This window comes from Pseudodesulfovibrio karagichevae (assembly GCF_041414475.1).
Classification (GTDB): domain Bacteria; phylum Desulfobacterota; class Desulfovibrionia; order Desulfovibrionales; family Desulfovibrionaceae; genus Pseudodesulfovibrio; species Pseudodesulfovibrio karagichevae.
In genome coordinates this window covers 1-57,671 of the sequence record NZ_JBGLYH010000014.1, presented here as the reverse complement: position 1 = coordinate 57,671, position 57,671 = coordinate 1, and the positions used below count along the sequence as shown (strand labels likewise).

44 protein-coding genes (1 of these 44 running past the window's edge) are annotated in these 57,671 nt (G+C 64.3%); 26 read left to right on the top strand and 18 right to left on the bottom strand.

The features are described 5' to 3' along the window. On the top strand, positions 1-523 hold the 3' portion of the coding sequence (locus AB6M95_RS07080) for a hypothetical protein (protein WP_371386041.1). The gene continues 350 nt to the left of window position 1, outside the view; 523 of the gene's 873 nt are visible here — the last part of the coding sequence; its start codon lies off the left edge, out of view; the stop codon is at positions 521-523. Between the two features lie 77 nt (positions 524-600). Here AB6M95_RS07080 and AB6M95_RS07075 read toward each other — a convergent pair whose 3' ends face one another. Next, a complete protein-coding gene (locus tag AB6M95_RS07075; RefSeq protein WP_371386040.1) occupies positions 601-1,494 on the bottom strand; it encodes a LysR family transcriptional regulator in 894 nt (297 codons plus the stop codon). Positions 1,495-1,605: 111 nt separating this feature from the next. Here AB6M95_RS07075 and AB6M95_RS07070 point away from each other — a divergent pair, with 111 nt between their 5' ends. Then, complete coding sequence (locus AB6M95_RS07070) at positions 1,606-2,895, top strand: APC family permease (RefSeq protein ID WP_371386039.1); 1,290 nt, start codon at positions 1,606-1,608, stop codon at positions 2,893-2,895. 223 nt (positions 2,896-3,118) lie between these two features. On the opposite strand, the gene folD is transcribed toward AB6M95_RS07070, so the two are convergent. The 4 genes from folD to AB6M95_RS07050 all read right to left on the bottom strand — a co-directional run bounded on the left by folD (position 3,119) and on the right by AB6M95_RS07050 (position 9,391). After that, entirely contained in the window at positions 3,119-3,976 is an 858-nt protein-coding gene (folD, locus tag AB6M95_RS07065; protein WP_371386038.1) for a bifunctional methylenetetrahydrofolate dehydrogenase/methenyltetrahydrofolate cyclohydrolase FolD, read from the bottom strand. 177 nt (positions 3,977-4,153) lie between these two features. After that, the gene (eno, locus tag AB6M95_RS07060; protein ID WP_371386037.1) at positions 4,154-5,440 is read right to left on the bottom strand and encodes a phosphopyruvate hydratase; all 1,287 of its coding nucleotides are present in this window, start codon (positions 5,438-5,440) and stop codon (positions 4,154-4,156) included. 872 nt (positions 5,441-6,312) lie between these two features. After that, the gene (locus AB6M95_RS07055; protein ID WP_371386036.1) at positions 6,313-7,083 is read right to left on the bottom strand and encodes a type III pantothenate kinase; all 771 of its coding nucleotides are present in this window, start codon (positions 7,081-7,083) and stop codon (positions 6,313-6,315) included. A 97-nt stretch (positions 7,084-7,180) separates the two neighbouring features. After that, complete coding sequence (locus AB6M95_RS07050) at positions 7,181-9,391, bottom strand: methyl-accepting chemotaxis protein (protein ID WP_442604681.1); 2,211 nt, start codon at positions 9,389-9,391, stop codon at positions 7,181-7,183. A 188-nt stretch (positions 9,392-9,579) separates the two neighbouring features. Between AB6M95_RS07050 and AB6M95_RS07045 the strand changes: the two genes are divergently transcribed. From AB6M95_RS07045 to AB6M95_RS07035, 3 genes are read left to right on the top strand one after another with little or no spacing between them, the layout of a single operon-like run. After that, positions 9,580-10,623 (top strand): hypothetical protein, encoded by a 1,044-nt coding sequence (locus AB6M95_RS07045; RefSeq protein WP_371386034.1) that lies wholly within the window; start codon positions 9,580-9,582, stop codon positions 10,621-10,623. Between the two features lie 3 nt (positions 10,624-10,626). Beyond that, positions 10,627-13,137 (top strand): cytochrome ubiquinol oxidase subunit I, encoded by a 2,511-nt coding sequence (locus AB6M95_RS07040; protein WP_371386033.1) that lies wholly within the window; start codon positions 10,627-10,629, stop codon positions 13,135-13,137. 56 nt (positions 13,138-13,193) lie between these two features. After that, complete coding sequence (locus AB6M95_RS07035) at positions 13,194-14,051, top strand: pirin family protein (protein WP_371386032.1); 858 nt, start codon at positions 13,194-13,196, stop codon at positions 14,049-14,051. Positions 14,052-14,225: 174 nt separating this feature from the next. Here the strand turns inward: AB6M95_RS07035 and AB6M95_RS07030 are convergent, their stop codons facing one another. The 6 genes from AB6M95_RS07030 to rocD all read right to left on the bottom strand — a co-directional run bounded on the left by AB6M95_RS07030 (position 14,226) and on the right by rocD (position 22,490). Continuing rightward, the gene (locus AB6M95_RS07030) at positions 14,226-14,555 is read right to left on the bottom strand and encodes a cupin domain-containing protein (protein ID WP_371386031.1); all 330 of its coding nucleotides are present in this window, start codon (positions 14,553-14,555) and stop codon (positions 14,226-14,228) included. Positions 14,556-14,570: 15 nt separating this feature from the next. Further along, positions 14,571-15,758, bottom strand: a complete 1,188-nt coding sequence (locus AB6M95_RS07025) for an anaerobic nitric oxide reductase flavorubredoxin (protein ID WP_371386030.1) — start codon at positions 15,756-15,758, stop codon at positions 14,571-14,573. A 130-nt stretch (positions 15,759-15,888) separates the two neighbouring features. Then, a complete protein-coding gene (locus AB6M95_RS07020; protein WP_371386029.1) occupies positions 15,889-17,622 on the bottom strand; it encodes a PTS fructose-like transporter subunit IIB in 1,734 nt (577 codons plus the stop codon). Positions 17,623-17,627: 5 nt separating this feature from the next. Beyond that, positions 17,628-18,587: a 1-phosphofructokinase gene (gene pfkB, locus AB6M95_RS07015; RefSeq protein ID WP_371386028.1), complete on the bottom strand. Its 960-nt coding sequence runs from the start codon at positions 18,585-18,587 to the stop codon at positions 17,628-17,630. A 10-nt stretch (positions 18,588-18,597) separates the two neighbouring features. Further along, positions 18,598-21,069: a phosphoenolpyruvate--protein phosphotransferase gene (ptsP, locus tag AB6M95_RS07010; RefSeq protein WP_371386027.1), complete on the bottom strand. Its 2,472-nt coding sequence runs from the start codon at positions 21,067-21,069 to the stop codon at positions 18,598-18,600. Between the two features lie 221 nt (positions 21,070-21,290). Then, positions 21,291-22,490, bottom strand: a complete 1,200-nt coding sequence (rocD, locus tag AB6M95_RS07005) for an ornithine--oxo-acid transaminase (RefSeq protein WP_371386026.1) — start codon at positions 22,488-22,490, stop codon at positions 21,291-21,293. A 167-nt stretch (positions 22,491-22,657) separates the two neighbouring features. On the opposite strand from rocD, the gene AB6M95_RS07000 reads away from it, so the two are divergent. Next, positions 22,658-25,753 carry a PAS domain S-box protein gene (locus AB6M95_RS07000; protein ID WP_371386025.1) on the top strand — a complete coding sequence of 1,032 codons (3,096 nt, stop codon included), beginning with the start codon at positions 22,658-22,660 and terminating at the stop codon, positions 25,751-25,753. Positions 25,754-25,759: 6 nt separating this feature from the next. Here AB6M95_RS07000 and selD read toward each other — a convergent pair whose 3' ends face one another. Continuing rightward, the gene (selD, locus tag AB6M95_RS06995) at positions 25,760-26,809 is read right to left on the bottom strand and encodes a selenide, water dikinase SelD (RefSeq protein ID WP_371386024.1); all 1,050 of its coding nucleotides are present in this window, start codon (positions 26,807-26,809) and stop codon (positions 25,760-25,762) included. A 1,038-nt stretch (positions 26,810-27,847) separates the two neighbouring features. Between selD and AB6M95_RS06990 the strand changes: the two genes are divergently transcribed. From AB6M95_RS06990 to AB6M95_RS06960, 7 genes are all read left to right on the top strand, one after another. Further along, entirely contained in the window at positions 27,848-28,654 is an 807-nt protein-coding gene (locus AB6M95_RS06990; RefSeq protein ID WP_371386023.1) for a YkgJ family cysteine cluster protein, read from the top strand. 1 nt (position 28,655) lies between these two features. After that, a complete protein-coding gene (gene rfaE2 / locus AB6M95_RS06985; RefSeq protein ID WP_371386022.1) occupies positions 28,656-29,138 on the top strand; it encodes a D-glycero-beta-D-manno-heptose 1-phosphate adenylyltransferase in 483 nt (160 codons plus the stop codon). 844 nt (positions 29,139-29,982) lie between these two features. After that, positions 29,983-31,389, top strand: a complete 1,407-nt coding sequence (locus AB6M95_RS06980; protein ID WP_371386021.1) for a TolC family protein — start codon at positions 29,983-29,985, stop codon at positions 31,387-31,389. 2 nt (positions 31,390-31,391) lie between these two features. Next, the gene (locus tag AB6M95_RS06975) at positions 31,392-32,552 is read left to right on the top strand and encodes an efflux RND transporter periplasmic adaptor subunit (RefSeq protein ID WP_371386020.1); all 1,161 of its coding nucleotides are present in this window, start codon (positions 31,392-31,394) and stop codon (positions 32,550-32,552) included. Next, positions 32,545-35,727 carry an efflux RND transporter permease subunit gene (locus AB6M95_RS06970; protein ID WP_371386019.1) on the top strand — a complete coding sequence of 1,061 codons (3,183 nt, stop codon included), beginning with the start codon at positions 32,545-32,547 and terminating at the stop codon, positions 35,725-35,727. Before AB6M95_RS06975 ends, AB6M95_RS06970 begins: the two co-directional genes overlap by 8 nt. Positions 35,728-35,766: 39 nt before the next feature. Beyond that, complete coding sequence (locus AB6M95_RS06965) at positions 35,767-36,486, top strand: response regulator transcription factor (protein WP_371386018.1); 720 nt, start codon at positions 35,767-35,769, stop codon at positions 36,484-36,486. Beyond that, positions 36,479-37,729, top strand: coding sequence for a sensor histidine kinase (locus AB6M95_RS06960; protein WP_371386017.1), 1,251 nt, complete (start codon positions 36,479-36,481; stop codon positions 37,727-37,729). The genes AB6M95_RS06965 and AB6M95_RS06960 overlap by 8 nt, the downstream gene beginning before the upstream one ends. 494 nt (positions 37,730-38,223) lie before the next feature. On the opposite strand, the gene AB6M95_RS06955 is transcribed toward AB6M95_RS06960, so the two are convergent. Together AB6M95_RS06955 and AB6M95_RS06950 are read right to left on the bottom strand one after the other, a co-directional pair. After that, positions 38,224-40,653 carry a glycosyltransferase gene (locus AB6M95_RS06955; protein ID WP_371386016.1) on the bottom strand — a complete coding sequence of 810 codons (2,430 nt, stop codon included), beginning with the start codon at positions 40,651-40,653 and terminating at the stop codon, positions 38,224-38,226. 52 nt (positions 40,654-40,705) lie between these two features. Then, positions 40,706-41,056, bottom strand: a complete 351-nt coding sequence (locus AB6M95_RS06950; RefSeq protein WP_371386015.1) for a TraR/DksA family transcriptional regulator — start codon at positions 41,054-41,056, stop codon at positions 40,706-40,708. A 215-nt stretch (positions 41,057-41,271) separates the two neighbouring features. On the opposite strand from AB6M95_RS06950, the gene AB6M95_RS06945 reads away from it, so the two are divergent. From AB6M95_RS06945 to metW, 8 genes are all read left to right on the top strand, one after another. Beyond that, positions 41,272-41,715 carry a DMT family transporter gene (locus tag AB6M95_RS06945; protein ID WP_371386014.1) on the top strand — a complete coding sequence of 148 codons (444 nt, stop codon included), beginning with the start codon at positions 41,272-41,274 and terminating at the stop codon, positions 41,713-41,715. A gap of 13 nt (positions 41,716-41,728) precedes the next feature. After that, the gene (locus tag AB6M95_RS06940; protein ID WP_371386013.1) at positions 41,729-42,592 is read left to right on the top strand and encodes a UbiA-like polyprenyltransferase; all 864 of its coding nucleotides are present in this window, start codon (positions 41,729-41,731) and stop codon (positions 42,590-42,592) included. A 23-nt stretch (positions 42,593-42,615) separates the two neighbouring features. Then, positions 42,616-43,989, top strand: a complete 1,374-nt coding sequence (locus tag AB6M95_RS06935; RefSeq protein WP_371386012.1) for a mechanosensitive ion channel family protein — start codon at positions 42,616-42,618, stop codon at positions 43,987-43,989. A gap of 3 nt (positions 43,990-43,992) precedes the next feature. Then, positions 43,993-44,391, top strand: coding sequence for a rhodanese-like domain-containing protein (locus AB6M95_RS06930; RefSeq protein ID WP_371386011.1), 399 nt, complete (start codon positions 43,993-43,995; stop codon positions 44,389-44,391). Between the two features lie 124 nt (positions 44,392-44,515). Further along, on the top strand, positions 44,516-45,340 hold the full coding sequence (locus AB6M95_RS06925) for a sulfite exporter TauE/SafE family protein (protein ID WP_371386010.1): 825 nt from the start codon (positions 44,516-44,518) through the stop codon (positions 45,338-45,340). An 11-nt stretch (positions 45,341-45,351) separates the two neighbouring features. Continuing rightward, entirely contained in the window at positions 45,352-45,762 is a 411-nt protein-coding gene (locus AB6M95_RS06920; protein WP_371386009.1) for a MarR family winged helix-turn-helix transcriptional regulator, read from the top strand. Positions 45,763-45,840: 78 nt separating this feature from the next. Next, the gene (gene metX / locus AB6M95_RS06915) at positions 45,841-47,022 is read left to right on the top strand and encodes a homoserine O-acetyltransferase MetX (protein ID WP_371386008.1); all 1,182 of its coding nucleotides are present in this window, start codon (positions 45,841-45,843) and stop codon (positions 47,020-47,022) included. Continuing rightward, entirely contained in the window at positions 47,019-47,621 is a 603-nt protein-coding gene (gene metW, locus AB6M95_RS06910; protein ID WP_371386007.1) for a methionine biosynthesis protein MetW, read from the top strand. The genes metX and metW overlap by 4 nt, the downstream gene beginning before the upstream one ends. Positions 47,622-47,919: 298 nt before the next feature. On the opposite strand, the gene AB6M95_RS06905 is transcribed toward metW, so the two are convergent. Then, on the bottom strand, positions 47,920-48,819 hold the full coding sequence (locus AB6M95_RS06905; RefSeq protein ID WP_371386006.1) for a LysR family transcriptional regulator: 900 nt from the start codon (positions 48,817-48,819) through the stop codon (positions 47,920-47,922). 136 nt (positions 48,820-48,955) lie between these two features. Between AB6M95_RS06905 and AB6M95_RS06900 the strand changes: the two genes are divergently transcribed. Beyond that, on the top strand, positions 48,956-49,804 hold the full coding sequence (locus AB6M95_RS06900; RefSeq protein WP_371386005.1) for a DUF169 domain-containing protein: 849 nt from the start codon (positions 48,956-48,958) through the stop codon (positions 49,802-49,804). A gap of 104 nt (positions 49,805-49,908) precedes the next feature. Here AB6M95_RS06900 and AB6M95_RS06895 read toward each other — a convergent pair whose 3' ends face one another. The 3 genes from AB6M95_RS06895 to AB6M95_RS06885 all read right to left on the bottom strand — a co-directional run bounded on the left by AB6M95_RS06895 (position 49,909) and on the right by AB6M95_RS06885 (position 53,577). After that, complete coding sequence (locus AB6M95_RS06895; protein ID WP_371386004.1) at positions 49,909-51,180, bottom strand: glycosyltransferase; 1,272 nt, start codon at positions 51,178-51,180, stop codon at positions 49,909-49,911. Beyond that, positions 51,180-52,343, bottom strand: coding sequence for a glycosyltransferase family protein (locus AB6M95_RS06890; protein ID WP_371386003.1), 1,164 nt, complete (start codon positions 52,341-52,343; stop codon positions 51,180-51,182). The genes AB6M95_RS06895 and AB6M95_RS06890 overlap by 1 nt, the downstream gene beginning before the upstream one ends. A gap of 121 nt (positions 52,344-52,464) precedes the next feature. Beyond that, positions 52,465-53,577, bottom strand: a complete 1,113-nt coding sequence (locus AB6M95_RS06885; protein WP_371386002.1) for a radical SAM protein — start codon at positions 53,575-53,577, stop codon at positions 52,465-52,467. Positions 53,578-53,676: 99 nt separating this feature from the next. On the opposite strand from AB6M95_RS06885, the gene AB6M95_RS06880 reads away from it, so the two are divergent. The 4 genes from AB6M95_RS06880 (at position 53,677) to AB6M95_RS06865 (ending at position 57,037) form a co-directional block, all read left to right on the top strand. Continuing rightward, positions 53,677-54,456 (top strand): polysaccharide deacetylase family protein, encoded by a 780-nt coding sequence (locus tag AB6M95_RS06880; RefSeq protein ID WP_371386001.1) that lies wholly within the window; start codon positions 53,677-53,679, stop codon positions 54,454-54,456. Positions 54,457-54,573: 117 nt separating this feature from the next. Then, entirely contained in the window at positions 54,574-55,431 is an 858-nt protein-coding gene (locus tag AB6M95_RS06875; RefSeq protein WP_371386000.1) for a GNAT family N-acetyltransferase, read from the top strand. Positions 55,432-55,476: 45 nt separating this feature from the next. Then, entirely contained in the window at positions 55,477-56,052 is a 576-nt protein-coding gene (locus AB6M95_RS06870; RefSeq protein WP_371385999.1) for a WbuC family cupin fold metalloprotein, read from the top strand. 73 nt (positions 56,053-56,125) lie between these two features. Further along, on the top strand, positions 56,126-57,037 hold the full coding sequence (locus AB6M95_RS06865; protein ID WP_371385998.1) for a DMT family transporter: 912 nt from the start codon (positions 56,126-56,128) through the stop codon (positions 57,035-57,037). Positions 57,038-57,671: the final 634 nt, after the last annotated feature.

The window sequence follows — 57,671 nt, the reverse complement described above, 5'->3', positions numbered from 1 at the left end:
GGACTGGGTCCGCGAGCGGTTCGGCGACCAGACGGCGGCCGCGGCCGCAGGCATGGTCATCCAGGCCACGTCGTCCGGCGTCAACGAGGACACCCTGGGCAACGGGCTGCTCAACACCCTCAAGTTCATCGACCGCAACTTCGGCACCAACGCGGGCGACACGGCCATCAGTCAGTTCAATTCGGGCATCAACACCGCCCTGAACGACTTTTTCGACAACGGACAGAGCGAAATATTCCACGTGGCCGAGTCTTCGGGAGGGGCTTCGGCAACCCAGGCCGCCAGTTCGCGCCTCTTCTCCCGGATAGCCCAGGGCACGGATTCCTCCGACGCCCCGGACCAGCTCAAACAGCTCTTGGAGCAGCTCAAGGCCGAACTGGACAACACCGCCCAGCTCCAGGACCTGACCACCCAGCTGGAGGAGCGGTTCAACCCGGCCAAGGCGTCCGTGGACCAGGCCATGGTGGCCTACCAGAAGGTGCCGGGCGACACCTCGCCCCAACTGACCAGCGTAACAGTCTAGGCTCCACCCTGCCGGACTTTTTGCAGCCGACTCCCGCGAGTCGGCTTTTTTCGTGCACGGGGCCGGGGCCCGGCGGATCAGGCCACCATGCGTCGCTCCACGTCCCAGACCGTGCGCACCGCATCGCGGAACTCGCGGATGGGCGAGCGCCCTCCCTGCGCCTCCATGAAGGACAGGCAGAGCGGGACCTGCAGGCGCTCGGGCCAGAGCACGGCCAGACCGGCCTGCGCCAGCCGTCTGCCCTCGTCCTCGCGCAGCACGGCCACGCCCATGCCTTCGGCCACCAGCTCGCGCATGATCGCCTCGTCCACGGTCTGCTCCACCGGATTGGGCTCCACCCCGAAGGCCGACATGCGCTGGCGCAGGGCCACGTGGAAGGGGCAGCCCCGGAAGGTGTATATCCACGGCAGGGCGGCCAGGGCCCGCCAGTCGCCGGGAGCCAGTCCCTCGGCCATGGCCGTGGGCACGGCGATGACCAGCGGCACCGAGGCCACGTACTCGTCGTGCACCCCTTCCTCGTTCCACATGCCGAAGCGGAAGCCCACGTGCATCTCGCCGGAGCGCAGGGAGGCCGCCGTGTAGCGGCTCTGCGAGACGATGAACGACAGCTGCACGCCCGGCGCGTCGGCGTGCATGGTCCGGGCCAGCTCGGCCATGCGCAGGAAGGCCGGGTCCGAGTTCAGCCCGACCACCAGCCGCGAGGACGCGGTCTGCTTGAGCCCCTCGCCCCGGGCGCGGAAAACCTCCATGGCCTGGATGGCCGCCCGGGCATAGGGCAGCAGCGCCTCGCCCTCGGGCGTTATGAGCATGCCCCTGGCCTGACGCACGAACAGGGGATAGCCCAGCGTGTCCTCAAGCTGCTTGATCTGTCCGCTCATGGCCGACTGGCTGAGAAAGACCGTCTCGGCCGCCCTGGTCAGGTTCCCGGCAAAGGCCACGGCCACAAAGCACTGCAATTTGCGTATATCCACGTCATTGCCCCTTTCTGCGTTCCGGTTTTCCGAATGGATACCCGGAAAATTCGAATTGGATTTTTCATTCTTTCGCATGATAACAAGGATGAATCAAGAAGGAGAGCTTTGATGAGCCAACGGAAAATCGGAACGGTTCCTTTGTCCTGCCTGATGACGGGGGCGGTCCTCGGGGCGGGCATCATCATCCTGCCGCCCCTGGCCATCGAGGTGGCCGGGCCGTGGGCCTTGCCCGCCTGGGGCGCGACCATGCTCTTCGGCGTGGCCTTCGCCTACATCTTCGCCAGGGTGGGGACGCTCTTCCCCGGCGAGGGCGGGGCGGCCGACGCCGTGGCCCGGGCCTTTGGGCCATGGGCCAGGGACCTGGGGGCCTACGCCCTGGCCGGGGCGGCCCTGTTCGGCCCGGCCGCGGTCATGCTGACCGTGGCCAACTACCTGCCTCCGGGCCTGCTGCCGGACACCCCGGCCGCGCACGGCCAGGCCGCCGCCGTGGTCCAGTTGACCAGCGCCCTGCTCCTGGCCGGAGGGCTTCGGACCATGAGCCGCGTGGCCACCGTCCTGACCGTGTCGGCCACCGGCCTGCTCCTGGCCGGGGCCGCCGTCACCCTGGCCTTCCACCGTTCGCCCGTGGCCGTGGACGCCCTGCTCGCACTGCCGCCGCTGTCCGTCCCGACCCTGGGCTACACCCTGCTTTTGCTCTTTTTCGCCGTGGTCGGCTGGGAGGTGGTCGGCAACTACGGGGCCGAGGTGCGCGACCCGCGCCGGACCATGGTCCGGGCCGCCATTCTGGCCGGGACGGTGGTCGGCCTGGTCAGCCTGGCCGTGGCCGCCGGGTTGCAGTTGGGCGCGTTCCCGGAAGGGGCGGGGCACGGCGTGGCCGGGCTGCTCCATCCGCTGTTCGGCCCGGCTGCCCCGTGGATCATGTCCGCCCTGGTGGCGGCCCTGTGCGTGACCACCTATCTCATGTTCGTGGGCGCGGTCGTCCGTCTGGTGGCCCACCTGGCCCGGCAGGGCGGCCTGCCCGCCTGGATCGACCGGCGCAACGGGCGCGGGGTGCCGGTGGCCGTCCTGGCCGTCTACACCCTGGTCCACCTCGGCCAGCTCGCCCTGGTCTCCCTGGGTGTGCTCGACATGGCGGGCATCCTGGCCATCGCCGACGGCTTTTTCCTGGTCAATGCCCTGCTCGGGGCCCTGGCCGCCGCCAAACTCCTGGCCGCGACCCTGCCGCGTGTGGTGGCCCTGGTCCTGGCCCTGTGCCTGTTCGCGGTCCTGCTCAGCTCCCGCTGGCCGGTGCTGGCCGCCATTGCACTCATGGCCCTTGCCCTGGGCCTGCGCTCCGCCCGCAACCGGCGTCCTGCAGGGGAGCCCGCCGTCGCGGAACGGGTCGAGGCCAAACCCTAGGCCCTTCGCCGCACACAGGCTTTCGCCCAACAAAAAAGGGCCGGAATTTCCGGCCCTTTTTGTTTTTCCAGGGAACCCACCGCCGCAAGGCTTGCGCGAGTGGGTCAGCCGTGTCGGTTTCGAGGTTGGCGGCTACCGCAGCCGTACCCCCGTACGGCGAGGACAGGTCGCAACCTCGGAAGCGGCGCGGATGGCCCGCTCCCGCGAGCCGCGTGCCGCGCGCCTATGCGCCCACGTGCATCTTGAAGGCCTGGAGGGTGTTGACCATGAGCTGGGCGATGGTCATGGGGCCGACGCCGCCGGGGACCGGGGTGATGGCGTGGACCTTGTCCTTGAGGCCCTCGAAGTCGCAGTCTCCGGCCAAGCCCTCGTCGGTGCGGTTGATGCCCACGTCGACCACGACCGCGCCTTCCTTGACCATGTCGGCGGTCACGAACTTGGGCTTGCCGATGGCCGCGAAGATGTAGTCCGCCTCCAGGCATTCGGCCTTGAGGTCCGGGGTGCGCGAGTGGCACAGGGTCACGGTGGCGTTGGCGCAGGGGCCAGACTGGGAGAGCATCATGGCCAGGGGTTTGCCCACGATGTTGGACCGGCCGATGACCACGGCCTTCTTGCAGGCGGGGTCCAGGCCGTAGCGCTTGAGCAGGTTGATGACGCCCGCCGGGGTGCAGGGCTGGAAGCCGGGTAGGCCCAGGGACATCTTGCCCACGTTGACCGGGTGGAAGCCGTCCACGTCCTTGTTCGGGTCGATCAGGTCGAGAATCTTCTGGGAGTCGAGTCCCTTGGGCAGGGGCAGCTGGACCAGGATGCCGTCCACGGTCACGTCGCGGTTGAGTTCGTGGATGAGCCCTTCCAGTTCGAGTTGGCTGGCGGTCTCCAGGCGGTGGGGGATGGAGCGGATGCCGCAGTCCTCGCAGGCGCGCTCCTTGTTGCGCACGTAGACCTGGCTGGCCGGGTCCTCGCCCACCAGCACCACGGCCAGTCCGGGTTTGCGGCCGTACTTGGCCTCGAGCTTGTCCACCTCTTCCCGAATCTCGGCGCGAATGGTCGCGGCCGTTTCCTTTCCGTCAAGCAGGATCATGTCTCTCTCCGCGTTTGAAATAGTGGGATGCCGTACACGTGCTGGTCGCTACGTAGAGAAAAAGGCACCGGATGGCAAGCCGCTGATAGGGCTTCCGGGGGATTTTCCGCAGCGGGCCGCGCTTTTGCGGCGCAACGGAGAGGGGGAGGACCGTCCGGCCCTCCCCCTTGTCGTCGTCTATTCGTCGAAGAAGCTGCCCGCCAGGATGGGGCCGTAGTAGACGCCGTCCTCGTCGAGCTCCTCCTCGATGCGCAGGAGCTGGTTGTACTTTTCGAGCCGGTCGGAGCGGCACAGGGAGCCGGTTTTGATCTGGCCCGCGTTCACGGCCACGGCCAGGTCCGCGATGAAGGTGTCGCCGGTCTCGCCCGAGCGGTGGGAGACCACGTTGGTGTACCCGGCGGTCTTGGCCAGCTCGATGGTGTCCAGCGTCTCGGTGACCGTGCCGATCTGGTTGAGCTTGATCAGGATGGAGTTGCAGATGCCCCGGTCGATGCCCTCGGCCAGGATGTCCGGGTTGGTGACGAAGATGTCGTCGCCGACCAGTTGGATGCGGTCGCCCATCCTTTCGGTCATCAGGGAGAAGCCGTCCCAGTCGCCCTCGGCCAGGCCGTCCTCGATGGAGATCAGCGGGAAGCGGGAGACCAGGTCCTCGTAGAAGTCGATGAGTTCCTCGGCGGTCAGGATCTTGTCCTCGCCCGCCAGGACGTACTTGCCGTCCTTGTAGAACTCGCTGGCCGCCGCGTCGATGGCCAGGCCCACGTCGCGGCCGGGCTCGTAGCCCGCGGCCTCGCAGGCGCGGATGATGTACTGGAAGGCCTCGACGTGGGACTTCAGGTTGGGGGCGAAGCCGCCCTCGTCGCCCACGGAGGTGATATGCTTGTCCTTGGCCAGGATGGATTTCAGGTTGTGGAAGATCTCCGCACCCATGCGCAGGGCCTCGGCAAAGGTCTCCGCGCCCACGGGCATGATCATGAACTCCTGGATGTCCAGGTTGTTGGGCGCGTGCTGGCCGCCGTTGATGATGTTCATGAGCGGCACGGGCAGGAGCTTGGCGTTGGTTCCGCCCAGGTACTGGTACAGCGGCATGCCCATGAAGCTGGCGGCGGCGCGGGCCGCGGCCATGGACACGCCGAGGATGGCGTTGGCGCCCAACCGGTCCTTGTTCTCGGTGCCGTCGAGGTCGATGAGCGCGTTGTCCAGGGTCAGCTGGCGCACGGCGTCCATGCCGATGATCGCGCCGGCGATCTCGCCGCGCACGTTCTCCACGGCCTGGAGCACGCCCTTGCCGCCGTAGCGCTCTTCCTTGTCGCGCAGCTCAAGCGCCTCGCGCGAACCGGTGGATGCGCCCGAAGGCACGGCCGCCCGGCCGATGTCGCCGGATTCCAGAACCACTTCGCACTCCACGGTGGGATTGCCGCGCGAGTCGAGAATCTCTCGCGCCCAGACGCCGGTGATGATGCTCATATCGAACTCCTTGAACTCAGGGTTGTACACGTTGCAAACAGCGAAACCGGGCGAATTCTAGAGGATTTCCGCCCAATGCTCAATTCCTTACTACGGATGCGCGAAAATGGGCAGTTATTATTTTTGAAACGATATGGTGACAGAGAACGGTCCGGTGACCGAGCCCGGACGGGCGAGTGGGGGATGCCTCCGGCGGGCCCTCGCCGGGCGGGCGCCTCCGGCGGCTGGGGCGCTGCCCCAGACACCGCCAGGGGGAACCCTTATCGCTGCTGTCGCCATCTCTAAAGCTCGAAGACTCGCTAAGAGCTGCCGCTGAAAAGGGTTCCCCCTGGACCCCCTCCCAAACTTTTTGGGTCGCCTGCGGCGAAGGGGGGCGTGGGTGGCGAGGTGTTTCGCGGGAGGGAGGAGGTAGCTTGGTTGTGCGGTGTCCCGAAGGGTTCGCGCCGGACGTCCACGGGCCTCGGAGGGCCGCCCGGCGCGAATCCTTCGGGACGGTTGCCAACGCCGCAGGCGGGATGTTGCGGACGCGCGACTTCGGTTTCGCGGCGTTTTCGAACAGCGGCAAAGAGGCTTTTTTAGGGAATCCCTTTTCTTAAAAGAAAAATCCCGCGATTTCGGGCAGAAAAAACGGCGCACTTCTTTCGGTGAAGAAGCACGCCGTTCCATCCGTTTTTCTGCCCGAAATCGCCAACCGGCACGGTGGAAGGCGTCCACGTCGCGGCCTTCCGCCGCCGTACGCCCCTGAGCGAAGCGAACATGGGGGTGCAGGGGGCTTTGCTCCCTGCCGGGTCCAGGGCAGCGCCCTGGTCTCTCCGAAGGAGGCCGCCGGTAGGCCCGCCGGAGGCATTCCCCAAGCCGAACCCCCGATCCGCCTACCTGTTGTAATAGGCCATCCACAGCCCTTCCATGACCAGGTCGGGGCGCAGTTCGTTGATGCGTTCGGAGAGTTGGGCGATGGTTGGGGCCAGGCCGCCGGTTGCGACCACGAAGGGGTTCTTGAGCTGGGGCGAGAGTTTTTCGATGAGGCCGTCGATCATGGACGCGAACCCGAAGACGAAGCCCTGGTTGAGGCACTCGGCCGTGCTGGTGCCCCAGTGCAGGGTCGGGCTGGTGACCGTGAGGTCCACCTTGGGGAGCTTGGCCGTGCCCGAGGCCAGGGCCGAGGCCGAGGAGAGCAGGCCGGGGCAGATCAGGCCGCCCTTGAAGGCGTTGCCCTGGATGCAGGCGCAGGTGGTGGCCGTGCCGAAGTCGACCACGATGAGGTTCTTCTCGTCGTAGGTCATGCGCGCGGAGTAGCAGCCCACCAGGACGTCCGCGCCCACCTGTTCGGGATGGGCGTACTCGTTGTCGATGTCCAGTTCCAGGTCGCGGCCCGCGAACAGGCACTCGCACTCCAGGAAGCGGGCGGCCATGCTTTTGATCAGCGGGTCGAGCGGCGGGACCACCGAGGAGATGACGCACGCCTCGATCTCCGTTGGGTCCACGCCCTCGCGCAGGAGGATGGATTCGATCTTGAGGCCCCAGTCGTCGTCGGTGTTGGCCGGGCGGGTGGGGAGGGTGTAGCTCTCGTTCAGTCCCTGGTCGTCGGCCAGGCAGAGCTTGGTGTTGGTGTTGCCCGTGTCGAACAGCAGCGTCTTGCCCATACGTATCTCCTTTCGGAGTGTTTCTATCCTTTTTCAGGCAAAAAACAAGGCCCGCGCCCCGGAGGGAGGAGACGCGGGCCTTCGGTCTGCGGGACCGTCAGAACTTTTCGAAGTCGGTGTCCTCGCCCATGTCCATGTCGAGGTCCAGGCCGCCCGCGTCGGCGGGCTTGCCTGCCGGCACGGCCTTGGGCGACGGCCTGGATGCGGCCTTGGGCGCGGGGGTGGGCAACGGCTTGGCCTGGGGCCGGGCCGCCTTGACCGAGACCCTGGACCTGGCCGGACCGGAGGCGGAACCGCCCAGCCGGAAATAGCCGATGATCTGTTGCAGCTGCATGGCGTGCCCGGACAGGGTTTCGGAGGCGGCGGCCACGTGCTCGGACTCGGCCGCGTTCTGCTGGACCACCCGGTCCAGCTCCAGGACCGCGTCCTTGATCTGGGTCGCGCCCGTGTTCTGCTCGTCCGAGCTCGCGGAAATTTCCTGGATGAGCTCGGCGGTGCGGGTGATGTCCGGGACCATTTTGTCGAGCATGGCCCCGGCCTGTTCCGCGATGGCCACGGATTTGGCGGACAGCTCGCTGATTTCGGCCGCGGCCACGCCGCTGCGCTCGGCCAGCTGGCGCACCTCGGCCGCGACCACGGCGAAGCCCTTGCCGTGCTCGCCCGCGCGGGCCGCCTCGATGGCCGCGTTGAGCGCCAGGAGGTTCGTCTGCCGCGCGATCTCCTCGATGATGGCGATCTTGTCCGCGATCTGGCGCATGGCCTCCATGGTCTGGGTCACGGACTTGCCGCCCGCCTCGGCGTCGCCCGCGGCCTGGCGGGCGATCTTCTCGGTCTGTTGGGCGTTGTCCGTGTTCTGTTCGATGTTCGCGGTCATTTCCTCCATGGAGGCGGAGACCTCCTCCACGGCGCTGGCCTGGTTGGACGCGCCCTCGGCCAGGGCCTGGGAGGTGTCGGTCAACTCGCCGCTGCCCAGGGTCACGGACTCGGCCGCGGCCTGGACCTCGGAGACCACCTCGCGCAGCTTGTCGCCCATGGCGTTGACCGCCGCCCCCAGTTCGTCCATCTCGTCGCGCATGCGCCCGGTGCGCGCGGCCAGGCGGGGCACGTCCAGGTCGCCCTGGTTGATGTCGGCCATGACCGCCACCGTGGCCCCGATGGTCCCGCTCATCTTGCGGGCGAAGAGGATGAAGGCGAGCACGCCCAGGAGGAGCATGACCACGCCGATGCCCATGGTCCACCAGTTGGTGGACGCGAGGGCGTTTTCGGTGGCCCGTTGGCCCTCCATGAATTCGTCAAGATAGCCCGTGCCGAGGATGACCCAGTCCCAGGGCTTGAAATACACGGCGCTGAGAATGACCGTGCGCGACCCCTCGGGTGCTTTCAGGTCGGTCTCGATGGTGACCACCTTGCCTGCCGCCTCCTTGGTCCTGGCGGTCAGGTCCTTGTACGCGGGTCGGCCCGAGGCGTCGGTCTCGTCCAGGAGATTGGCGCCTTCGGCCTTGTCGTCCTTGTGCATCTTGATGACGCCTTCGGACGTGCCGGACCCGCCGAACACGGTCAGGAAGCCGGTGCGGCCGAGCTTGACGTTCTTGAAGGCCTGGCGCAGCTGCTCCACGCCCTCCTGGAGGATGCCCACGTACAGGCAGCCGATGACCTTGCCGGAACCGTCCTTGATGGGCCGGTACTGGGTCAGGTACCAGGCGTTGACCACGAACGCCGTGCCCCGGTAGGTCTCGCCGGACATGACCGTCCTGGCCACGGCCGAGGAGCTGGGGATGTAGGTGCCCACGGCGCGTTGGCCGTCGGTCTTGAGGATGTTGGTGGCCACGCGCAGGAGGTCGCCCTTTTGGTCCATGGCCTGAAAGACCGTGCAGGTGGTCCCGGTCAGCTTCATGATCTCGTCCACCAGCGGGGTGGGCTTGCCCGGGTCGCTGTTCTGGCCCAGCCAGGTGGAGCCCAGGGCCATTTTGGGCAGCGACACGGTGGAGGCGTCCTTGGTGATCTGGTTGACCGCCTTCCATTCCACGGTCTCGTCGAGGAGGCGCAGCCCACCGCCGCGCTTCTCCAGGTCCAGGACCACGCGCATGTCGTTTTCGAGCTGCTTGGCCAGGGTGGCGTGCTGGGTATCCAGCAGGTTGCGGGCGTCGTCCACGGCCAGGGTCATCTCGGCCTGTGCCTGGATGTCAAAATGTTTCGTCAATGTTTCTGAAACCTTGGAGCTCTGCCACAGGAGGATGCCGAGGATGCAGGCCACCGTGGTTCCCACGAGTGCGGTACCGAGCAAAGTCAATTTGGGGCCTATTTTCATAAGAGTGCCTTTTGGTTCAACCGGTTATGTTTGGGCGAAGGATAGCAAGCCAACACCTGGGATCAATTATAATTCTGCGAAGCGGCTGGCCGTGCGTATATGCGACAAAGAGCGGGTCGTGTTGTGTCCGACCGGAAAATCACCTACAAGGTCAATATAGTACCAGCCATGCCACAAGGAGTGACGTCGTGAACCCAGCCTCCCTCATCCCACTGGCCGAACCCATACCCATACATTGGGCCTGGTTCGATGTCCTGCTCATCACCACCTTTGCGGCGCACGTGCTGTTCATGAACGCCATGCTCGGCTCGGCGGCCATCGGGCTGGCCGAGGCCGTTCGCGGCCGGGACGGGCTCATCCGCGCGGTGGGCATGAAGCTGCCCCCGCTCCTCGCCCTGACCATCAACCTGGGCGTGGCCCCGCTCCTCTTTCTCCAGGTCAACTACGGCAACTTCGACTACGTCAGTTCCGTACTCATGGGCGGCTGGTGGCTGGCCGTCATCTTTGTGCTTCTCTATTCATACTATGGCTTCTATCTATACAAGTTCAAGTACGAAAGCATGGGTCCGGGCATGCGTCTGGCCCTGTTCGGCTCGTCCGTGCTCGGCCTGGTCTACGTGGGCTTCATGTTCTCCAACAACATGACCCTGATGCTCCGGCCCGACGGCTGGCAGCCCTATTTCGACGGCTACGCGGGTTTCCTCAACTGGCGCGATCCGGCCATCTATCCCCGCTTCCTGCACATGATGGTCGGGGCACTGGCCGTGGGCGGGCTGTTCGTGGCCCTGCTCGGGAACCACCTGAAAAACGAGGAATTCCAGGCGACCGGCATGTGGTGGTTCACCCGGGGCACCATGGTCAACCTGGCCGTGGGCGTCTGGTTCCTGATGGCCCTGCCGGACAAGGTCCTGCTGGCCTTCATGGGCGGCAACCTGCCCGCCACCCTGACCCTGGTGGCCGGGCTGGCCTCGGCGGCCGTCCTGCTCTACGCGGGCTTCCGCCTGGAGCCCATGCGCGTGGCGGGCTGGGCGGCCGTGACCGTGTTCCTCATGGCCTTCATCCGCCACTGGGTGCGGGTCCTGTACCTGGAGCCGTGGTTCTCCATGGACTCCGTGCCCGTGACCAACCAGTACGGCTCCTTCTATCTCTTCCTCGGCTTCGTGGCCGGGGGCGGGGCGATCATCGCCTACATGCTCAAGCTCTATTTCAAATCGCGGCAGGGGAGGGCGTAGACCATGGAATATCCCATCTGGCACCTGACCACCCTGGGCGGCGGCTTCTGGATCGCACTGATCGCCACCGTGCACGTCTACGTGGCCCACTTCGCCGTGGGCGGCGGCCTGTTTCTGGTCCTGACCGAGCGGGCGGCCTACAAGTCGAACAACATCCACCTGCTGGAGTACGCCCGGAAGCACACCCGCTTCTTCCTGCTCCTGACCATGGCCTTCGGCGGCGTGACCGGCGTGGCCATCTGGCTGACCGTGGCCCTGCTCGCGCCCGAGGCGACCATCACGCTCATCCACCAGTTCGTCTTCGGCTGGGCGGCGGAGTGGGTCTGCTTCCTGGGCGAGATCGTGGCCCTGATCATCTACTACTACGCCTGGGACGAGATGAACCGTCGCGACCACATGATCGTGGGCTGGCTCTATTTCCTGTTCGGCTGGCTGTCCCTGTTCCTGATCAACGGGATTGTCGGCTTCATGCTCACCCCGGGCGGCTGGCTTGAGACCAAGAGCTTCTGGGACGGCTTCTTCAACCCGTCCTTCTGGCCCTCGCTGGTCTTCCGCTCCTTCTTCTCGGCCGTGTGCGCCGGGCTGTTCGGCTTCGTCACGGCCACGCGCATCAACGACGAGCCCACCCGCCTGCACACCGTCCGGGTCTGTTCGGCCTGGACCGTGCTTGGCGTGCTGGCCGTGTTCCTGTCCGGCTGGTGGTATGTGGCCTCCATGCCGCCCGGGCAGTACGAGATGATCGTCTACAAGTCGAACCGCGTCGCCTACTTCATGCAGTATTTCTGGATCTTCGGCACGGCCACGCTCCTCGGCGGGCTGCTTCTGGCCCTGAAGACCCCGAAGACCCTGTCCTTCACCATGGCCCTGGTGGTCCTGGTCATCGGCCAGGGACTGTTCGGCTCCTTCGAGTTCATCCGCGAGGCGGGCCGCAAGCCGTACCTGATCTGGGATACGGTCTACTCGTCCTCCATTCTCAAGGCCCGCGTGCCGGTCATCGACCGGAACGGGGCCATCGCCTCGGCCAAATGGGCGCCGCCCGAACTGGCCGGCGGCATCACCGACGCGAACATCAAGGTCGCGGGCGAGTTCCTGTTCCAGCTCGAATGTTCGGCCTGCCACTCGGTGCGCGGGCCCATGAACGACATCACCAAGGTTACGGCCCAGTATGACGTCAACGGCATGGACGCGTTCCTGACCGGCATGGGCAAGCTGAACAAGTACATGCCGCCGTTCATCGGCACCCCGGCCGAGCGCAAGGCCCTGGCCCGGTACATCGCCGAGGACCTGAACGGCAACGCCCCGGTGGAGGCCGCCCCGGTCCCCGAGCAGACCGAGCCCGCGTCCGCGCCCTTCGACCCCAAGACCTCGGAATACATCCTGGTGGGCTGGTGCTCGCGCGGCATGGGCTTCTTCTCCCAGAACGACAAGTGGACCCTGCTGCCGCCGTCCAACATCATCCGCGCCCAGCTGGTGCGCCGCGATCCCTCGCCCGAACGGGTCATGGACGACGTGACCATCGCCTACGCCATCGAGCCGGACCAGGCCGACAGCACCCTGACCGGCACCCTCGAACTGAACGGGGACGCGGGCCGCTATGAGGCCCGGGTGGCCATCCCGCCCTACGTCAAGGACGGCGAATACAACCCCCTGCCGCTGGTCACCCTCACGGCCACGGACAACTCCGGCAAGGTCCTGGCCACGGCCAGGCTGGTCGCGCCCACCTCGGACCAGATGGGCTGCTTCAACTGCCACAGCGGCAAGTGGAACCGGGACGGCTCGGGCGTGACCAAGGGCACGGTGGAGAACATCCTGGCCACCCACGACCGCATGAACTCCACCCGGCTGGCCCAGACCCAGGGCGTGGTCGAGTGCACCAGCTGCCACGACGATCCCCTCCAGGGCGTGGAAGGCAACGCGGACAAGCCCAATCTGTCCGCCGCCATCCACGGCGTGCACGCCATCTACATGGCCGGACGCGGGGCCGAGGACTCCTGCCTCAAGTGCCACCCGCAGTCCACCCTGCGCGGCCGCCACGAGGAAGTGGGCTTCACCTGCACCGACTGCCACGGCATGATCGAGGACCTGGGCATCTCCCTGCTCAAGGCCGAGCAGGAGCGGGGCGTCCCCGGCGCGGGGCGCATCCTGGCTCGGATCACCCCCCGGACCCTGCCCAACAAGGAGGCCATCAAGCCCCGCAAGCCGTGGGTCAACGAGCCCGACTGCCTGACCTGCCACGTGGACTTCGGCGCGCCGGACAAGGACTCGGCCTTCAACACCTGGACCAAGGACGCGGACGGCCTGTTCGCCGCCCGGCGCGACGACATGGACGCCATGCACTGCGGCGCGTGCCACGGCTCGCCCCACGCCATCTACCCGGCCACGCCGCGTGACAACGTCATGCCGCTGCAGTACATGGACGAGGCTATGCCCCTGGGCGCGGGCGGCAACTGCACCGTCTGCCACAAGGAAGCCATGGACTACCCGGCCCACCATCCGGGCATGGGACTGGAATAGGGCGGGATACCCGCCGGAAGGAACGGAACAGGCGGCGCAGCCGCCGGGAGGTCGGGATGCAACGGACGATCAGGCAGATCTTCAAGGGTCAACCCGTGACCGAGGGCGCGGGCGTCAAGCTGCGGCGGCTCTTCAGCAACTACGAGACCGAGCTGTTCGACCCGTTCCTCATGCTCGACGACTTCCGCTCGGACAACCCCGAGGACTTCCTGGCCGGGTTCCCCTGGCACCCGCACCGGGGCATCGAGACCATCACCTACGTGACCCTGGGCGACGTGGAGCACGGCGACAGCCTCGGCAACAAAGGCGTCATCACCTCCGGGGCCGTGCAGTGGATGACCGCCGGGAGCGGCATCATCCACCAGGAGATGCCCCAGGGCGACGGCCGGGGCCGCATGCACGGCTTCCAGCTCTGGGCCAACCTCCCGGCCCGCGACAAGATGATGGACCCGCGCTACCGCGACATCACCGACGCCGACATCCCCGTGGCGCGGCGGCCGGACGGCACGGCCATCAAGGTCATCGCCGGGACCGTGGACGGCATCCGGGGCCCCATGGAGGAGATCGTCATCGAGCCCGAATACCTGGACTGCGCCCTGCCGCCGGATACGGCCTTCCTGCACGCCACCCGGCCCGGCCATACCGTGTTCGTCTACGTCATCGGCGGCAGCGCCGAGATAGACGGAAAAACCGTGGCCGACCGCGACCTCGTCCTGTTCAACGACGGCTCCCAGCTCCTGGTCCAGGCCGGGGACGGGGGCGTCCGGTTCCTGCTGGTCTCCGGCGCGCCCCTGCGCGAACCCATCGCCTGGCGCGGGCCCATCGTCATGAACACCCGGGAGGAACTCGACATCGCCTTCGAGGAGTACCGCAACGGCACGTTCATCAAACACGCGCCCGAGGGCAAGGCGTAGGCGAGGAATGCCTCCGGCGGGCCCTCGCCGGGCGGGCGTCTCCGACGGCCAAAGAACCTTTTGAAAAAGGTTCTTTGGAATCTCCAAAACTTTTTGGGTGCCTTCGGCAGGGGCGTGCAAGCGCGTAAGGACGTGGTGTCCTTACGCGCATGGCCATCCGCGATGTATCTTTTTTTATTCCCCGCGAATCATGGTCAGGAGCATCTTGAATCTTTGTTCCGCCTGGAGGGCATGAGGGACGTTCGCGGGCATGATGATCATCTCGCCTGTGCCGACATTGAGGGATTCTCCGCCAATCGTGATTCTGGCCTGTCCATCCAGAATATGGACAACGGCTTCAAAAGGGGCCATGTGTTCGCTCAATCCCTGTCCTTCGTCAAAGGCGAAGAGAGTGATTGTTCCCGTTTCCTTGTTGAGCAGTGTCTGGCTTACCACGGAGTCGTCGGCGTATTTGATGGCTTCCTCAACAGGGAAAGAGACGCCGAGCTTTTTCGTTTCACCCATATCAAATCCTTCTGGTTATAGATTTTCTGCGAGTTGCCGGCCATACGCTTCGCATTGTTGGCGGGTCGCATCGTCCGGTTTCCACAAGACCTTCAACCCGTCCGCAACGACTTCGATCCCGGCTTTTTCCAGGCTGTCGGAAATCATTTTGACGCTTTCCCCCGACCAGCCATAGGACCCGAAGGCCGCCCCCTTCTTGTTTTTGAAGGACAGCCCGTGGATCATTTCGAGCATGCCCGCCATATGGGAGAGGATGCCTTTGTTGATGGTGGAGCAACCCGCGACCACCATTTTGGAGCGGAAGATCTCGGTGAGAATGTCATTTTTATCCCGTTGCCCGACATGGAGCACCTTGATGACCACGTGTTCGTTCGCTTGACGGATGCCCGCTGCGACGGCTTCGGCCATGTCTCTCGTGCTGTTCCACATGGTGTCATAGATTATGGTGACCTGATCTTCCTGATAGTCGTCCGCCCATTCCAGGTATTTCTGGACGATCTGAAGGGGATTGTCCCGCCACATGATGCCGTGGCTGGGGCAGATGAGGTCGACCGGCAATCCCATGGCTATGATCTCGTTGATCTTCTTGGTCACCAATTTGCTGAAGGGGGTTAGAATGTTTGCATAATATTTTATACATTCATTCAAGAGCTCGTCCTGATCGACCAGGTCGTTGAACATCAGGTCGGAAGCGAGATGGTGCCCGAAGGCGTCATTGCTGAATAAAACGTTTTCCTTATCCATGTAGGAGAACATGGAGTCCGGCCAATGGAGCATGGGCGCGGAAACAAAGGAAAGAGTCTTGTCCCCCAGAGGGAGGGTGTCGCCTGTCTTGACGACCTGGAAATTCCAATCCGAGTGGTAATATCCCTTCAGGATTTTCACGGCTTGCGCCGAACAATAGATGGGGACGTCCGGTATGCGACGCATGAGTTCGGGGAGTCCGCCGCTATGGTCCACCTCGCAATGGTTCATGACGATGTAGTCTATGTCGTCCGGATTGATCTCTCGCTCCAGGCTTGCAACAAATTCTTCACCAAACGGACCATATACCGTGTCTATCAGGGCGATCTTTTTGTCCCGTACCAGGTAGGAGTTGTAGGAAGACCCCTTGAAGGTCGAGTATTCCTCCCCATGGAATTTCTGCAGTTCCCAATCTATCTTGCCGACCCAGGTGACGCTCTCGGTGAGTTTGAAGCTCATTTACCCTCCCGTTAAAAGGATTGTTCATTGTTCGCTTGATCTTTTGACAACAAAACAAGATTCCGCATTCCGATACAGAGCAAGCCTAACCCCTCAGGGCGTTCGCAGCAAACCCGGGCCGTCCGCCGTCCTATTCCGCCTCCGTCTTCAGCGGCCGCTTGGCCACGAACAGGGCCCCGGCGGTGACGATGGAGCCGATGACGATGGTCGCGGCGTAGGCCGCCAGGCCGCCGACCGCGTTGGGGATGGGCAGGACGAAGATGCCGCCGTGGGGGACCACGAGGGTGCATTTGAAGGCCATGGACAGGGCCCCGGTCACGGCCGAGCCGAGCATGATGCACGGGATGACCCGGAACGGGTCGCGGGCCGCATACGGGATCGCGCCCTCGGTGATGAAGGAGATGCCGAGCACGAAGGCGGCCTTGCTGGCCTCCTGCTCGTCCTCGGTGAAGCGGCTCTTGAACAGCGTGGCGGCCAGGGCCAGGCCCAGCGGCGGGGTCATGCCCGCGGCCATGATCGCGGCCATGGGCGCGTAGATGCTCGAGGAGAGCAGCCCCACGCCGAAGGTGTAGGCGGCCTTGTTCACCGGGCCGCCCATGTCGAAGGCCATCATCGCGCCCAGCAGCAGCCCGAGCAGCACGGCGCTGGTGCCCTGCATGCTCTTCAGCCATTCCGAGAGCGCGGTCAGCACGATCTTCACCGGCGGGCCGATGACGTAGATCATCAGCAACCCCACGATCAGCGTCGAGATGAACGGCAGGATGAGCACCGGCTTGAGCCCTTCGAGGTTATGCGGGAGCTTGATCTTGTCGTTCAAAAACTGGGTCAGGTAGCCCGCGATGAAGCCCGCCACGATGCCGCCCAGGAATCCCGAGCCCACGGTGGTGGCCAGCGCGCCGCCGACCAGGCCCGGCGTGATGCCCGGCCGCTGGGCGATGGAGTAGGCGATGAAGGCGCCGAGCACCGGCACGAACAGGGAGAACGCGCCCCCGCCGCCGATCTGCATCAACGCCCAGCCGAAGGTCCCGGTCTTGTCGCCCGCGTAGATGCCGCCGAAGGCGAAGGCCAGGGCGATGAGCAGGCCGCCCGCCACGACCACCGGCAGCATGTAGGACACGCCGGTCATCAGGTGGCGGTAGGGCCCGGTCCGGCCTGCGGACCGCTCCTTCTTGAGCTCCGAGACCTTGCTGGCCAGGTCCTTCTTCGCGCCCGGCGCGGCGGACAGGGCGGATTTGATGACCTGCGCGCCGTCGTGCAGGGCCGCCTTGGTGGTCGTCTCGTAGAGCGGCTTCCCGGCGAACCGGTTGACGTCCACGAAGGCGTCGGCCGCGATGACCACCGCGTCCGCGCGGGCGATGTCCTCTTCGGTGAGTTCGTTCTTGGCCCCCACCGACCCCTGGGTCTCGATCTTGATCTCGTGGCCCAGCGCCTCGCCCGCCTTGCGCAGGGCCTCGGCAGCCATGAACGTGTGGGCGATGCCCGTGGGGCAGGAGGTCACGCCGACGATGAACTTTCTTTCGTTCGAGGGCGCGGCCCGATTCCTGGCCGCCGTCATCTCCTCGGCCTCGGCCAGGGCGGCGGTGATCACCTCCCTGGTTTTGCGGATGGCCTCGCTGGTGGTCACGGCGTAGAGCGGCTTGCCCTGGAACCGGGTGGGGTCCACGTGGATGTCGGCCGCGATGATGACCACGCTCGCGGCGTTGATGCACTCCTGGGAGAGCACGTACTTGGCCCCCTCCGCGCCCTGGGTTTCGACCTCGACGTCATGGCCCATGCTCGCGCCGACCTTCTTCAGCGCCTCGGCGGCCATGATGGTGTGGGCCACCCCGGTGGGGCAGGCGGTGACTGCGACGATTCTGGACATGGCGATTACCCTCCCTTCTGGAGATTGGTGATTTCTATTCGCGCTTCCAAGACCTTTGCTGCGTTGAGGTCCTTTATGGCCGGACCGGCCTGCATCACGGTGGCGGCGGCCAGGGCCGTGGCCAGGCGGACCCGCTCCTCCAGGGGCAGGCCGAGCGCCATCCCGGCGACCAGGCCGCCGATCATGGCGTCCCCGGCCCCGACCGTGCTGACGGCCTCGACCTTGGGCGGCCGGGAGAGCAGGGCTTGGCCGTCCTCCACGAAGACCGCCCCGCGCGCCCCCAGGGACACGGCCACGGTGGCGATGCCCTCGGCGTTCATGCGCCGCGCCTCGGCCACAAGGTCGTCCAGGTCGCCCGTGGGGCGGCCGACCAGCTCGGCCAGTTCGTCGTCGTTGGGCTTGATCAGCCACGGCGCGGCGCGCACGGCGCTGGCCAGGGCCGGGCCGCTGGTGTCGACCACAGCCCTTGCCCCCTGCGCCTTGATCACGCCGATCAGGCGGCCGACCTCCTCCGGGGCCACGCCCACGGGCAGGCTGCCCGCGACGACCACCACGGCGGCCTCGCGCGACAGCCGGGCGACCGTCTCCGTGAGCCGGTCCAGGTGGCTCGCGTCCGGCGTCAGGCCGGGAAAGTTGATGTCCGTGGTAGACCGACTCTCGGGGTCGAGGACCTTTATGCCGATGCGCGTCTCGCCCGGGACCCGGACGAAGGCATCGGTCACGCCCAGGTCCGAGAACCGTTTTTCGAAGATCCGGGCGTTCTCCGTGCCCAGGAAGCCGGTCACGGTTACCGGCAGGCCGAACTTGCGCAGCAGCCCCGCGATGTTCACGCCCTTGCCCGCCGCGTCGGAGCGGTATTCGGCCACGCGGTTGACCGCCCCGGCCGCGAACCCGGGGACCGTGCAGGCCAGGTCGATGGCCGGGTTCATGGTCACGGTGACGAGGCCTGTCTTCGTGCTCTGCATGGCGGCCTCGCTAGGGGAGCTTGAGGGCCCGCACCTGGTTGTTGTCGGCGCAGGCGAGCGCCTGCCGGGCGATCTCCCTGGCCTGGGCCATGGTGATAGACCGGATCCGGGCCTTGACCGGGGCGATGCTCGGGATGACCATGCTCAGTTCCTTGACGCCGAGCCCGGCCAGGATGACCGCGCCGAGCGGCTCCCCGGCCAGCCCGCCGCACACGCCGGTCCAGATGCCCGCCTCGTCCGAGGCCCGAACCACCTGGTCGATCATCCGCAGCACCGCCGGGTGCAGGCTGTCCGCCTGCGCGGCCAGGGTCGGGTGCACCCGGTCCATGGCCATGACGTACTGGGTCAGGTCGTTGGTGCCCACGGAGAAGAAGGCCACCTCTTTCGCGAACTCGCGGGCCATGACGGCCACGGACGGGACCTCGACCATGATGCCGATGTCCACGGGCTCGGCCCCGACCTCGATGCGCGCCTTCTCGGCCAGCCGCTTTCCGGCGGCCAGCTCGTCCAGGGTGGCGATCATGGGGAACATGATGCGCAGCGGGCCGTGCCTGGAGGCGCGGTAGATGGCCCGCAGCTGGGTCAGGAAGAGTTCCGGGCGGTTCAGGCACAGCCGGATGCCGCGCTCGCCCAGGAACGGGTTGTCCTCGGCGGGCAGGTCCAGATAGGGCACGGCCTTGTCCCCGCCGATGTCCAGGGTGCGGATGATCAGGGGCAGCCCGTTGAGTGCCTCGATCATGGCCCTGTAGCTTCGGTACTGCTCGTCCTCGTCCGGCGGGGTCTCCCGGCCCAGGAAGAGAAATTCCGTGCGCAGCAGGCCCACGCCTTCGCCGCCGCCCTCCACGGCCCGTTCCGCCTCGCTGGCCTTGCCGATGTTGGCCGCCACCTCGACGCGCTCGCCGTCCAGGGTCAGGGCCGGTTCGTACCGGGTCCGGTATTCGGCGTCGCGTTCCGCCTCGATGCGCTTGCGGGCCTCGGCGGCGGTCTCGATGTCCGCCGGGCTGGGCTCCAGGTAGAGGTTGCCGCCGTCGCCGTCGAGGATGGCCATGGTCCCGTCTTCGATTTCGAGCACGGCCGGGCCAGCGGCCACGATGGCCGGGATGTCCAGGGAGCGGGCGATGATGGCCGAGTGCGACGTGGGCCCGCCGCCCGAGGTGCAGAACCCGAGGATGAGCGCGGGATCGAGCAGGGCGGTGTCCGAGGGGGTCAGGTCCTCGGCCACGAGGATGACCGGCTCGCTTGACGTGAACGGCTCGTCCTGGAGCACGCCCGCCAGGTGGCGCAGGACCCGCCGGCCCACGTCGCGGAGGTCCATGGCGCGTGCGGCCAGGACCTCGTCGTCGTGCTGCTCCATGGCCCGGACGCGGTCGTCGATGACCTGCCGCCAGGCGTAGCCCGCGCTGTTGCCGCCCCGGATGCGGCTTTTGGTCTCGGCCAGCAGCTCGGGGTCTTCCAGGAAGGCCTCGTGGGCGCGGAAAATGGCGGCCTGCGGTTCGCCGGACCGGGACCGGACCTCGTTGTAGAGCATGCGCAGGTTGCTCTTGGCCGCGGCCACGGCATGGCCCAGCTCGGTGAGCTCGTGCTCGGGGTCCTTGGCCATGGCCTCGACCACGATGCGCCGGTGGGTGAACTGCCGGATGGGGCCGCTGGCCAGCCCCGGGGAGGCCGTGCAGCCGGGTATGGTCCGCTTGACCTCGCTCGGCGTCCAGCCGTGCGCCGCCTTGGGCGTCTCCTTTTCCTCCTCGATCTCGCCCAGGCCCGCGTCCACGGCGTCCTTCAGGGCGTTCAGCGCCTGCATGGCGTCGTCCCCCTTGGCGTGGATGCGGATGATCCTGCCCGACCCGACGCCGAGCTTGAGCAGGGAGGCGAGGCTCTTGCCGTTGCCCGACCTGCCGTCGAATTCCACGACGATGGTCGAGTCGAAGAGCTTGGCGATGTCCAGGAAGAACGTGGCGGGCCGAGCGTGCAGCCCGTGCGGGTTCATGACCGTGACGTCCACGGAGTGGTCGAAGTCGGCCACGTCGAGTTCGGGCCCCGGACGCCGGGTGGCCCCGGCCTCGCCGCTGAGCGCCCGGACGATGTCCGAGGGATCGTCCGTCGCGGTCAGCCGCCTGACGGTGTTTTCGTCGTCGAGGACGTGGGTCAGGTTGGTCAGGATCTCGATGTGCTCGTCGGATTTCGCGGCGATGCCCACGACCAGATTGACGATCTCGCCGGGATTCCAGGTCACCCCGCCGGGCACCTGGAGGATGGCGACCCCGGTCTTGAGGATGTGGTCCCGGTTCTCGGGCAGGCCGTGGGGGATGGATATGCCGTTGCCGAGGTAGGTGTTGGCCACCTCCTCGCGCCGCTTCATGCTGTCGATGTACTCGGGCCGGATATAGCCGTTGCGGACCAGGAGTTCGCCGACCTGCTCGATGGCCTGCAGCTTGCCGGAGGGTTCCGCGTTCAAGACGATGTTGTCCTTGGTCATTGCAATCATGGAGAGCCTCCTCGGTGGCTGTCTCGGATTGGCGCGCGCCGCGTCCGCAGAGGGGGACCGACCTCGGGGTGTCGGCCGACCGACGCGTGCAATGGAATCCTCCCTTTCCGCCGCCCCGATACGCGGCTTTACGGATATTTCCACTGTTATCAGAAAAATACGCCGCAGGGCAGAGGGGGGACATTATATTTTCCCCGGTCCGACGGCCGGGGGCCCGCCGCTCACCGGCCCAGCACCGGCGCGATCCGCTCCAGGGCCCAGTCGACGTCCTCCTTCGTGATGACCAGCGGCGGGGCGAAGCGGATGATGGTCTCGTGGGTCTCCTTGCAGAGCAGTCCGGCCTCCTTGAGTTGCTCGCAGTAGCGCCGCGCGCCGCCTGCGTCCGGGTGGAACTCCACGCCGATGAGCAGCCCCTTGCCCCGGACCTCCCTGATCTTGGGGTTGTCGATGCTCTTCAGCCCCTTCAGGAAGTATTGGCCCATCTCGCGGGCGTTCTCCACCAGGCGCTCCTCGGTCAGGACCTTGAGGGCGGCGCGGGCCACGGCGCAGGCCAACGGGTTGCCGCCGAAGGTGGAGCCGTGCTCGCCGGGCTTGAGCACGCCAAGGACCTCGGTGTTGGAGAGCACGGCCGAGACCGGGTAGAAGCCGCCGGACAGGGCCTTGCCGATGAGGGTCAGGTCGGCCTCGATGCCCTCGTGCTCCTCGGCCAGGAGCGCCCCGGTGCGGCCCAGGCCGGTCTGGATCTCGTCGAGGATGAGCACGATGCCCGCATCATCGCAGATGCGCCGGACCTCCTTCAGGTAGCCGTCGGGCGGGATGATCACGCCCGCCTCGCCCTGGATGGGCTCCACGAGGAAGGCCACGGTGTTGGGGGTGATGGCCTGCTCCAGGGCCTGGGCGTCGCCGAAGTCGACGACCTTGAAGCCGGGGGTGAACGGGCCGAAGCCGGTGGTGGACACCGGATCGGTGGAGAACGAGATGATGGTGATGGTCCGGCCGTGGAAGTTGTTGCGGCAGACGATGATCTCGGCCTTGTCCTCGGGCACGCCCTTGACCTGGTAGCCCCACTTGCGCACGGCCTTGATGGCCGTCTCCACGGCCTCGGCCCCGGAGTTCATGGGCAGGACCTTGTGGGAGTTGGTCAGGTCGCACAGTTCCTTGTAGAGCGGGCCGAGCTGGTCGTTGCGGAAGGCGCGCGAGGTCAGGGTCAGCTTCTCGGCCTGCTCCACCAGGGCCCGGCGGATCTTCGGGTGGCAGTGGCCCTGGTTCACGGCCGAGTAGGCGGACAGGCAGTCCATGTACCGGTTGCCGTCCACGTCCCAGACCCAGATGCCCCGGCCGCGCTCGATGACCACGTCCAGGGGCTTGTAGTTGTGGGCGCCGTATTCGTCTTCGAGCAGGATGTATCGGTCGGATTGCATGGCTTCCTCGAGGTTGCGGTTGTCATGGGACCCTCTCTGCGGAGGGGCCTTATGAGCGTACCCGCCATTTCCACCGGATTCAACCCGTGACGAAATATAATGGGTTTTTGAGTGGTAAATATGGGTGAATTCCAGTAGGTGATAGGTATTGTCACATGGAAGAGCCTATGACTCATTCTGAATCGAACGAAAGGGTCCAACCTCCCTCCGAGGACTCGCCCCGGCCCGGCCGGGGAGGGTCTTTCATTGATCCCGTCTGTTTCAAGGGGCTGTGCGACGCGCTGGGCGACGGCGTGGTCAAGACCGACGCCCGGGGGGCCATCCTCGAGGCCAACCAGGCCTTTTGCGACCTGGTCGGGCGCGAGCGGCGGGAGGTCATCGGCAGGACCGTGCTCGACTTCACGCCCGAGCACGAATGGACGCGGGAGCGCGAGTTGCTCCGCCGCCTGCTCAAATCCGACGACTCCTCCCAGGAGTTCGAAAAGGGGCTCGTCACCGGCGACGGCCGGGAACTGCTGATTCAGGTCAGCTGCTGGCTGCAGCGCGACGAGTCGGGGAGGCCTGCCGCCCTGTGGGGCATCTTCCGCGACATCACCGACCGGCGCGCGGCCGAGAAAATGGCCCGCGACAACCTGGAGAAATACCACTTCCTGGCCGAGAACGCGACCGACGTCATCTGGACCATGGACAACGACTGCAGGTACACCTACGTCAGCCCGTCTGTGAAGCGCGTCCGGGGGTTCACGCCCGAGGAGATGGTCGGCATGCGCGCCGACGAGGCCGTGGCCCACGACTCCCTGATCGAGAGCCGGAACGCCTGGGTCGAGGTGGACGCCGGACTGAACGGACTGGTGGACCCCTCGGCCTCCATACGGCTGGAGATGCGCTTCCGGAAAAAGGACGGCTCCCTGATCTGGGGCGAGTCCATGGCCCGGAGGCTGTGGGACGATCACGGCAACGCCGTGGGCTACATCGGCGCCACCCGCGACATCACCGAGCGCAAGCGCATCGAGGAACGGCTGCGCACCAGCGAGCATTTCCTGCAGTCCATGATCAACGCCACCGAGGATTCCGTGGGGCTGTTCAAGGTGGACGGCACGGTCCTGGCCATGAACAAGAACATGGCCCGGTTCCTCGGCCTGCCCAAGGAGGCGGACGCCGGGCGGAGCGTCTTCGATTTCATCCCCGAGGGGATGCAGCCCATGATCCGCGAAACCTTCGCCCGGGTGGTCGAGACATGCGCCCTGATGGCCGAACAGGTGGTCTGGTCCGGGAGGATTCTCGACGGGGTCATCTATCCCGTGGTGGACGGGGGCGAGGTCACGGCCATCGCCGTGTACGGCCGGGACGTGACCGAGGCGCGGTTCGCCGAGGAGGCCCGCAAGAAGACCCAGGAGCAGTACCGGCTCATCGTCGAGACCGCCAACGAGGGCATCCTCGGCCTGGACGCCAACCAGGTCGTCACCTACGCCAACAAGATCGTGGCCGACTTCTTCGGCTGCCGGGTGGAGGAGATCATCGGCCGGAGCCTGCTCGATTTCGTGGCTCCGTTGGACTGGGAGGACAACCTGCGGCGTATTGAGGAGCGGCGGCTGGGCCAGCGCGAGCGCTACGAGCGCCGGTTCCAGCGCAGGGACGGAACCGAAATCTGGGGCATGGTCTCGTCCACGCCGCTCATGGCCGAGGACGGCAGGCTGCTCGGGGCGTTCGCCATGATCGCGGACATCACCGAGGTCAAGCAGGCCCACGAGCGGCTGCTGAACATCCTGGACGGGATCAGCGCGGACATCTACGTCAGCGATTTCGTGACCAACGAGATCCTGTTCATGAACGCCTGCATGCGCGATCATTACGGCCCCATCGAGGAGGGCATGGTCTGCCACGAGGTCATCCGCGGCCTGGACGAGCGCTGTCCGCGCTGTCCCAAGCCCCGGCTGGTGGACGAAAACGGCGAACCCGTGGGCACCCTGGTCTCGGAGCGGTTCTACGAGAAGCGCCAGTGCTGGCACCTCAACCACGATCGGGCCATCCGCTGGCTGGAGGGGCGGCTGGTGCACATGCACATGGCCGCGGACATCACCGAGATCAAGAGCATGGCCGCCGAGCTGGAAAAGGCCATGGCCAAGGCCGAGGCGGCCAGCCTGGCCAAGAACGAATTTCTGGCCAACATGAGCCACGAGATCCGCACCCCGCTCAACGGTCTGCTCGGCATGCTCCAGCTCATGCAGCTGAGCGCGCTGGAGCCTACCCAGCGGGACTACCTGGAGACGGCCCTGAACTCGGGCCGCAGCCTACTCCAGGTGCTCAACGACATCCTGGACCTGTCCAAGGTGGAGTCGGGCAAGCTGGAACTGGAGGCCATTCCCTTCGAACTGGGCGAGGTCATGGACCAGGTGGTCTCCACCTTCCGCCACTCCGTGGAGGAGCGGGGCGTGTCCATGCGCTGGGAGATCGACGAGGACCTGCCCCGCCATTTCGTGGCCGACAAGGGACGGCTGCGGCAGATTCTCTTCAACCTGGTGGGCAACGCGGTCAAGTTCACGGAGAGCGGCTCCATCGAGGTCCGGGCCCACCCGCTGGAGTCCGGGGCGGCGAACGGCACCGTCCGGCTGCTTTTCGAGGTCTCGGACACCGGCATCGGCATCCCCCGCGACAAGGTCAACGCCGTGTTCGATCCCTTCACCCAGGTGGACGGCTCGTCCACCCGCAAGTACCAGGGCACCGGCCTCGGGCTGGGCATCGTCCGGCGGCTGGTCCAGCTCATGGGCGGCTCCATCAGCGTGGACACCGAAGAGGGCGAGGGCACGACCATCTATTTCACCATCCAGTCCCGCCTGGCCGAGCTGCCGGACGATCCGGCCCACGACCAGGTGGTCCCGTCCCGGAACGGCGGCCTGTCCATCCTGGTGGCCGAGGACGAGCGGGTCAACCGCGTGGTCGTCCAGCGCATCCTGGAAAAGCTCGGCCACAGGGCCGTGTGCGTGGGCAGCGGCGAGGAGGCCATCAAGATTCTCCGCGAGCAGTCCTTCGACCTCTTCCTGTCGGACATCCAGATGCCCGGCCTGGACGGCGTGGCCACCACCAAGGTCATACGCGGCGACCTCGGCCTGGACATCCCGGTCATCGCCCTGACCGCCCACGCCATGCAGGGCGACCGTGACCGCTTCATCGCGGCGGGCATGAACGGCTACGTGTCCAAACCCTTCGAGATAGACCGTCTGCAGCAGGAAATAGAACGGGTCATGGAAGGCCCCGAAGCCTAGGCTCCCCTAGAGGATGGACAGGGGCGGGTCCCCCGGGCCGCAGGACAGCGCCCGGCCCACCAGGGCGGCGGGTTCCCCGGCGTCCTGGAGCATGGCCATGGCCCGGTCCACGAGCCCCGCGGGCACGGCCAGGAGCAGGCCGCCCGAGGTCTGGGCGTCGAACATCATGTCGAAATGCACGGGGTCGAGCCCGTCGGCCACCCTGACCTTGGGCAGGTAGTGCCTGCGGTTGCAGATGGACCCGGCGGGCAGCAGCCCCATGGAGGCCATGTCCAGCGCGCCGGGCAGCAGCGGCACGTCGCGCATGCGCAGCTCGAGCGTCACATGGCTGGCCTCGGCCAGCTCGATCATGTGCCCGCCCAGGCCGAACCCGGTGATGTCCGTGGCCCCGGTCAGGCCGAGTTCGCGGATGACCTCGCCGCCGGTCTTGTTCAACCGCCCGCAGGTCCGGAAAAGCAGCTCCTCCATCTCGTCGCAGCCGGGCATCTCGCCCTTGACCGCCGTGGCCAGCACGCCCGTGCCGATGGGCTTGGTCAGGATCAGCGCGTCGTCGGGCCGGACGCCCCGGTTGGAGGCGAAACGGTCCGGGTCCACGATCCCGGATACGGCCAGGCCGTACTTGATCTCCGGGTCGTCCACGCTGTGCCCGCCGCTGGGCACCGCGCCCGCCTCCTCCACGGTGTCCTTGCCGCCGCGCAGCACCTCGGCCAGCACGGTCATGGGCAGCTTGTCCGCCGGGAAGCAGACGATGTTCATGGCCGCCCACGGCTCACCGCCCATGGCGTAGACGTCGGACAGGGCGTTGGCCGCCGCGATGCGGCCGAACTTGTAGGGATCGTTGACCACCGGGGTAAAGAAATCCACGGTCTGGACCAGGGCCTTGCCCGCCGGAAAAGACAAAATGGCCGCGTCCTCGTTGTCGCCGGGGCCTCCGGCGAGCACGCGGTTGTCGGGTCGGACCCCCAGGCCCGAAAGTGCGATCTCCAGGTCCCCTGGAGTGATCTTCGCCGCTCAGCCCGCGGCTTTGACCATCTGGACCAGTTTCAACTTTTCCATGGGTTCTCCTTGGGTTGATCTCTACCAGAGGTCAGGGGGAAGGGGAAGAGTACGCCTGCGGCGCGCGAGAGCCGGTGAAGGGGGTTGCACCTCCTTCAGCCTCCGAGAGCCGCCGTGCGGGGCTGCGCCCCTGCACTTGCTCCATGCCCTGCGCGGGCGGCGGTTCTTTTTTGCTTGCCCAAAAAAGAACCAAAAAAGGGCCTTGCGCGCGGTGTGGCCGCCCGAGGGATCGCCGGCGAGAATCCGATCCGCTCGGGGCGGCTCCAACCTGGGGAAAGTAGAGGGCGCGCTTTTCCGGAAGGCGAGCCGCTTTGGAAGTACGCCGGGTCCCGTGGGGAGAGCCGCCACCCCTTCGCGGTCGGCTTCTAGGCCGTCGATCCAGGGTTCGAGCCAGTCTGCTCCTCTTCGGTCACTCGGGTATGGCGAGCGTGGATTATCGGGAGGGTGCGTCTGGGTTCGGGCCGCCCTGCAAAGAGAGCCGCTGTTGGACGCGGGGCGTCCAAAGCGCTCCAGCGAGCTTGGGAGGGCTTGTTGGGGGGCGGGATGACGGGCCGGACGCGGCAGGACAATATCACTTACAACGACGGGCAATCGGAAGCGGGGCCTAGAGCCCGTCTCGGGCGGCGAAGCGCAGGCTGGATCGCGTCCGCGCAGCGGACATCTATCCAGCCAGCGAAAGCCGCCTACGGGCTCTTGGTCCCGCTTCCGTGAGCTGGCCCAAAAGCGCAGTTTTTGCTTCCTTTTTTCTGCGCCAGCAAAAAAGGAAGTCGCCGTAAAGGCGAAAAACAACAAAGGGAGAACGCACGCTCTCCCACCGCGCATGCGCGCAAACAAGAGGCGTCCCCTAAGGCCGCCGCCAGGCGATCCTCATTACCCCCACCGCGCATGCGCGCACGGTCAGCCGCGATAGACCTCGGTAAAAGCCTTTCGCGAGCGCGGGACGGCCTCCTTTGCCTTTCGCCCCTTCAAGTGATACGAGGACTCACGCCCGCCGCCGCCCGGCGGGGATAAAGGGAACAAGACCCCTGGAGAACCACCATGCAACACGATGAGACCAAGGAATTTCTGGACTCCCTTCCGGAACTGGAAGAGGGCAAGACATACTGTTTCAAATGCTATCCCGGCATCGAGTGCTTCAATGCCTGCTGCTCGGACCTGGACATGGTCCTGACGCCGTACGACATCCTGCGCATGCGCGCCGCCCTCGGTATGTCGTCCGTGGACTTCCTGCGGGTGCACACCACGGCCTACCACGCGCCCGACACCAACTTCCCGGTGTTCAAGTTCAAGATGCTCGACAACGCCCGGCGGTCCTGCGCCTTCGTCACCCCCGAAGGGTGCCGCATCTACGCCGACCGGCCCGGCGCGTGCCGCATGTACCCGCTCGGCCGGGCCACCCGGCCCGACGGCAAGGGCGGCGTGCTCGAACAGTTCTTCATCGTCAGGGAGGATCACTGCAAGGGGTTCCTCGAAAAGGACGAATGGACCGGCGAATCCTGGAAACAGGACCAGGGCTTCAAGGACTACACCGCGTTCAACGACCGGTACATGAACATCCTCTCGCGCACCCGGCAGCTCGGCCACCCCATCTCCGACAAGCTCAATCAGATGGCCATCCTCGCCCTGTACCGCATCGACGATTTCCAGGGGTTCATCCAGAAGATGCAGCTCTTCGAACGCGTGGAAGTGGACGAGAAACGCCAGCAGGCCATCATCACCAACGAAAACGTGGCCCTGTCCTTCGCCATGGACTGGTTCGAGCTCGTGCTCTTCCAGGATACCTCCAAGCTCAAGCCCAAAAACGTCCCCATGCGGCGCAAGGGCGTCCGGCCCGAAGGAAACTGATATGTCCCTGCCCGATAATCCCAAGCTCATGAGTATCCGCACCTTCCTCAAACGGAAGAGTGCCTTTGCGCCCGGACACCGGCTCGTCTTCACCAACGGCTGCTTCGACATCCTGCACCCCGGCCACGTGGACCTGCTCCAGCGCTGCCGCGCCATGGGCGACTCTCTCGTGCTCGGCCTCAACTCCGACGAGTCCGTCAAGATGCTCGGCAAAGGCGACGACCGCCCCCTGAGCACCGCCGAGGAACGCGCCTTTGTCCTCGCCGGGCTCGCCTGCGTGGACCACATCATCATCTTCCACGAATCCACCCCGCTCGAACTCATCAAGGCCTGCCGCCCCCAGATCCTCATTAAGGGCGGCGACTGGCCCGTCGATCAGATCGTCGGCGGCGACGTGGTCACCAAGGCGGGCGGCGAAGTGCACAGCCTGCCGCTGCTGGAAGGGTACTCCACGACGGCGTTTTTGGAGAAAGTGCGGGGCTAGGGAAGGCCTCCGGCGGGCCCTCGCCGCAAAATGCTTGTTGGAAATGTCCACTTGCAAACCCCAAATCCGGCTTCGCGCAACCGGCCTGCGAAGGCTCTGGCGTTCTGCCGGATTCTTCGAGCGCGGGCCGAGCTGGGTTGCCCTGTTCGCGCCAGACAACAACCGACACGGGACAAATCAATGTCCGATTCCCACAGAAGAAAAAAATCCTGAGAATCCATTCAATAAGGGGTTCCACCACGCAAGTTCGTTCGTCCTGCGCATAAAGCGGTGACCGTGGGGGAATTCCGACAACGGCAGATTTCTAGATGCCTGTCGTTTGTCCGGCGGGGGTGCTGTGCTTCAGCCTGGCGTTTGGATGTGAAAGTGCGCCGTTGGGAAATGAACGGCAGTGAAGTGCTTGGTGTTACAGCATGTTAGTGCCTGCTTAAGCGTTCATAAGTTTAGACTGTCGTCAAAACTTATGAACGCGCCTTGGGTGCGTTTTACCTCCTTCTGGTGACCGATTTATCCGGTGGATATGCCCTACCCTATGACGCCGCAAAACCTCCGAGCAGGCTCCGCGGGAGGGATTCTTCTCCTCCCGCCGTTTTTCCCGCGAGCGTGACGCAAGCAGCCGTCAAGGCAAGGCCAAGCCCTTCGGGCGGACGCTTCGCGGTCCGGCCCTGCCCCGACGACTTTGCTTGAGTCGGCATCCTCGCAGGCTCCGCGAGAGGGATGGAGATTCCTACTCCGGCTCAAGGGATGGTGGAGCACTGCGGCCTTTTCGTGCAATCGCACGAAAACCATCCTTCGCTAACAAACGTTAATCTTTTCTTAATCCCCGGTTCGATACTGGGGGGGCATGACAATACTGAAGTCTGTTTCTGTTGCCCGGTTGGCGGCTGTCATGGCCCTGCCCCTTGTGCTTGCCGGATGTGCCGCCCGCATGGATCTGACAGCCAAGAAAGCGGAGATTAAAGGGATAATGCCCGGTGCGTGGCAGACGCCTGCTTCCGACTTCGAGGTGGCGAAAGATATTACCGGACTAATCGATACTCCCCAAATGCGGGCACTCATCGCCGAGGCCCTGTCCGCCAATCCGGACCTGACGGCTACGGCCTATCGACTCAAGGCGGCAGGGTTGCTTTTGAGCGTAACATCCTCTGCCCGTCTTCCTGAATTGACTGTGGGAGGGAGTGGGGCCCGAACCAATTCGTCGGGGCGTGAAGCCGCTTCCTTCTCTATCCGGTCAGACGTCAGTTGGGAGGTTGATCTATGGCAGCGGCTGGCCGATCTCAATGATGCTGCCGCGTTGGAAGTGAAAGCCAAAAGCGGGGACTACATGCTTGCACGAAATGCTTTGGCGGCTCGGGTTGTTCGGGCCTGGATTGATCTCGCGGCCAAAAGTCGGGCCGTGGCGATTGAACAACGCCGCATTAAGGCACTGCTTGATACCGAAGAGATAATTCTTGAGCGGTACAACATGGGTCTTGGCAATCTGACCGATCTGGACGCGGCGCGTACCAAGTCTGAAGCTGCACGGGAAGTGCTGGCCGGACGCGAGTTGGATTTGACCAAAGCCCGCCGCGTGTTGGAACTGCTGCTCGGCCAGTACCCGTCTGGAACCATTGCCGGAGATGTGAAACTCCCCTCGGTAGCTAATCCTCTGGTTGGAATACCATCCGAAGTCTTGGCGGATCGCATTGATATCCGGGCCGCTTGGGATCGGGTTCGAAAGTCGGATTTGGACGTTGCCGCTGCCAACAAAGCGATGCTGCCGTCTTTCAAGATTACTGCCGACATTTCGAATACTTCCAAAACCATACACGATCTGACAACGGGGCAGGCCATTTGGAACCTCGTAGGGGCTTTGACTCAGCCCGTATTCATGGGAGGCCGTCTCAAGGACACCGCCGCCGCCAAATCCGAAGAGAGCAAGGCCGCATGGGAAGATTACCGCAAGGTGGTTCTCGAGGCCATGCAGGAAGTTGAGAACGGCCTGGACTCTGAACGCGGATTGGCCCGCAGACGGGAGCACTTGGAAAAATCCCTGAGTTACGCCACTCAAAGCCGCATCAATTACGAACAACGCTACCGTGAAGGGCTTTCGGACATCATCAATTTGCTGACCGCAAAGGAAACCGAATTGAACACGGAAATCCAACTGCTGCAGGTCCGCGCCCTTCAACTCGACAATCGTGCGCAGCTTGCGCTGGCCTCTGGCCTGAATGCCGATTTGAACACGGAAAAACCGACGACTGAGAAGTAACCATGAAAAAATATCTGCATATCATTTTAGCCTCATCGGTTTTGGGTGTGGCCATCCTCATTGCCTTTTGGATGTTTTCCCGGCCGGTCAAGGCCAGTGTTGAAAAGAAGGCCCGCATCGACATGCCGGTTTCCGTAGAGCCGGTGAAGGCCGGGACATATACTGCTTCGGTTCAGGCTTTCGGCAAGGCTGTGCCGTACTGGAAAACGGACATCGTGTCCGCTGTGTCAGGCCGCCTTGTCGAACTGGCTCCGGTGTTTGATGCCGGACGAATCGTCCCCAAGGGGGACTTGCTCGCCAAGGTGGAAGATGTGGAATACCGCTCGGAGCTTGCGGCGCGCGAAAGGGAATTGGCCGATGCAAAACTTGCGTATGTTCAGGAGCAGCACCGGGTGAAGCAGGCGGAAAAAGACTGGAAACGGATGGGACAGGCCCGGCAACCCGCATCACCGTTGGTGTTGCGTAAGCCCCAGCTCGAAGCGGCCCTTGCGCAAGTGAAAGCCGCTGAAGGCGCGGTTGCCAAGGCTCGGAATGACTTTCAGAACACGTTGATCGTGGCTCCTTACGATGCGGCTGTTATCGAACGCAAGGTTGCTCTGGGAACATACGTGACCGCAGGTACAGTGGTCGGCAGTGTATACGGGGCGGATCGGGTCGAGGTGCGTTTTCCCTTGACCGAACAACAGTGTTCACTGCTCAACCTCGACGCAATGGGCGAAGCATCCCGGTATGGGGCCAAAGTCCCCATGACCTCCGTCACGAATTCGCGCGACAAATGGGTTGGCACTCTCATGGGACTGGAATTGCAACTATCTGACACAACACGGCAACGCACAGCCATTGTTATGGTGGAGAATCCGTTGGATGGCAGCCAGCCTCTTTTGCCCGGCACTTTTGTGCGGGCCGAGGTCCCCGGTGCAGAGGTAAAGGAAACTTTTGCGGTGCCGGAAAGCTCTCTGACTCAGGCCGGTGATATTTGGTATACGGACAATGGGAACTCACTTCGTCGCATCAAACCTGAAGTCCGCTTCCGCCGAAACGGTAAAGTATTCATTCAAGCGCCGGAGAACTTGAAAGCCATGAATGTTGTGGTCCGTCCATTGAATTCCTATCTGGAAGGCACTTCGGTCAGCCCCATATTAAGCGAGCTGTCCCATGAATAAGAACAATACGGGCGGCATGGTCGCCTGGTTCGTCCAGAACCCCATCGCAGCCAATCTGTTGATGTTGCTGGTGCTGTTCGGTGGCGTGTTCACATCCATGAATCGCCCCCTGCAGGCCTTCCCTCCGTTTCCGCCCAAGAAAGTAACCATCTCCACGGCATACCCCAGCAGCTCTGCCGAAGTGGTGGAAAGAGGTGTGACCGTGAAGATCGAGGAAGCGGTCAATGGTTTGACCGGCATCAAGGAGATCACCAGCACTTCGGATCGAAACGGCTCCACCGTCGTGGTAGAAACGAAACAAGGGTATTCGCTGGATAAGTTAATGCGGGACGTCAAACGCAAGGTCGACGCCATTGCCACTCTGCCGAACCGTGCCGAAAAACCGGTCATCTCGCAGGAAGAGTGGAACGACCATGTCATGTACGTCAGCATATATGGCCAGGTCAGGCATGATACGCTTCGTCAACTGGCCGACAAGGTTCGGCAACAACTTCTTGCACAGGGCAACATCAATAAAGTCGACTATATCGGACGACGTGTTCGTGAGATCGCCATTGAGATTGATGAAGCCTCGTTGCAGGCATACGGATTGACCTTGCAGGACGTGGCGACACGCATTGCCAAGGAATCGGTAAGCGATTCCGGCGGTGAGTTGCGGACAAACATGTCGACCATTACCCTGCGGGCAGACCGTCAAGCATATGGTGAAGATGAATTCCGTAATATTGTCATCCTGCCCACTGCGGACGGCGCGAATCTTACATTGGGCGATATAGCAACCGTCAAGGATGCTTTTGAGGAAGACCTCGTCCGGACAAGGTTTCAGGGACAACCCGCTATCACACTCCAGATAGTGGACGCGGGCGGCACCGATGTGACCAAAGCGGCTATCGAGGCCCGGGAGGTGGTGCAGGGATTGGAGGACTCCGGCCGAATTCCGCAAGGGGTTGGGATCAAGCCCTGGTATGATCAAAGCCAATTTATTCAGGACCGTGTTTCCCTGCTCTTCAGCAATGGCTTGAGCGGTATCCTGCTCATTGTCGCCATACTGGCCCTGTTCCTCAATCTTCGTCTGGCTCTCTGGATTTCGTTGGGCATCCCCATCTCCATTGCAGGGACCCTCATCATGATGGGAGATAGCTTCCTGGGCTATACCATCAACGAAATGACAACCTTCGGTTTCATCGTGGTGCTTGGTATATTGGTAGATGATGCCGTCGTTATCGGCGAGAATATCTTTACCACTCGAAAACGGGAAGGAGATACCACGGCAGCGACCATCGCAGGGGTATCCGAAGTGGCCACACCAGCGACCTTCGGCGTGTTGACAACGGTTGCGGCGTTTATGCCTCTGGCGTTCATCAAGGGAGAGTTCGGCCAGATTTTCGGCCAGTTTGCAGTGGTGGTCGTTGTGGCTCTCTGTTTTTCGTTGCTGGAGTCGAAGTTCATCCTGCCTGCACACTTGAATCACGTGAACGTGAATTCCACGGCAAAACCTAATGTGTTGATGCGCCCGCTGGTAACACTCCAAGGTCGGGTGACTCACGGGCTCGATCTGTTCAATGAAAGAATATATGTCCCGTTTATGCAGCGGGTGCTGAATATGCCCGGAGTGGCGCTGGCTGTATTTCTCGGTTTGCTCATTTGCGTATTCGCACTCATTGGCAGCGGCAGAGTACGTTCTGTCTTTTTCCCCAACATTCCGGGGACCCTGCTGACCGCATCCATCACAATGGACCAGGAAGCGGGCAAGGCTCTGGCAATGAGTAACGCCTTGCGTATCGAGTCCGAACTCATTCGCCTTAACGAGGGGTGGAAGGGAAAATACGGCATGGAGTCCGCACCTGTTACGGACATACAGACCGCCATCAGCAGCGCGACTTCCTTCACCGTAACCGGGAAACTCGATCTCAAGCCGGGGTCGAAAATCACGGCTGCCGACATGATCAAACAGTGGAGGGCGGCCGTTGGGCCTTTGGAAGGCGTGGATATCTTTAACTACAACTCCACCGGCTGGGACATGGAAGATATCTCCATCAACATAAGCGGGCGCGAGCAGGCTACACTTCAGGCTGCCGCAGCCAGATTGAAGGAACGGCTTCGTCAATACTCCGGCGTCAACAACGTCAGGGATGACAATAAGCCGAACCAGCCGCAGATTCGTTTTACCCTCAAGCCCGAGGCCCGCAATCTCGGCGTCACGCTCGACGATCTGACCTCGCAGCTGCGAGGAGGGTTTCAGGGGTACGAGGCGCAGCGTTTCCAACAGGGGCGTGACGAGGTCAAGGTGCAGGTGCGCTACCCCGCAGACCAGCGTCGGTACATGGAAGACCTGAAGCGGACGCGTATCCGTACCGCTGCCGGTGCGCTTGTTCCCTTGAGCGTGGTGGCGGAACTGAATCCCGGCTATGCAGCGGTGGAGATTCATCGGCGTGACGGCAACCGGGTTACCACCGTCATGGCGGATACGGACAAGGCCGTCACCTCCCCCGGCCAGGTGTTGGCGGATCTGCAGGAAAACTTTTTCCCTCGGCTTCGCCAGGAGTTCCCGGATATCGGTTTTGCCTTCTCCGGCGAAATACAGGAAGAGTCGGAGGCTTCATCATCCTTGTGGGGAGCGTTCGTCCTGACCATGGGCCTGATTTATGCCCTGCTTGCCGTGCCGCTCAAGTCCTACACCAAGCCGCTGTACATAATGGCCGCCATCCCGTTCGGATTTATCGGTGCCGTCGGCGGCCATTGGCTTTTGGGCTACCCGCTCAGCCTGCTGTCGTTTTTTGGCCTTCTCGCCCTGTGTGGCGTCGTGGTGAACGACAGCCTGTTGCTTGTTACGGAGTATGGGGCACAGCGTGAACGAGGACGTGGTGTGGATGAAGCCCTCCTTGCCGCGGGTGTGCGGCGCATGCGTTCCATCTTCCTGACATCCATTACCACCTTTCTGGGCTTGGTCCCGCTTCTGGCTGAATCTTCAGAGCAGGCTCAGTACCTGAAGCCTGCCGCGGTCTCCATGGCTTACGGTATCCTGTTCGCCACGGTTATCACGTTGATCCTCATTCCCGCGCTCATTCGTTTCTCGGTCAACGTGAAGCGTGCGGTCATCGGTGAAAAAGAAGATCGCACGCCTGCCGTAACAGTCCCGGTGACAAATGAGAACCAGTTCGGGGGCTGGCTTTAATCATGGTGCGATCTGCCCCAAAAAAGCTAGGTAAGGCCCATGGAGTCCATGGGGCTTTTTGCAATGCAGAAGGATACTGAAATGTCTCTGACAACACTCTTGGTCGAGGACGACATGGACCTCGCCGCATCGCTGATCGATTATCTGGAGCTTGAATCCATAAACTGTGACCATGCCTTCAATGGACTTCACGGCGTGGAGCTTGCCTTGGAGAATACCTATGACGTCATCTTACTGGACATCATGGTCCCCGGACTGGATGGCCTCGGGGTGTGCGAGAAGCTGCGCAGGGAAGGGGTGGATACACCTATCCTGATGCTTACAGCGCGGGACACGCTTGATGACAAGGTCGCGGGATTCTCTGCCGGGACGGATGATTATCTCGTCAAACCGTTTGCCATGAAGGAACTCTTATTTCGCATCCGGGCTTTGGCTAAACGAAGAAGCAGCCAGGCGAAGGTATTCACGGTGGAAGATCTGGAAATCGACCTTCATGCCCATGAGGTGCGCCGGGGGGGGGCTGTTATTCGTCTGACGCCTACCGAGTGGGAATTAATCAAGGAATTGGTCTCCAAGAGCCCGGGAATTGTGTCACGCCGCTCCTTGGAGCGAGCCTTATGGGGGGATGACGTACCGGAAAGCAACAGCCTGAGCGTGCACCTTCACAAATTACGGCAAAAAATAGATGGCTCTGCATCAGTGCAACTTGTTCATACCGTGCCTGGAGTGGGAGTCTCATTGAGAGGCGACGATGGGTAACCCCAAAAGCATCAAGAAGACGATCATCGTGTTTGTGGTGAGCACGAGTGGATTGCTCGTTTTTTTGTATTCTTTCTTATTGGACGATTATTTTATGACCGGATGGGATGTATCCGTTCAGTCCCGGATGCAGTCTGAGGCGAGGGTTTACCAAGATGCCTACTTGGAAGATCCGGATACCCCTCTGCCGAGGTCGGCGAATTTTCGCGTTTATGCCAAATGGGAGGGGGTCCCGGAATCGGTACGGGATAGATTCGCCGGAGTGGAATTGGTCGAAGGCGTTATCGAATACAGTGAGTGGCAGGATGACGAAACAAACTACTGCATACTTCCATGGAGGCGATCTGATGGTACCATGCTCTACTTTGTGCTCGAGATTAGTGATGATTTTGCATCGTCGAACATAGACAGGATGTTCAGATGGCGCATGTATTTCCTCGTGATATCCGGAGTGGCAATCTTTATCGGCATGGTCGGGATGTCGTTTTTTCTGTTTCGCCGGATTGTGTTGCCTGTGGAGGGCATCAGCCGATGGGCGGGTGCGTTGGACAAGGACAATCTGGATACGCCGGTGGATTTTACCTACCGGGAATTGAATGAGCTTGCTCTTCTCTTTCGGGATGCCCTTCGCCGTCAGATGGCGGGGATTGAGCGCGAACACGCCTTTCTCCGCAATGCGAGTCACGAGCTTCGCACACCGGTTGCCGTGTTGCAGAACAATCTGGAGTTGCTTGAACGCCTCGGCGCGGACGCGGATTCGCGTTTCAAGGCTTCCATGGGGCGCATGAACAATGCCGTGACCAACATGCGCAATTTGATTGCGACGTTGCTATGGGTCAGCCGGGAGCAGACGGATCAATTGGAAAGCAGCCATGTGGAGATCGAAAGGCTGGTTTCTTCGATAATCGATGAGAACGCCTATCTGCTTAAAGGCAAGGGAAACCGGGTCCAGCAGGACTTGGCTTCCGTGTCGTTGGATGTGCCGGAAACCCCGCTGCGTATTGTTTTGAACAACATTATCCGCAATGCGTTTCAGTACACCTTTAGCGGTGTTATTCATATCCGTCTGACCGAGAGTGAATTCTCTGTCGTGAACGACACCCATGCCGAGAATGGCGGTCGGGCCCATGAAGGCCACGGGGTCGGGCTGATGCTCATATCACAGCTTGTGGACAAGCTTGGCTGGGATTTGTCCATCGAGGAACAGGAGAAACTCTTTTCGGTCAGATTGAGTCTGAAATAAGCATACCAACAATGTGGATAGCCCTTTGGAAATGAAAGTTCACAATGGGCTTTTCTTTTTGTGATCACCATAAACCGCCTAGAAGTAACTCCCTGCCAAGATTGAAAAAAAGGCAGGGGGCGACTTCCCAGAAACGTGGTGGGTACTTTTAAGAATCCCATCGCCGGGCTGCGCTCGGGGTGCGGGGACGGAAAGCTGGCAAGAATACCTTTCGTTGTGCCGGTTGGTAACCGTCCCGAAGTGTTCGTGTCGGGCGTCCATGGGGCTCGGAGGGCCGTCCGGCGCGAACACTTCGGGACACCGCCCAACCAAGCTCCCCCCTTCCCCTCGCGCAACAATCCGTCCTCTCGCGACCGCCCCTTCGCCGCAGGCGACACAAAAAGTTTGGGAGGGTCCAGGGAACCTTTCCCCAAAAGGTTCCCTGGCGGGGTCTGGGGCAGCGCCCCAGCCGTCGGAGACGCCGCCCGGCGAGGGCCCGCCGGAGGCATCCTTTCCTACGCGGCCACGTGGTCGCCGAATATCTCCCAGGTCTTCAAAAAGGTGGCGTCGAAGGTGCGGTTTTCGACGTGGGAGCGGGCTTTGCTGCGCATGTACTGGATGCGTTCCGGGGTATCGACCATATGGAGGATGGCGCGGAGCAGGGAGTCCACGTCGCCGGCGGGCACGATGAGGCCGGTTTCGTTGGGCAGGACGTTTTCGGCGGGGCCGCCCTTGTCGGTGACGATGACGGGCAGTCCCGAGGCCTGGGCTTCGAGGACCACGTTGCCGAAGGTGTCGGTGGCCGAGGGGAAGACGAAGAGGTCGGCGCTGGCGTAGGCCTGGGCCAGGGCTTCGCCCTTGAGCACGCCGGTGAAGATGGCCGGGGTGGAGCGCAGGGCGCGCTGCATCTCGGCCAGATAGGGGCCGTCGCCGACCACGATGAGCTGGATGGCGTCGCGCATGCGGGCGGCCTTGCGGAAGGCCTCGGTCAGGGTGTCCAGCCCCTTTTCCTTGGACACGCGGCCCACGTAGAGGAGCTTGGTGCCGCCGCCGATGTCGAACCGGCTGAAGAAGCCGTTGCGCTTGGCGGGGTGGAACCGTTCGGTGTCCACGCCGCGCGGGTAGGTGACGATCTTGCCGGGGTCGATGCCCCGGTCGATGAGCTCGAACTTGGTCGCCTCGCTGGGTGCGTAGATGACCTGCATCTGGTTGTAGAACCAGGACATGTAGCGCCAGCAGCCGTCTTCCAGGCCCGCGTCCTCGGTGAAGGCCCCGACGTATTCGGGGAAGGCAGTGTGGTAGGTGCCGTGGAAGGGGAGCTTGAGGATCTTAGAGATGGCCAGGGCGGCCAGGCCGACCGGGCCGGGGGTGGCGGCCAGGATGCAGTCGTACTCCTGCTCGAAGCAGTGGGTGAGCATGTCGAGGAACGGCGGGTAGGCCAGGGATATTTCGGGATATTCCGGGATGTCGAAGCGGCCCACGGGCTCGAAGGAGACCGCGCCGGGCACGTCGGCCTTGGCCCCGCAGGTGATGACGGTCATGTCCTTGCCGTGGCGGGCGACCATCTTGAGCTGCTGGCGGATTGTCCGGGCCACGCCGTTGATCTCGTCGAAGGTGTCGGTGAAGTGGGCGATCTTGAGGTCGTCGCTGGTGCGCGCGCTCTTCTTGCGGAAGCGGTCGAGGCACTGGTTGGAGAAGGCCCGCTCGGTGGAAAAGAGGTCGTAGCCCACGAAATAGGGGGCGAGCAGGGTGTAGAGGGAGCCCGCCGAGCCGATGGAGTGGAAGACGTCGAAGAGGTTGGCGCCGAGCACCGAGTTGAGGGTCCGGTCTGCGAACTGGGCGAGCACGCGGTTGGCGGCCAGGGAGACGAAGCGGGCCCATTCGCGTTCCAGGGTGATGACGTCGTCGACCTTGCCGCGCGCGATGCGCAGGAGCGTGGGGTCGTGGGCGATGATGTCGGCGGCCTCCTTGAGGAGCAGCCCCTGGACCGAATCGGTGGGGCCGTATTCGCGGTGCAGGGTGGCCTTGCCGCGCCCGATGATGCGTTGGAGCAGGGTGGACAGGGTCTGCTTGGGCTCCTCGCCGGGGTGCAGCGCGGCCTTGATGAAGCGGAAGCAGAGGTGTTCGGAGACCTCGGGCGAGAGGGAGCCGGTGCGCGAGCGGTAGAACTGGTAGGCGATGCCGTAGAGGTTGTGGGCCATGGTCCGGGGGGTGGCCGGACTTCCGGCGGGCCGCGAGGTGTGCTCGCGCAGGCCGGTCAGGACGTTGTTCAGGCTGGGCTGGCCCGGGAACACGGTGTGCATGCGCGCGATGTTCAGGGAGGAGTGGTCGTCGGACCCGCCGGTGATGCCCTTTTCCCACGGCTCGTCGCCGTAGGGCTCGATGTTGTGGGTGTTGGCCAACCGGTCGATGTCCAGCGGGGTGAGCCGGGCCACGATGTCGCGCAGGGTCTTGTTCTGGCGGGCGTCGCGGGTGCCGTTCTCCTCGAGGATGTTGAACAGGAGCAGGGCCTGTTCGAAATGGGCCGGGGTGAGCCGGTCGTTGACTGCGAAGAGCGGGTGGGCCAGGACGTGGACGATGTTCTGTTCGCGGAGATAGGGCACCAGGTCGAAGACGTTGTCGCGCAGGTGCTGGATGTCGTCGTGCTGGGCCTCGGTGATGTCGTAGGCGAGCACGTGGAGCTTGCAGCGGTCCTCGGGGAAGTATGTGGTGATCTCCTCGCTGACGAAGGTGTTCGGCAGGTGGGCGATCTCGAGCGACCCGGCGATGGTGTTGTGGTCGGTGATGGTGACCATGTCCATGCCCTTGCGGAGCGCGATGTCGTAGAGGCGTCGCGGCTCGGTGAAGCTTTCGGGGCAGCCGATCTTCTGCAGAATCCACTGCGACGGGCGCGTGGAAAACCGTGAGTGGACGTGCATGTCCACCTTGAACAGGGGGTCAGCCATGGTGTCTCCGTTGCGGCGGGCAGGCCGCCGCGGTAAGTCGTTCGGCGTCTTGCTAGGCGCAGCGCCGGTTCAGCCCGTCGTCCTCGGCGGCCTGGCAGTGCACGCAGAGGCGGGCCGAAGGGTTGGCCATGAGCCGGGCCATGCCGATCTCCTCGCCGCACTCCTCGCAGATGCCGTAGTCGGAATGGGACAGGCGCTTGAGGGCCGCCTCGATCTCCCGGATGCGGGCCACCCGGCGGCGTTGCATGGCCACTGACAGGCCGTGCTGGGCGAGCTGGGATGCGAAATCGGTGTCGTCGGGGCAGTTTTCGAGGGCGGTGATGCCGCCGTTCAGTTGGCCGTTGATGTTGTGCAGGCCCTGCATGAGGTGGGACCTGATTTCCCTGATCTGGTTCCTGGTCATGATACCTCCGTCCGATTGAGTATGAGTTGATCCTTCCTATTCCCTCCGGGACGGCCATGGGTGGCGCTTTGGTGACAGGCTTTCGACATTTACGTGCAATCCAACCGGTCGAAATCGTGGACTCCACGGGCAAAGGCCGGTACCATTCAAGATGAATGCAAAATGGTCTTGAATAACTCTTGAAAAAGTCTAGATATAATGAAAGGAGCCTCCCGATGAAATGGATGTATGTGCTGTTCGCGCTGGCGGCCGGGGCCATGATGCCGGTGCAGGCGGGCATCAACCTGCGCTTGCGCGGGGCCCTGGGCGATCCGCTCTGGGCGGCGGCGGTCTCCTTCGGCGTGGGCACCCTGGCCCTGCTGGGCTACCTGCTGGTCTCGCGCACGCCCGTGCCCACGCTCGGCATGGCCGGTTCGGCCCCGGCCTGGGCCTGGACGGGCGGGGCGCTGGGGGCGTTTTTCGTCTTCGCGACCATCGTTCTGGCCGGGCAGATCGGGGCCACGAGCATGATGGCCTGGCTGCTGGCCGGCCAGCTCATCGCCGCCCTGGCGCTGGACCACTTCGGCGTGGTCGGGTATCAGGTGCATACGGTATCCTGGCCCCGCGTCTTCGGGGTGTGCCTGCTGGTGGCCGGGGCCGTGCTGGTCAACAAATATTAACCGAGAGAGAACGATGAGTTTCGCCAAGGACCTGACCACCGTCTGCCGGATGGTCAAGATCGAGCATTCGGTCTTCGCCCTGCCTTTCGCCTACATGGGCGCGTTCCTGGCCGCCCGAGGCTGGCCGGGGCTGTACAACATGGTCGTGCTGACCGTGGCCATGGTGGCCGTGCGTTCGTTCGCCATGGCCTTCAACCGTTACGCCGACCTGGACATCGACCGCCAGAACCCGCGCACGCAGAAGCGCGAGCTGGTCACGGGCGAGCTGTCCACCCGGTTCACCCTGGTCTTCATCGTGGGCACGGCCGTGGTCTTCGTGGCCGCCTGCGCGCTGATGAACACGCTCTGCCTGATGCTTTCGCCCGTGGCCCTGGTCATGGCCGCGTCCTACAGCTTCTGCAAGCGGTTCACCTACTGGTGCCACTTCGTGCTCGGCTCGGTCCTGGGGCTGGCCCCGGTGGCGGGTTGGATCTGCGTGACCCCGTCCATCTCCCTGACTTCGGTCCTGCTGTTCTGCGGCGTGACCCTGTGGGTGGCCGGATTCGACCTGCTCTACGCCAGCCAGGACGCGGACTTCGACCGCGAGCACGGATTGTGGTCCATCCCGGCCCGGCTGGGCATCCCGGCGGCCCTGGGGGTCTCGACCCTGAGCCACGTCGTGGCCGCCGCCTTCTTCCTGCTGGCGGGCTGGGCCGCGAGCCTCGGCGGCATCTACTTCACGGTGGCGGTGCTCACGGGCGTGGTCCTCATGGCCGAGCACCTGCTGGTCAAGGCGGACGACATGAGCCGGGTGAACGTGGCCTTCTTCACTATGAACGGGGTCATCTCCGTGGTCCTGTTCATCGCCACGGTCGTTGATCTGGCCGTCCTGGGCTGATAGTCTAGGCCCCGAGGGTTCCCATGGAAGAGCAGCTGTCGCCGATCATGGCCAAGATAACGGAGATTCTTCTGTTTCTGCAGAATTGGCTCCAGACCAATGTGCTGACCTGGCGCACGGCGGCCCAATGGCTGTGCGCGCTGGGGGCGCTGCTCCTCTCCCTGGCCGTGTGGCGCGTGGTCCGGCCCCGCCTGGAGCGCTGGCGCTACGCCCACGTGCACAATCCGCTGGGCCGGGGCGCGCTCTACGTGCTCATCCAGACCGGCGGGCTGATCCTGTTCATCATGCTGGCCCAGATCGCGGCCGGGGGTTTCGAGCTCCTGGACTACCGGCCGTGGGTTCTGGACGCCCTCAGCCAGCTGACCGTGGCGGGCATCGCCATCCGCCTGCTGGCCCTGACCATGCCCAACAAGGGGCTGGCCCGGAGCACGGCCACCGTGGTCTGGGTCTTTGTCGGTCTGCACATGCTCGGCCTGCTCACCCCGTTCACCAATTTCCTGCAGAACCTGTCGTTCTCCCTGGGAGACACCAAGTTCACGGCCCTGGGCGCGCTCAAGGGGCTGATCCTGGCCGTCATCTTCCTGCAGGCCGCGGTCATGCTCTCCAGGTTCGCGGTGGGCCGCATCGGCAACATGCGCGACGTCTCGCCCTCGGTCCAGGTGCTGCTCGGCAAGACGGTCAAGGTGATCCTGTTCACCGTGGCCATCCTCATGGCCATGTCCAGCGTGGGCATCGACCTGACCAGCCTGGCCATCTTCTCCAGCGCGCTCGGCGTGGGCATCGGCTTCGGGCTGCAGACGATCATCTCCAACTACGTGGCCGGGATCATCCTGCTCATGGACCGGTCCATCAAGCCGGGCGATACCATCGAGGTGGGCGGCGTGTTCGGCGTGGTCAGCGGGGTGTACGGCCGCTTCTCGTCGGTCAAGACCCGCGACGGCAAGGAATACCTGATCCCCAACGAGCACTTCGTGACCAACGAGGTCATCAACTGGACGTACTCGGACACCAACATCCGGCTCAAGATACCGGTGGGCATCGCCTACGAGTCCGACGTGAACAAGGCCCTGCGCCTCATGGAGGAGGCCCCCAAGGGCATGAAGCGCATCCTGACCTCGCCCGAGCCGAGGGCCATGCTCATCGAGTTCGGCGACAGCTCGGTCAACCTGGAGCTGCGGGCCTGGATCGCGGACACCAACGACGGGGTGACCAACATCAAGAGCGACGTGCTCCTGCGCATCTGGAACCTGTTCCATGAAAACGGCGTGGTCTTCCCGTTCCCGCAGCGGGACGTGCTCCTCAAGCCCGGCTCGGCCCTGGCCGTGACCGTGGACCGGGGCGGACCGTCCGAGCCCGCCGACGCACCGCCCGAGCCCCCCGCAAACCCCGAGGAGTAGCCCGTGCGCACCCTGACCGCCATCCTCATCGTCGTCGCCCTGTTCGCCCTGTGGGACGTGTGCTGGTGGCTGGCGGGCGTGCGCCCCGTGTCTCCGTGGGCCCTGAGGGCGGCCCTGAAGAAGGGCGCGCCCCCGATCCTCGTCGACGTGCGCACCCCCGGCGAATACGAGCTGTTCCACATCCCCGGCGCGGTCAACGTGCCGTATCCGGCCACCCTGAACGGGCTGGCCCTGGCCGCGCCCGACCCGGACAGGCCCGTGGTCGTCGTCTGCATGACCGGGCACCGCTCCCCGCCCACGGTCCGCCAGATGCAGAAGGGCGGCTACACTAGTGTCCGGAACCTGACCGGCGGCATGGCCGCGTGGGTGCTCTTCGGCGGCGGGACCGTCTCCGGCGGCTGACCTCCATCCCGTTGAAACGGTAGGCCGTTTCATGGCGCGGACAATTAGCTTGACACTCAAACTAAATCCCGATTAGAAGGTTTGAAAGTCAAACAATACTGCTTTCAAACAAGTTGGAAGGTCTATGCAATTCGATTCCATATTCTGGGTGGCCCTGCAGTCGAGCGTCGTCCTCGGGCTGGTGCACGGGATCAACCCCTGCGGCCACTCCTGGCTGGTTCTGGCCCCGTTCGTGTACGGCGAGAAACGCGGCGGGCGGGTCCTGGGCCTGACCCTGTCGTTCATCGCCGGGACCACCCTGGCCTGCCTGCTCATCGGGCTGACGCTCGGGTCGGTCTCTCTGGCCATCCCCAAGTCCATCACCCTGTACGTGGACGTGGCCACCTTCGTGGTCCTGCTCGTCCTGGGGCTGATCCTGATCGTCAGGCCGCACCTGCTGCACAGCCACGACCATGACCACGACCATGACCATGACCACGACCATGGGCACGACCACGATCACGACCATGAACAAGCGCACGTCCATGCCCACGACGATCACGGGGAGCCGGGCCATGATCACGATCATCACCACCACGACCACGATCATCACGAGGCCGCCTGCACCGGCCGCTCCTGCCCCGGGCACGGGTGCAAACCGGCCGCCCGGGCCATGACCGTCTGGGGGCTGTTCACCATCGGGTTCGTGAACATGATCGTGCCCTGCCCGACCGTGGCGCTCATGTACACCTACGCGCTCGACTCGGGCAGCGTGCTCAAGGGCACGGCGGTCTTCGGGGTCTACGCCGTGGCCACCGGGATCACCCTCGGCGCGGTCATCTTCGCCATCTACAAGGCCGCCGGGCTGATGCGTACCCTGACCCAGGAGTGGATCGAACCTTTGGTCATGCGTGCCGCCGGGGTCATGACCATCGCCTTCGGGGCCTACAGCTTGTATACGTCCATCTAGAGGGAGGGGACATGGTCGGCAGAATCAACCACGCCATCGTGGAGTTTTTCGAGAAGCTCTCGTCCTGGGAGCACGACGTGGTCCGCGAGAAGGGCATGACCCTGCCGCAGATGCACACCCTGGAGGTGCTCGGCATCCACGGGGCCATGCGCATGAAGGAACTGGCCGAGGCCATGGGCATCACCACCGGCACCCTGACCGTGCTGGTGGACCGCCTGGAGGACAAGGAGTGCGTGCGCCGCGTGCCCCACGACACGGACCGCCGGTCCATCAACGTGGAGCTGACCGAGCAGGGGAAGGCGCTGTTCGAGGAGCACGACCGGCTGCATCTGCGCCTGACCGAGGAGCTGACGGCCGCCTGCCCGCCCGAGGACCGCGAGGCGCTCCTGCGCTGCCTGACGTCCATGAACGCGCAGTTCTAGGACGGATGATCGTCGCCATCACGCATCGCGATGGGTGCGCCATTGACCGCGCCCGCCGCCTGCCGTATTTTCTCCGGCATGAGCGAATATATCGACCAGATCGAGACCGGCGAGTCCGTGGGGCTGGTGGAGAAGCGGTTCTTCACCTTCGGCGCGGACGAACCGCTGGTGCTCGAATCCGGGCGCAGGCTCGGGCCGGTCACCCTGGCCTACGAAACCTGCGGAACCCTGAACGCGGACAGGACCAACGCCATCCTGGTCTGCCATGCCCTGACCGGCGATTCCCACGTGGCCGGGTTCTATGACCCGGACGACCCCAAGCCGGGCTGGTGGGACCTCATGGTCGGGCCGGGCAAGCCCATCGACACGGACAAGTATTTCGTCATCTGCTCCAACGTCGTCGGCGGGTGCATGGGCTCCACCGGGCCCACGTCCGAGAACCCGGAGACCGGCCGCCCGTACGGCGCGTCCTTCCCGGTGGTGACCATTGGCGACATGGTCCGCGCCCAGCGCCGCCTGGTCGACTCCTTCGGCATCGATACGCTGCTGGCCGTGGTCGGCGGGTCCGTGGGCGGCATGCAGGTCCTGGAGTGGTCCGTGCGCTACCCGCACCGCGTGCACGCGGCCATCCCCCTGGCCACCACCACCAAGCACTCGGCCCAGGCCATCGCCTTCAACGAGGTCGCCCGCCAGGCGATCATGGCCGATCCCAAGTGGAACCGGGGCGACTACTACGAGTCCGGCCGCCCGGAGCACGGGCTGGCCGTGGCCCGCATGGTCGGGCACATCACCTACCTGTCCGACGAGTCCATGCGCCACAAGTTCGACCGCAGGCTCCAGGACCGCGTGGAGCTGTCCTTCGACTTCGAGGCCGACTTCCAGGTGGAGAGCTACCTGCGCTACCAGGGCAACAAGTTCGTGGACCGCTTCGACGCCAACTCGTTCCTCTACCTGACCAAGGCCGCCGACTATTTCAACCTCGAGAACCACTACGGCGAGGGCTCCCTGGTGGCCGCCTTTTCGCGCGCCTCCTGCCGCTACCTGGTGGTCTCGTTCACCTCGGACTGGCTCTATCCGACCTACCAGTCCAAGACCATGGTCAAGGCCATGAAGAAGAACAGCCTGGACGTTTCGTTCTGCGAGATCGAGGCCCCCTGGGGGCACGACGCCTTCCTGCTGCCCAACACGCGGCTCTCGGACCTGCTCTCCGGCTTCCTGAACAAGGTCTGCCTGCACTGCCGCATCGGAGGCCCCGCATGAGATTCGACCTCCAGGTCATCGCCACCTGGATAGAACCGGGCAGCCGCGTCCTCGACCTCGGCTGCCGCACCGGCTCGCTGCTCGCCCACCTGACCGAGGAGAAGTCCATCATCGGCACCGGCATCGAGATCGACGAGGAGGCCGCGGGCCGGGCCATCGCCAAGGGCCTCTCGGTCATCCACGGCGACATTTACGAGGAGATCGAGGACTACCCGGACAACGCCTTCGACTACGTCATCCTGTCCCAGGCGCTGATGCAGGTCCTGGACCCCGAGACGCTCATCCGCGAAATGCTCCGCGTGGGCAGGCTCGGCATCGTCTCCTTCCCGAACTTCACCCACTACCGGAACCGTCTCCAGATGCTCTTCACCGGACGCGCCCCCATGTCCAAGGAGCTTCCCTACGAGTGGTACAACACGCCCAACATCCGGGTCATCCCGATCATCGACTTCCGCCGCTTCTGCAAGCATCTGGGCGTGCCCATCGTCAAGGAGGTGGCCATCTCCACCCATCACCACGACGAACAGGGCAAGGTCATCACCTGGCTACCCAACCTGTTCGCCACCTTCGGCATCTTCATGCTCGGCCAGGCGCGCTAAGCGCCTGACCTTCTCGCCTGCTCGCGGCTTGCGATAGCGGGCCATCCGCACATTTTTCGCGGTCGAGCCAATCCTCACGTAGGCGGCTACGCTGCGGTTGTCTCGCCCGCGAAAAATGCACGGCTGACCCACTCTCCCAAGCCTGATGACGCCGGGGGGATTGAGAGGGGGGAAGGTTTGGGTCCGTTCGAACGCGGCGAGACAGAAAAGGTTTTGGAGATTCCCAAGAACCGTTTTCAGCGGCGGCTCTTGGCGAGTCCTTAAGCTTTGGAGATGGCGGCAGCAGCGATAAAGGTTCTCAGGCCGCCGGGGGCATTCCCTGCCCGACGCCGGCCAGAATGTGGTCCACGAACAGCCGGACCCGCTGGGGCAGCTGGCTGGAGCCCATGACCAGGTTCACGTCGTGCGCGAACCCGCCGCTCCACTCCGGGAGCACGCGGACCAGCCGTCCGGCCTTCTCGTCCGCTTCCGCCCGTTCCTTCCGGATCAGGGTGACGCCGTGCCCGGCCAGGGCGAAATCACGGCACATCTCCACCGAACCGAAGGTGTATTGCGGGATCACCTCCACGGTCACCTGCCGTTTGCCGTTGTGCATGGGCCAGCGCCGCCCGAACCGCTCAAGCACGATGCACGGCAGGCGGGCCAGGTCGCGGGGTTCCTCGGGGACGGGATAGCGCTCGAACAGCCCGGGCGAGGCGTAGAGGAACGGCTCGACGGTCAGCAGCCTGCGGGCCACCAGGGACGGCGCGATGGTTGAGCCGATGAGAACGGCCACGTCATAGGGATCGGTGCGCATGTCCACGGGGTGCTCCACGAAGGTCAGCTCCATCTGGATGTCGGGCCACTTGGCCGCGAAGTCCAGCAGCGTGTCCTTGAGCAGGTGCTCGTAGGTGTCCTGGAACATGCAGACGCGGATCAGCCCGGACGGGTTCCGCATGTTCCCGACCACGGACTCGTAGGCCTTGCGCACCTCGTCCAGGATGTAGCCGCAGCGGTCCAGGAGGTACGCCCCGTTGTCCGTGGGCTCCACGTTGCGCGTGTCGCGGTAGAAGAGCGGCATGCCCATGCGCTCCTCGAGCAGCTTGATGCGCCGGGACAGGGTCGATACGCCGATACCCAGTATTTCCGCCGCCTTGGTAAAGCTCTTCTGTCTCGCGACCTCCACCAGCAAGGGAACGTCGGCCAGAAAATCCTGCATGATTATGCCCCTCCATGGAAAAGAGTTTTCCGTAAAGGCTCTTTATTTTACTCATGGGCATGGTATGAGAAGGCATGTCAAAAGACAACCTTCCCGCGCAAGAGCGGGCACGGACGTAAAACCACAGGAGCAAGACATGACGATGCAAACCATGTTGGACGGCACGGCCGCCTTTTTGGATTATCTGGGCCTGAACGAGGAGCCCTTCGGCGTCCACTACGCCGATACCCTGCCGGAGAACGCCTACGGCCCGAGGACCGGCGTGCCCATCTCGCGCGAGCTGGAGGACCGGCAGGAGCTGGACATGCAGGAGGTCATGAAGTCTTTCTCCTGCGTCATGGGCAACATCTGGCTGGCCCGGAAGAAGGGCGGGGCCGCGTTCGTCTCCACGGAAGAATACGGCTGCCTCGGCGGCGTGTACTATTCCGGCATGCTGAAGCCCCATTTGCGGTTCATCGAGCACTACGTGTCCACCGGCTTCGAGGGCACCCCGCTCCAGGGCGAACGGTACATGCCCAACCCGGACGCCATGCGCGACTTTCTGCTCGAGGTGAACCCCCGCAAGGCCCCCGGCAAGTACTGCATCTTCAAGCCGCTCTCCCGATTCAAGGACGGCGAGGAGCCGGAATTCGTCATCTTCTTCGCCCGGCCCGAGGTCCTGACCGGCCTGCACACCCAGGCGGCCTTCACCACCGGCGACATGGACTGCGTGGCCTCCCCGTTCGGCGCGGGCTGCACCAACATGATCGCCTGGCCGCTCTATTACAAGGAAAGGGGGGTGGACAGGGCCGTCATCGGCGGGTTCGACCCATCGGCCCGGAAGTTCATGAAGACCGACGAGCTGACCTTCACCGTCTCCCTCGGTCTCTATGAAAAGATGCTGGCCGCCCTGCCCGAGTCCATGTTCACCCACGAGACCGATTGGAAGGGCGTGCGCAAGAAGGTCGAGCGCAGCGCCAAAGCATGGGGCGAGGCCGAGTCCTGAGAATGGGCATGCCGGTGATTCCGCCGGCCTGCTGCGGATATCGTGGGGGAATGGACGAACTGATCTGGGCGCGGCGATCGAGGCCGCGCCTTTTTCCTGTCCGGCTATTCGCCGCAGGGCACGCCGTGGGACTTGTAGATCTCGCCCAGGTCGCGGATGAGCTTCTTGTTGTTGAAGACCGCATGGGCGCGTTCGACCGCGGCCGGGATGATCGTCCGGCGCAGGTCGTCGTCGGTCAGGGCACGGCGGATGATCCCGGCCAGGGCGTCGGGGTCGTTGGACGGGCAGAGCAGGCCGGTCCGTTCGTGGGTGACGAGCTCGGGCACGCCGGACACGTCGGTGGCGGCCACGGGCACGCCGGTGGCCATGGCCTCGGCGACCACGTTGGGGATGCCGTCGCGGTCCCCGTCCCTGGCCTCGCGGCAGCCCAGCGTGAAGCAGTCGGCGTGGTTCAGGAGCTCGATGACCTCGTCGTGGGTGATGGTCCCGGGCAGGGTGGTCACGTCCTCCAGCCCGAGGGAGCGGACGAGGTCGCGGACCCTGCGGTTGAACTTGGCCTTGCCCTCGCCGACCAGGGTGTAGCGGAAGTCAAGCCCCTGTCCGCGCAGCCTGGCCAGGGCCTCGAGCACGGTGTCCAGCCCCTTCTTCTCCACGAACCGGGCCACGGTCAGGATGTGGTATGGCGGTTCGGCCTCGGGTCGGCGGCCGTTGGGCGAGAAGAGGTCGAGGTTGATGCCGTGGTACACGCAGTGGATGGGGTTGCCGTTCGCCACATGGTCGCGCAGGTACCGCTCGTTGTAGCGGGTGCAGGTGACCACGAACTTGGCGCGCTCGACCTTGTCCCGGATGCGCTCCGGGTCCTGGGTGTAGATGTCCTTGGCGTGGGCCGTGAAGGAGAAGGGGACGCCCGCCAGGAAGGCGGCGTACATGGTCACGGTGGTCGGTGTGTGGGCGAAGTGGCCGTGCAGGTGGGCCAGGTTCACGCCGTCGTCCAGGACCGACTTCTGCACGATGTAGCCCGCCTGGAGCATGTGCTTGACCCAGGTGTGCTTCTTGGGCGCCAGCTTGAACCGCTTGCGCATCAGCTTGAGGCACTCGCGGTAGCGGCCGGGCATGCGCAGGAACAGGCGGACGTTGTGGTAGAGCAGCCGGGGCAGCCCCCAGAGCATGGATTCGGGCAGGTAGGTGACCCGGGCCTTGATCCGCTTGATGGACTCGTGGGAGAAATTCTCGCGCGGGGCGCGCATGGAGTAGATGTGGATGGTGAAGCCCATCTCTTCGAGCAGGCGGATCTCGTTGGAGATGAAGGTCTCGGAAATGCGCGGATACCCCTTGAGCACCATGCCCAGGGTCTTCTTGCCGGAAGGGGCGGACATCAGCAGTGCTCGCGGAAGTATTGGAGGCGTTCGCGCATGACCTTGAGCCCGGTCATGGCGAAGGTGTCCAGGGCCGAGGTGTAGGGCGTGGGGTCATCGAGCAGGGCGTTGATCTTTTCGCGCATGGTCTCGGGCGTGACGTCGTCCCAGCGGATGTAGTCGCACAGCCCCTGGCCCTTGAAGACCTGGGCCCGGATGAGCTGTTCCTGGCGCGGATTGTCGCGGGGGATGATCAGGGCGGGCTTCTTCAGGGAGAGGATCTCGCACATGGTGTTGTAGCCGCCCATGGAGACCACCAGGTCGGACTTGGCCATGCGTTTCTCCATGTTGCGCACGAACGGCTTGATCTGGACCTTGAGGGCGCGGGCGCGGTCGGCCAGCTCGTCGAGCCGCTCCAGGGAGAGGAACGGGCCGGTGATCATCAGGGTCTTGAAGTCCACGGTCCCGTTGGTCTCGAGCATCTTGAGGTAGGTGTCGAGCACGGTGTAGCCGTCCCCGCCGCCGCCGATGGTGACGATGACCTGCTTGTGCTTGCGGCTGGTCTTGCGGGAGCGCGGGATGAAGCGCGGGATGTAGCCGGTGAACACGGTCTTGGCCGCGATGTCGTCCGGGAAGGCGTATTCGGTGATGGGGTCGTACATGGACTTGGTCCCGTAGACCCAGATCTCGGAGTAAAGATCGCGCAGGACCTCGGGAAATTTCTTGCGCTTCCAGTCGGCGCGGGTGGACTCGGCGTCGTCCAGGATGTCGCGCAGGCCGAGGACCACGCGCGAGCAGGGCAGGTGCTTGCGCATCCACTTCAGGGTCGGCAGGACCTCGCCCTTGAGCCCGGTGGGGACCTTGTCCACGATGAGCAGGTCGGGCTTGAAGCTCTTGGCCGTGGCCGAGATGATCTTGGTGCGGATGGAGATGGCGATCTTGGGATCGACCTTGATGGAGTGGGGCACGTAGACCACGTTGGTCTTCTTGATCATGCCGGGGATGCGCACGAAATCGATGCCGCGCGGCATGGTGTACCGGCCGACGATGGGCGAACCCGTGACGATGAGGATGTTCACCTCGGGCCCGACCAGGTTCCTGGCGATGGCCATGGTGCGGCGGATATGTCCCAGACCGTAGGTGTCGTGGGAGTACATCAGGATGTTGTAGGCTTTCGATTCCATGGGTATCCGCGGGTCACAAAAAAAGCCGGACAGTCCATCTTCTCCGGCAACGAGCACACATTATAGGCTTGTGCGGTTTCTGTCCAGAACAGGCCGGGGGCAATCCGCCATTTTCCGGAAATCACCGGGAGGCCGCGTCCGCGTTGACGTCCAGGCAGATGCCGGGGTCGAAGTCCGGCCCGTCCGCGCGGGCGCCGTCGAGGTTGGCGGCGTACAGCGGGTTGTCCGGCCGCGCCTTCAGGGCGCGCTCGAAACGGCGCACGGCCGCGTCCGCGTCGCCGCGCCGCCAGGCCAGCACGCCGAGGTTGTTCTCGCCGCAGGGATGGCCCGGCGAGGCCGCCATGGCCCGCTCGAAGGCCGTCAGCGAGGCGCCGTTTTCGGCCACCACCGCGAACTGGACGCCCTCCACCAGGGCGGCCTGGGCGTCGCTGAGGCGCACATGGTCCAGCCCCCGGCAGGGGCAGCGCTTCTTGGTGCACGGCGGGCAGCCATCAAAGAGGGTGACCTCGTCCATGACGTTGCCGAGCACGGTCTTGTCGCCGGGGCAGCGGAACACGGTCCCGTCCGGCTCCATGCGCAGCAGGGTGCGGCCCGCCGAGCAGGGCAACCCCTCGAAGTTGAAGGCCACCTTCCGGCCCTGTTCCGGATGGTCGGCGAAGATGGCCCGGGCCCGCTCGCCGTAGGCCTCGGGGTAGCGCCGCCCGTCGAAGCTCCCCCGGAAGGGGCGCGGGGTGATGCGGATGCCGTGCTCCGCGAAAAAGGCGACGTCCCGGTGGAAGCGCTCCTCCAGGGTGGGGTGGACCACGTAGTTGACGATGATCTCGAACCCCTTGTCCAGGAGCAGGCGGGCGTTTCGGATGAAGGCGTCCACGCCCTTGACCCGCTCGCGCTCCTCGATGTGCAGGGCCACGTACAGGTTGTGGACCCGCGCGGGGTCGATGCGCCGGGCGAACTCGGCGACCTTGGAGGACACCGACAGGTTGGTGTCGATGCCGATGACGTGGGTCGTCGTCAGGGTCTCGCAGATCTCGATGATGCCGGGATAGATGAACGGCTCGCCGCCGGTCAGGCCGACCTTCCACGTCTCGCCCGTGCCGTCGAGGAAGTCCTTGATGCGGGCCGTGTCCAGTGTCTCGGTGACAGGGGTGTTGTCGTGGGGAAAATAGCAGTATTCACAGCGGAAATTGCACTTCCGCGTCATGTTCCAGATCAGTGAGTTGCAGGGGACGTTCATGCCGTTCTGGCCTCCGTGCTTGGTCCTGCCACATTGTCCGTAAAAATGCCAGTGCGGGTGGTGGCTTTTATTGCCAAGCTCTGTTACAACCATCGTCCCATGACAGCCGACTCTATGAACATCCTGTTGCGTGAACTGGACGCCTGGAAGGACGCGGGTGCGACCGCCGAATTCTGGTGGCGTGACGACGACGCGGCCGAACCCACCGTGCCCCTTGACCGGCTCGTCTCCCTGAGCGGCCGGTTCGGCGTGCCCTGCGGCCTGGCCACGATCCCGGTCCGGGCGGGCGAGCCGCTGCGCAAGACCGTGTCCCACGCCCACCTCGTCTGGGTCCTGCAGCACGGCTACGCCCACAAGAACCACGCCCCGTCCGGCTCGGGCGCCTGGGAGCTCGGCCAGCACCGGCCCAAGTCCGTGGTCATGGACGAGCTCAGGCAGGGCATGGGCAAGCTGACCCAGCTGTTCAAGTTCCAGTTCGTGCCCGTCCTGGTGCCGCCGTGGAACCGCATCGACCCGGAGCTTTTGTTCTACCTGCCGGTCCTGGGTTTCCGGGGGCTGTCCTCCGGCTACAAGAAATCTCGTCCCGAGCCGCCCGCCGGTCTGCGCGTGGCCGACGCCCACTGCGACGTGCTCCACTGGAAGGACAAGCCCAACGTGCGTTTTGCCGGAACGGAGAAGTGCCTCCACTTGTTGGCGGACCATCTGAAGGACAAGCGTACGGGCGAGGCCGATCCCGGCGAGCCCACCTGCCTGCTGACCCACCACATGGCCATGGACGCGGACGCCTGGGCGTTCGTGGAGGCGCTCTTCGCGGCGACCACGGCCCATCCCTCGGCAAAGTGGCTTTCTCCGGCCGACATCTGGCCCTCCAAGGACTGATTCCGGCCCCGCGGGCAACCGATTCGTGTTGTTCGGCACCGAACTGGTAGGTTTCTGCTTGCACACTGCGGGCGAACGATCTACCGTCCCTGTCGAACCACTTCCCCGAGGATTGCCATGACCGCTACACTGCGTCCCATGAAGACGGCGGACATAGACGACGTCTGTACGCTCCTGCATGAGCATATGAATCCGAACTTCCCCGAGAAGCGTTGGAAGGCGCTTTTCTCCCCGGTCTGGTGCGCCGAAAAGCACGACCTGGGCATCGTGGCCGAAGATAACGGCCGCATTGTGGGCGTGCACGGCCACGTCTGCTCCTACCGGGTCATCGACGGCCACAGGGAGCGGTTCCGTAATTTTTCCTCCTGGTACATCCTCAAGGACTACCGCAGAAGCGGACTCGGCTCGGCCATGGTCGAGATGGCCTCCGCCGATCCCGAGGTGACCTGCACCGTCTTTTCCCTGTCTCCCAAGCAGACCGCGTTCTTCAAGACGCTCGGCATGAGCGTGCTCGATGAGGAACGGCTGCTGTGGCGCAAGACCGGCAAGCGGTACGACAACCTCGAGCTGGTCAGCGATCCGGTCAAGATCCGGCAGTGGTGCGACCTGGGTGACATCCGCGTCTTCGACGACCATCACGACCTGCCGGTCATCCCGGTTCTGGCCATGACCAAGTGCACCCAGTGCCTGCTCTTCCTGTCCCGCGCCGTCAAACACGGCGGCGTGGTCTACTACGACGTGCTCTACCGCTCCAATCCGGGCATGTTCACCGACCGGGTCCAGGACATCGCCGAGGCGCTTCTGCCCGACGAGGACTGCGTGCTGGCCGCGGACCGTCGGTTCACGGAGCACGACGCCGGGGGCGAGGTGGAGATCATCAAGTCCCCGAGGTTCTTCAAGTCCGCGCGGGTGCAGCCCAAGGATATCGACCTGGCCTATTCCGAGATTCCCCTGCTGGGGCTCAAGCTCGACTAACGTCCGCTCTTGCCCAAAATCGTCCTGCAGGGTAGATAACAGGGCATGAGCGAAGAAAAAACACATCCCACGGCCCTGGAAGCGCCCGAAGGCGACGTCACGCCCCTGACCCTGAGCCTGGTGGGCAGGCTGCTGGCCCAGTCCCGGCACAGCCCGCGCAAGCGCATGCTCCAGAAGCTGCACAAGTCCCTGGACGCCTCCGCGCACCGCATGTTCAACGCCATGCAGCCCGGCACCTACATAATGCCCCACCGGCACCTCGATCCGGCCAAGGAAGAGACCGTCCTGGTCATGGCCGGGTCCATGCTCTTCATCCGTTTCACGGACGACGGCGAGATCGCCGACCAGGTCCTGCTCCAGCCCGGCACCGAGACCTTCGGCGTGGACGTGGCTCCGCACGTCTACCATACCTACGTGCCGCTCAAGCAGGACACCCTGGTCTTCGAGTGCAAGACCGGCCCGTATTCGGCCGAGACGGACAAGGAGGTGCCTGACTGGGCCCCCCGCGAAGGCCCCGAGGCCGAATCGTACCTCCTGGAGCTGCTCAAGACCCTGGCCGCCAAGGCCAGTGCCGAGGCCGAGGCCGTCAAGGCGGAGCGGGGCGGAGAGCCGGACCAATAGCCGCGCGGCGGTCTTGCCGCCCGGCACCGAATACAGTACACGGGGTAAGTTTTTCCCGTAAGGAGATCTCCCCGTGAACACCCGCGCCCTCCGCGCCGACATCCTGCTTTTCGTCACCGCTGCCATCTGGGGCCTGGCCTTCGTGGCCCAGCGCGTGGGCATGGAACACGTCGGCCCCCTGACCTTCAACGGCATCCGCTTCGCCCTCGGGGCGCTGGCCCTGGTCCCGCTCATCCTGGCCATGGAAAGGCGGCGCGCGCCCGACAATGCCGGGGCGGACAAGAAACGCATGCTCATCGGCGGCGGGCTGCTCGGCATCGCCCTGTTCGTCGGGGCCTCCCTGCAACAGATCGGCCTGGCCGGTCCGCAGCTGGCCGGGTTCGGCCTGGAGGCGTCCACCGCGGGCAAGGCCGGGTTCATCACCGGGCTGTACGTGGTCCTGGTGCCCATCTTCGGCCTGCTCCTGGCGCAGCGGCCCGGCTGGGGCACCTGGATCGGCGCGGGCCTGGCCGTGGTCGGCATGTACCTGCTGTCCGTAACCTCGGACCTGACCATCTCCTTCGGCGACCTGCTGGTCTTCATCGGCGCGTTCTTCTGGGCGGGCCACGTCCTGCTCGTGGGCAAGCTTTCCCCCGGCCTGGACGGGGTGGACGCCATCAAGCTGGCCACCATCCAGTTCGCGGCCTGCGCGGTCCTGTCGCTCATCGGCGCGGTGGCCACCGAGGAGATCACCCTGACCGGCGTCGTGGGAGCAATCCCGGCCATCGCCTACGGCGGGCTCATGTCCGTGGGCGTGGCCTACACCTTCCAGGTGGTCGCCCAGCGCGACGCCCAGCCCGCGCACGCGGCCATCATCCTCAGCCTGGAGTCGGTATTCGCCGCCATCGGCGGCTGGCTGATGCTCGGGGAGGTGCTTTCCACCCGTGGGTTGATCGGGTGCGGGCTGATGCTCGGCGGCATGCTGTTGAGCCAGTTGAAGCCGTAGCGGCGTCTTCATTGCCTTTTGAGAGAAAAGGAAGGCCGCCCTTTTGGGCGGCTCTTTTTATGGGATAAGATGCGCGCCTGCGGCACGCGAGAGGCGCCGTGCGGGGCTGCGCCCCTGCACTTGCTCCATGCCCTGCGCGGGCGGCGGTTCTTTTTTGCTTGCCCAAAAAAGAACCAAAAAAGGGCCTTGCGCGCGGTGTGGCCGCCCGAAGGATCGTCGGCGAGAATCCGATCCGCTCGGGGCGGCTCCACACCGGGAAAAGTAGAGGGCGCGCCTTTGCGGGAAGCGAGCCGCTTTGGAAGTACGCCGGATCCCGGAGGGAGAGCCGCCACCCCTTCGCGGTCGGCTTCTAGGCCGTCGATCCAGGGCTCAAGCTGGTCTGCTCCTCTTCGGTCGCTCGGGTGTGGCGAGCGTGGATTATCGGGAGGGTGCACCTGGGTTCGGGACGCCCTGCAAAGAAAGCCGCTGTTGGACGCGGGGCGTCCAAGGCGCTCCACCGAGCTTGGGAGGGCTTATTGGTGGGCGGGATAACGGGCCAAACGCGATGGAATGAGACGACTTACAGCGACGGGCAATCGGAAGCGGGGCCTAGAGCCCGTCTCGGGCGGCAAAGCGCAGGCTGGATCGCGTCTGC

Bases quoted from the DNA above. Each gene is read 5' to 3' on its own strand.
- AB6M95_RS07070 (WP_371386039.1), top strand. From the start codon at position 1,606: ATGAGCCAACGGAAAATCGGAACGGTTCCTTTGTCCTGCCTGATGACG.
- folD (WP_371386038.1), bottom strand. From the start codon at position 3,976: ATGATCCTGCTTGACGGAAAGGAAACGGCCGCGACCATTCGCGCCGAG.
- eno (WP_371386037.1), bottom strand. From the start codon at position 5,440: ATGAGCATCATCACCGGCGTCTGGGCGCGAGAGATTCTCGACTCGCGC.
- AB6M95_RS07055 (WP_371386036.1), bottom strand. From the start codon at position 7,083: ATGGGCAAGACGCTGCTGTTCGACACGGGCAACACCAACACCAAGCTC.
- AB6M95_RS07050 (WP_442604681.1), bottom strand. From the start codon at position 9,391: ATGAAAATAGGCCCCAAATTGACTTTGCTCGGTACCGCACTCGTGGGA.
- AB6M95_RS07040 (WP_371386033.1), top strand. From the start codon at position 10,627: ATGGAATATCCCATCTGGCACCTGACCACCCTGGGCGGCGGCTTCTGG.
- AB6M95_RS07035 (WP_371386032.1), top strand. From the start codon at position 13,194: ATGCAACGGACGATCAGGCAGATCTTCAAGGGTCAACCCGTGACCGAG.
- AB6M95_RS07030 (WP_371386031.1), bottom strand. From the start codon at position 14,555: ATGGGTGAAACGAAAAAGCTCGGCGTCTCTTTCCCTGTTGAGGAAGCC.
- AB6M95_RS07025 (WP_371386030.1), bottom strand. From the start codon at position 15,758: ATGAGCTTCAAACTCACCGAGAGCGTCACCTGGGTCGGCAAGATAGAT.
- AB6M95_RS07020 (WP_371386029.1), bottom strand. From the start codon at position 17,622: ATGTCCAGAATCGTCGCAGTCACCGCCTGCCCCACCGGGGTGGCCCAC.
- pfkB (WP_371386028.1), bottom strand. From the start codon at position 18,587: ATGCAGAGCACGAAGACAGGCCTCGTCACCGTGACCATGAACCCGGCC.
- ptsP (WP_371386027.1), bottom strand. From the start codon at position 21,069: ATGATTGCAATGACCAAGGACAACATCGTCTTGAACGCGGAACCCTCC.
- rocD (WP_371386026.1), bottom strand. From the start codon at position 22,490: ATGCAATCCGACCGATACATCCTGCTCGAAGACGAATACGGCGCCCAC.
- AB6M95_RS07000 (WP_371386025.1), top strand. From the start codon at position 22,658: ATGACTCATTCTGAATCGAACGAAAGGGTCCAACCTCCCTCCGAGGAC.
- AB6M95_RS06990 (WP_371386023.1), top strand. From the start codon at position 27,848: ATGCAACACGATGAGACCAAGGAATTTCTGGACTCCCTTCCGGAACTG.
- rfaE2 (WP_371386022.1), top strand. From the start codon at position 28,656: ATGTCCCTGCCCGATAATCCCAAGCTCATGAGTATCCGCACCTTCCTC.
- AB6M95_RS06980 (WP_371386021.1), top strand. From the start codon at position 29,983: ATGACAATACTGAAGTCTGTTTCTGTTGCCCGGTTGGCGGCTGTCATG.
- AB6M95_RS06975 (WP_371386020.1), top strand. From the start codon at position 31,392: ATGAAAAAATATCTGCATATCATTTTAGCCTCATCGGTTTTGGGTGTG.
- AB6M95_RS06970 (WP_371386019.1), top strand. From the start codon at position 32,545: ATGAATAAGAACAATACGGGCGGCATGGTCGCCTGGTTCGTCCAGAAC.
- AB6M95_RS06965 (WP_371386018.1), top strand. From the start codon at position 35,767: ATGGAGTCCATGGGGCTTTTTGCAATGCAGAAGGATACTGAAATGTCT.
- AB6M95_RS06960 (WP_371386017.1), top strand. From the start codon at position 36,479: ATGGGTAACCCCAAAAGCATCAAGAAGACGATCATCGTGTTTGTGGTG.
- AB6M95_RS06955 (WP_371386016.1), bottom strand. From the start codon at position 40,653: ATGGCTGACCCCCTGTTCAAGGTGGACATGCACGTCCACTCACGGTTT.
- AB6M95_RS06950 (WP_371386015.1), bottom strand. From the start codon at position 41,056: ATGACCAGGAACCAGATCAGGGAAATCAGGTCCCACCTCATGCAGGGC.
- AB6M95_RS06945 (WP_371386014.1), top strand. From the start codon at position 41,272: ATGAAATGGATGTATGTGCTGTTCGCGCTGGCGGCCGGGGCCATGATG.
- AB6M95_RS06940 (WP_371386013.1), top strand. From the start codon at position 41,729: ATGAGTTTCGCCAAGGACCTGACCACCGTCTGCCGGATGGTCAAGATC.
- AB6M95_RS06935 (WP_371386012.1), top strand. From the start codon at position 42,616: ATGGAAGAGCAGCTGTCGCCGATCATGGCCAAGATAACGGAGATTCTT.
- AB6M95_RS06925 (WP_371386010.1), top strand. From the start codon at position 44,516: ATGCAATTCGATTCCATATTCTGGGTGGCCCTGCAGTCGAGCGTCGTC.
- AB6M95_RS06920 (WP_371386009.1), top strand. From the start codon at position 45,352: ATGGTCGGCAGAATCAACCACGCCATCGTGGAGTTTTTCGAGAAGCTC.
- metX (WP_371386008.1), top strand. From the start codon at position 45,841: ATGAGCGAATATATCGACCAGATCGAGACCGGCGAGTCCGTGGGGCTG.
- metW (WP_371386007.1), top strand. From the start codon at position 47,019: ATGAGATTCGACCTCCAGGTCATCGCCACCTGGATAGAACCGGGCAGC.
- AB6M95_RS06905 (WP_371386006.1), bottom strand. From the start codon at position 48,819: ATGCAGGATTTTCTGGCCGACGTTCCCTTGCTGGTGGAGGTCGCGAGA.
- AB6M95_RS06900 (WP_371386005.1), top strand. From the start codon at position 48,956: ATGACGATGCAAACCATGTTGGACGGCACGGCCGCCTTTTTGGATTAT.
- AB6M95_RS06895 (WP_371386004.1), bottom strand. From the start codon at position 51,180: ATGTCCGCCCCTTCCGGCAAGAAGACCCTGGGCATGGTGCTCAAGGGG.
- AB6M95_RS06890 (WP_371386003.1), bottom strand. From the start codon at position 52,343: ATGGAATCGAAAGCCTACAACATCCTGATGTACTCCCACGACACCTAC.
- AB6M95_RS06885 (WP_371386002.1), bottom strand. From the start codon at position 53,577: ATGAACGTCCCCTGCAACTCACTGATCTGGAACATGACGCGGAAGTGC.
- AB6M95_RS06880 (WP_371386001.1), top strand. From the start codon at position 53,677: ATGACAGCCGACTCTATGAACATCCTGTTGCGTGAACTGGACGCCTGG.
- AB6M95_RS06875 (WP_371386000.1), top strand. From the start codon at position 54,574: ATGACCGCTACACTGCGTCCCATGAAGACGGCGGACATAGACGACGTC.
- AB6M95_RS06870 (WP_371385999.1), top strand. From the start codon at position 55,477: ATGAGCGAAGAAAAAACACATCCCACGGCCCTGGAAGCGCCCGAAGGC.